This is a genomic window from Hominisplanchenecus sp., from assembly GCF_046967715.1.
Lineage (GTDB): Bacteria > Bacillota > Clostridia > Lachnospirales > Lachnospiraceae > Hominisplanchenecus > Hominisplanchenecus faecis.
Genome location: NZ_JBKVNQ010000007.1, coordinates 1 through 56,259, shown reverse-complemented (window position 1 = coordinate 56,259; position 56,259 = coordinate 1). Strand labels below are relative to the sequence as shown.

39 protein-coding genes and 1 riboswitch are annotated in these 56,259 nt (G+C 46.0%); of the genes, 34 read left to right on the top strand and 5 right to left on the bottom strand.

Features of this window, described 5'->3' with window-relative positions:
- Positions 1-110: 110 nt before the first annotated feature.
- The gene (gene typA, locus ACLTL4_RS02005) at positions 111-1,934 is read right to left on the bottom strand and encodes a translational GTPase TypA (RefSeq protein ID WP_226911932.1); all 1,824 of its coding nucleotides are present in this window, start codon (positions 1,932-1,934) and stop codon (positions 111-113) included.
- Between the two features lie 232 nt (positions 1,935-2,166).
- Between typA and ACLTL4_RS02000 the strand changes: the two genes are divergently transcribed.
- The 14 genes from ACLTL4_RS02000 (at position 2,167) to ACLTL4_RS01935 (ending at position 29,211) form a co-directional block, all read left to right on the top strand.
- On the top strand, positions 2,167-2,790 hold the full coding sequence (locus ACLTL4_RS02000; protein WP_147630965.1) for a single-stranded DNA-binding protein: 624 nt from the start codon (positions 2,167-2,169) through the stop codon (positions 2,788-2,790).
- A gap of 106 nt (positions 2,791-2,896) precedes the next feature.
- Positions 2,897-3,403, top strand: coding sequence for a cob(I)yrinic acid a,c-diamide adenosyltransferase (locus ACLTL4_RS01995; RefSeq protein WP_022119419.1), 507 nt, complete (start codon positions 2,897-2,899; stop codon positions 3,401-3,403).
- A gap of 161 nt (positions 3,404-3,564) precedes the next feature.
- Positions 3,565-3,741: riboswitch (Lysine riboswitch) on the top strand.
- A gap of 224 nt (positions 3,742-3,965) precedes the next feature.
- Positions 3,966-4,859, top strand: a complete 894-nt coding sequence (gene dapA / locus ACLTL4_RS01990) for a 4-hydroxy-tetrahydrodipicolinate synthase (RefSeq protein ID WP_022119418.1) — start codon at positions 3,966-3,968, stop codon at positions 4,857-4,859.
- A gap of 79 nt (positions 4,860-4,938) precedes the next feature.
- Complete coding sequence (gene dapB, locus ACLTL4_RS01985) at positions 4,939-5,703, top strand: 4-hydroxy-tetrahydrodipicolinate reductase (protein ID WP_147630967.1); 765 nt, start codon at positions 4,939-4,941, stop codon at positions 5,701-5,703.
- Between the two features lie 109 nt (positions 5,704-5,812).
- The gene (locus ACLTL4_RS01980; RefSeq protein WP_412320178.1) at positions 5,813-6,652 is read left to right on the top strand and encodes a hypothetical protein; all 840 of its coding nucleotides are present in this window, start codon (positions 5,813-5,815) and stop codon (positions 6,650-6,652) included.
- Positions 6,653-6,894: 242 nt separating this feature from the next.
- Positions 6,895-7,395: a flavodoxin family protein BilS gene (gene bilS, locus ACLTL4_RS01975; protein ID WP_022119415.1), complete on the top strand. Its 501-nt coding sequence runs from the start codon at positions 6,895-6,897 to the stop codon at positions 7,393-7,395.
- 6 nt (positions 7,396-7,401) lie between these two features.
- Positions 7,402-7,896: a Cys-tRNA(Pro) deacylase gene (gene ybaK / locus ACLTL4_RS01970; protein WP_022119414.1), complete on the top strand. Its 495-nt coding sequence runs from the start codon at positions 7,402-7,404 to the stop codon at positions 7,894-7,896.
- A 108-nt stretch (positions 7,897-8,004) separates the two neighbouring features.
- Positions 8,005-10,983: a glycoside hydrolase domain-containing protein gene (locus tag ACLTL4_RS01965; RefSeq protein ID WP_412320177.1), complete on the top strand. Its 2,979-nt coding sequence runs from the start codon at positions 8,005-8,007 to the stop codon at positions 10,981-10,983.
- A gap of 561 nt (positions 10,984-11,544) precedes the next feature.
- Positions 11,545-18,060, top strand: coding sequence for a glycoside hydrolase family 2 TIM barrel-domain containing protein (locus ACLTL4_RS01960; RefSeq protein WP_412320176.1), 6,516 nt, complete (start codon positions 11,545-11,547; stop codon positions 18,058-18,060).
- A gap of 256 nt (positions 18,061-18,316) precedes the next feature.
- Positions 18,317-19,918: a peptide ABC transporter substrate-binding protein gene (locus ACLTL4_RS01955; RefSeq protein WP_412320179.1), complete on the top strand. Its 1,602-nt coding sequence runs from the start codon at positions 18,317-18,319 to the stop codon at positions 19,916-19,918.
- Positions 19,890-21,767, top strand: a complete 1,878-nt coding sequence (locus ACLTL4_RS01950) for a sensor histidine kinase (RefSeq protein ID WP_022118524.1) — start codon at positions 19,890-19,892, stop codon at positions 21,765-21,767. Before ACLTL4_RS01955 ends, ACLTL4_RS01950 begins: the two co-directional genes overlap by 29 nt.
- A complete protein-coding gene (locus ACLTL4_RS01945) occupies positions 21,745-22,569 on the top strand; it encodes a response regulator (RefSeq protein WP_022118525.1) in 825 nt (274 codons plus the stop codon). Before ACLTL4_RS01950 ends, ACLTL4_RS01945 begins: the two co-directional genes overlap by 23 nt.
- A gap of 95 nt (positions 22,570-22,664) precedes the next feature.
- Positions 22,665-28,655 (top strand): glycoside hydrolase family 2 TIM barrel-domain containing protein, encoded by a 5,991-nt coding sequence (locus ACLTL4_RS01940; protein ID WP_412320175.1) that lies wholly within the window; start codon positions 22,665-22,667, stop codon positions 28,653-28,655.
- A gap of 298 nt (positions 28,656-28,953) precedes the next feature.
- Positions 28,954-29,211 carry a hypothetical protein gene (locus ACLTL4_RS01935; RefSeq protein ID WP_248835222.1) on the top strand — a complete coding sequence of 86 codons (258 nt, stop codon included), beginning with the start codon at positions 28,954-28,956 and terminating at the stop codon, positions 29,209-29,211.
- Positions 29,212-29,267: 56 nt separating this feature from the next.
- On the opposite strand, the gene ACLTL4_RS01930 is transcribed toward ACLTL4_RS01935, so the two are convergent.
- Complete coding sequence (locus ACLTL4_RS01930; protein WP_173866676.1) at positions 29,268-29,924, bottom strand: Crp/Fnr family transcriptional regulator; 657 nt, start codon at positions 29,922-29,924, stop codon at positions 29,268-29,270.
- 218 nt (positions 29,925-30,142) lie between these two features.
- Positions 30,143-30,361, bottom strand: coding sequence for a hypothetical protein (locus ACLTL4_RS01925; RefSeq protein ID WP_147630974.1), 219 nt, complete (start codon positions 30,359-30,361; stop codon positions 30,143-30,145).
- Between the two features lie 111 nt (positions 30,362-30,472).
- Between ACLTL4_RS01925 and ACLTL4_RS01920 the strand changes: the two genes are divergently transcribed.
- The 5 genes from ACLTL4_RS01920 to recR all read left to right on the top strand — a co-directional run bounded on the left by ACLTL4_RS01920 (position 30,473) and on the right by recR (position 37,040).
- Positions 30,473-33,022, top strand: a complete 2,550-nt coding sequence (locus ACLTL4_RS01920) for an FAD-dependent oxidoreductase (protein WP_412290864.1) — start codon at positions 30,473-30,475, stop codon at positions 33,020-33,022.
- A 215-nt stretch (positions 33,023-33,237) separates the two neighbouring features.
- Positions 33,238-34,311: a 6-phosphofructokinase gene (locus tag ACLTL4_RS01915; RefSeq protein WP_173866678.1), complete on the top strand. Its 1,074-nt coding sequence runs from the start codon at positions 33,238-33,240 to the stop codon at positions 34,309-34,311.
- 98 nt (positions 34,312-34,409) lie between these two features.
- Positions 34,410-36,059, top strand: a complete 1,650-nt coding sequence (gene dnaX / locus ACLTL4_RS01910; protein WP_412290861.1) for a DNA polymerase III subunit gamma/tau — start codon at positions 34,410-34,412, stop codon at positions 36,057-36,059.
- A 28-nt stretch (positions 36,060-36,087) separates the two neighbouring features.
- A complete protein-coding gene (locus ACLTL4_RS01905; RefSeq protein ID WP_022118918.1) occupies positions 36,088-36,444 on the top strand; it encodes a YbaB/EbfC family nucleoid-associated protein in 357 nt (118 codons plus the stop codon).
- Entirely contained in the window at positions 36,444-37,040 is a 597-nt protein-coding gene (gene recR / locus ACLTL4_RS01900; RefSeq protein ID WP_022118919.1) for a recombination mediator RecR, read from the top strand. Before ACLTL4_RS01905 ends, recR begins: the two co-directional genes overlap by 1 nt.
- Positions 37,041-37,076: 36 nt before the next feature.
- Here recR and yyaC read toward each other — a convergent pair whose 3' ends face one another.
- Positions 37,077-37,661 carry a spore protease YyaC gene (yyaC, locus tag ACLTL4_RS01895; protein WP_412290859.1) on the bottom strand — a complete coding sequence of 195 codons (585 nt, stop codon included), beginning with the start codon at positions 37,659-37,661 and terminating at the stop codon, positions 37,077-37,079.
- 259 nt (positions 37,662-37,920) lie between these two features.
- On the opposite strand from yyaC, the gene ACLTL4_RS01890 reads away from it, so the two are divergent.
- From ACLTL4_RS01890 to ACLTL4_RS01825, 14 genes are all read left to right on the top strand, one after another.
- The gene (locus ACLTL4_RS01890; protein ID WP_412290858.1) at positions 37,921-39,213 is read left to right on the top strand and encodes a LysM peptidoglycan-binding domain-containing protein; all 1,293 of its coding nucleotides are present in this window, start codon (positions 37,921-37,923) and stop codon (positions 39,211-39,213) included.
- A gap of 140 nt (positions 39,214-39,353) precedes the next feature.
- Entirely contained in the window at positions 39,354-40,625 is a 1,272-nt protein-coding gene (locus ACLTL4_RS01885; protein WP_022118922.1) for a DUF5711 family protein, read from the top strand.
- 13 nt (positions 40,626-40,638) lie between these two features.
- A complete protein-coding gene (locus ACLTL4_RS01880; RefSeq protein ID WP_022118923.1) occupies positions 40,639-41,361 on the top strand; it encodes a CvpA family protein in 723 nt (240 codons plus the stop codon).
- A 210-nt stretch (positions 41,362-41,571) separates the two neighbouring features.
- Positions 41,572-43,002, top strand: a complete 1,431-nt coding sequence (locus tag ACLTL4_RS01875; protein ID WP_022118924.1) for a cell wall hydrolase — start codon at positions 41,572-41,574, stop codon at positions 43,000-43,002.
- 198 nt (positions 43,003-43,200) lie between these two features.
- Complete coding sequence (locus ACLTL4_RS01870) at positions 43,201-43,755, top strand: TetR/AcrR family transcriptional regulator (RefSeq protein ID WP_022118925.1); 555 nt, start codon at positions 43,201-43,203, stop codon at positions 43,753-43,755.
- 105 nt (positions 43,756-43,860) lie between these two features.
- A complete protein-coding gene (locus tag ACLTL4_RS01865; RefSeq protein ID WP_022118926.1) occupies positions 43,861-44,283 on the top strand; it encodes a hypothetical protein in 423 nt (140 codons plus the stop codon).
- Positions 44,284-44,356: 73 nt separating this feature from the next.
- Positions 44,357-46,453 (top strand): efflux RND transporter permease subunit, encoded by a 2,097-nt coding sequence (locus ACLTL4_RS01860; protein ID WP_412290855.1) that lies wholly within the window; start codon positions 44,357-44,359, stop codon positions 46,451-46,453.
- A gap of 215 nt (positions 46,454-46,668) precedes the next feature.
- Positions 46,669-47,652 (top strand): ABC transporter substrate-binding protein, encoded by a 984-nt coding sequence (locus tag ACLTL4_RS01855; RefSeq protein WP_173866685.1) that lies wholly within the window; start codon positions 46,669-46,671, stop codon positions 47,650-47,652.
- A gap of 35 nt (positions 47,653-47,687) precedes the next feature.
- Positions 47,688-48,455 (top strand): ABC transporter permease, encoded by a 768-nt coding sequence (locus ACLTL4_RS01850; protein ID WP_412290853.1) that lies wholly within the window; start codon positions 47,688-47,690, stop codon positions 48,453-48,455.
- The gene (locus ACLTL4_RS01845; protein ID WP_022118930.1) at positions 48,452-49,231 is read left to right on the top strand and encodes an ABC transporter ATP-binding protein; all 780 of its coding nucleotides are present in this window, start codon (positions 48,452-48,454) and stop codon (positions 49,229-49,231) included. The genes ACLTL4_RS01850 and ACLTL4_RS01845 overlap by 4 nt, the downstream gene beginning before the upstream one ends.
- Before the next feature lie 13 nt (positions 49,232-49,244).
- Positions 49,245-50,837, top strand: a complete 1,593-nt coding sequence (locus ACLTL4_RS01840; protein ID WP_022118931.1) for an MBOAT family O-acyltransferase — start codon at positions 49,245-49,247, stop codon at positions 50,835-50,837.
- A gap of 15 nt (positions 50,838-50,852) precedes the next feature.
- Positions 50,853-51,947, top strand: coding sequence for a hypothetical protein (locus ACLTL4_RS01835; RefSeq protein WP_412290851.1), 1,095 nt, complete (start codon positions 50,853-50,855; stop codon positions 51,945-51,947).
- A 169-nt stretch (positions 51,948-52,116) separates the two neighbouring features.
- Positions 52,117-53,634: a class I adenylate-forming enzyme family protein gene (locus ACLTL4_RS01830; RefSeq protein ID WP_173896533.1), complete on the top strand. Its 1,518-nt coding sequence runs from the start codon at positions 52,117-52,119 to the stop codon at positions 53,632-53,634.
- A 53-nt stretch (positions 53,635-53,687) separates the two neighbouring features.
- A complete protein-coding gene (locus ACLTL4_RS01825) occupies positions 53,688-53,915 on the top strand; it encodes a phosphopantetheine-binding protein (RefSeq protein WP_022118934.1) in 228 nt (75 codons plus the stop codon).
- 19 nt (positions 53,916-53,934) lie between these two features.
- Here ACLTL4_RS01825 and ACLTL4_RS01820 read toward each other — a convergent pair whose 3' ends face one another.
- Entirely contained in the window at positions 53,935-55,314 is a 1,380-nt protein-coding gene (locus ACLTL4_RS01820; protein WP_173896534.1) for an aldehyde dehydrogenase, read from the bottom strand.
- A gap of 309 nt (positions 55,315-55,623) precedes the next feature.
- Here ACLTL4_RS01820 and ACLTL4_RS01815 point away from each other — a divergent pair, with 309 nt between their 5' ends.
- Positions 55,624-56,241, top strand: coding sequence for a GDSL-type esterase/lipase family protein (locus tag ACLTL4_RS01815; protein WP_330589958.1), 618 nt, complete (start codon positions 55,624-55,626; stop codon positions 56,239-56,241).
- Positions 56,242-56,259 lie beyond the last annotated feature (18 nt).

The following is a 56,259-nucleotide window of genomic DNA, read 5'->3' as shown; positions in this document are numbered from 1 at the left end:
TTCGGGGAATTCGTTCATTTGCACATGCAATACTGTTCATTTGTAAACAGTATTTAAAAACACCTGATATTTCCATTCCTTACACCTGCCGGGAAACCAACGGTAATTTTTTATTTTTTAAAGGAAGCTCTCTTTCTCAGCTTCGGATCCAGAATTTTCTTACGGATACGCAGATGGTTCGGTGTTACTTCCAGAAGTTCATCAGTATCGATGAAGTCTAGGGCTTCTTCCAGGCTTAAGATCTTAGGCGGTGTCAGTTTCAGAGCATCGTCAGATCCGGAAGCACGGGTGTTGGTCAGATGTTTGCTCTTGCAGACATTCAGCTCGATGTCCTCTGCCTTACCGTTCTGTCCGATGACCATACCGGAGTAAACTTTTTCACCAGGTCCGATAAACAGGGTACCACGCTCCTGAGCACTGAACAGACCGTAAGTTACGGACTCGCCATCCTCGAATGCGATCAGAGAACCCTGTTTGCGGTACTGGATATCTCCTTTATAAGGTGCATAACCGTCAAACATGGTATTCATGATACCATTACCCTTTGTATCGGTCATAAATTCGCCACGGTAACCGATCAGCCCACGGGAAGGAATACAGAACTCCAGTCTTGTGTAACCGCTGCTGGCAACGCTCATGCCCTGCAGTTCACCCTTTCTCAGAGACAGCTTCTGGATAACGGTACCGGAGAATTCTTCCGGAACATCCACATAAACCAGCTCCATTGGCTCTAATTTCTTGCCACGTTCATCTGTTTTATACAGAACTTCTGCCTTGCTTACGGCAAATTCATAACCTTCACGACGCATGTTCTCGATCAGTACGGAAAGATGAAGCTCACCACGGCCGGAAACCTTGAAGGATTCGGTTGTCTCGGTTTCCTCGACACGCAGGCTGACGTCTGTGTTCAATTCCTTGAACAGACGGTCGCGCAGGTGGCGGGAAGTGATAAATTTACCGTCTCTTCCGGCGAGCGGACTGTCGTTTACGATGAAATGCATGGCAATCGTCGGCTCGGAGATCTTCTGGAACGGAATTGCTTCCACATGATCCGGCGAGCAGAGTGTGTCACCGATGTGCAGATCAGCGATACCGGAGATCGCTACGATAGAGCCGATCGTTGCTTCGTTTACTTCTACTTTATTCAGACCGTCAAACTCATACAGTTTGCTGATCTTTACTTTTTTCTGTTTGTCCGGATCGTGATGGTTGACAAGAACGCAGTCCTGGTTGACACGGATTGTTCCGTTATCTACTTTACCGACACCGATACGTCCAACGTATTCATTGTAGTCGATGGTACTGATCAGAACCTGAGTTCCGGCAGTTTCATCACCCTGCGGAGCAGGAATATAATTTAAGATCGTCTCGAACAGCGGAACCATGTCTTTTGGCTCGTCATCCAGACTTAAAGTTGCATAACCGCCTTTTGCAGAAGCATAAACAAACGGGCAGTCAAGCTGTTCGTCGGAAGCGTCCAGATCCATAAAAAGTTCCAGGATCTCATCGATGACTTCATCCGGTCTTGCTTCCGGACGGTCGATTTTGTTGATACAGACAATAACAGGCAGATCCAGATCCAGTGCCTTACGCAGAACGAATTTTGTCTGAGGCATGGCACCCTCGAAAGCATCTACCACGAGGATAACGCCGTTTACCATTTTCAGTACACGTTCCACCTCACCGCCGAAGTCTGCATGTCCCGGAGTATCAATGATATTGATTTTTGTGTTCTTGTAAAATACGGCGGTATTTTTGGATAAAATGGTGATACCGCGTTCACGTTCAATATCGTTGCTGTCCATAACACGTTCGGCTACTTCCTGATTTGCTCTGAACACACCGCTCTGCTTGAGCAGCTCATCTACTAATGTAGTCTTGCCGTGGTCAACGTGTGCGATAATGGCAATGTTGCGTACATCTTCTCTAATCATAAATAATACACTCTTCCTTTTGTATATGTTGTTTTTCGTTTTTCGCATCTAAACCACTACAGAGTTTATCACATTTTTCCCAGATTACAAGGGATTTAAAAAAATTTTGAAGAAAAATCGGAAAACAGACATATTGAAACCATCCGCAGAATATATAAAACTATGCGGTGTTGCAGATGAAGACACCGGAAAATACAAAAAGAGCTTCATAGGGAAGGGAGAACTGTTATTTATGGCAGATAAGATTATTGAAAACAATCAGGTAACGATCATAGGAGAGGTTGCATCACCATTTGTATTCAGTCATGAAGTATTCGGGGAAGGTTTTTATATGGCTGACATACTGGTCAAGAGACTGAGCGACTGTTCTGACTGCATTCCGGTTATGATATCGGAACGCCTGATTGACGTAAGCAAAGATTATCGAGGAGAATATGTCCAGATCAACGGTCAGTTCCGTTCATACAACCGGCATGAAGAAAAGAGAAACCGTCTGGTACTTTCTGTATTTGCAAGAGAAGTCAGCTTTGTGGAAGAAGAGACCGATAAAGCAAAGACAAATCAGATTTTTCTGGATGGCTATATATGCAAAGCACCGGTTTACCGGAAAACACCTCTTGGAAGAGAGATTGCAGATATGCTGATTGCAGTGAACCGGCCGTATGGAAAATCGGACTATATCCCATGCATCTGCTGGGGCAGAAATGCCAGATTTGCGGCGGGATTTGAAGTCGGTGGCCATGTACAGATCTGGGGACGTATCCAGAGCCGTGAATATGTGAAAAAATTAGAAGGAGAGGAAGCACAGAAAAGAGTGGCGTATGAAGTGTCCGTCAGTAAATTAGAGTATATCTGAGAAGCAGAGATCTGCAAAGATCTGATATTCTTGCTTTTTTTGAAAAAATGGTGTATAACTGTTCAAAGATATGTGAAACATTCTTGAATTTTTAACGAGGTGCATAATGGATAAAGGTTCTATACATATTTACTGTGGCGAGGGAAAGGGGAAAACCACCGCAGCGATCGGACAGGGGATACAGGAAGCAAGTCAGGGGAGAAGCGTTATCATTATACAGTTCATGAAGGAAAGAAATGCAGAAGCAATTGGTTTTGTGCAGCGTCTGGAGCCGGAGATTAAACTGTTCCGTTTTCAGAAGGCAGAAGAGGCATTTGAAGATCTTCCGGATGCCGAAAAAGCAGAAGAGATCAAAAATCTCAAAAATGCACTCAATTTTGCAAGAAAAGTACTGGTCACGGAAGAGTGTGATGTGCTGATTCTGGATGAAGTTCTGGGACTTGTGGAAGCAGGGGTGATCGAAGCAGAAGAACTGCGTGCCCTGTTTGAGGCAAAGGGAGAATATACCAGTCTAATCCTGACCGGGATCTATCCGGCGAAAGAAATCTGGCAGTATGCAGACGAAGTGACGGAGATGGTCACAGCATATAAAGCGGACAGTAGCGGACAGTAGTGGAATCTTCTACGCTGAGATAAAAAAGTCAACCCGGCAGTTGACAATATATTTTGACAATGATAAGATTATAAACAAATCAGTGTCTGCACGGAGAAGTACGTGCGTACCGATTTGAGTATCAAAGGGGGCAAATATCTGTTGACCCCGATATCATGTATAAGTTTGATAGAGGTTGCGTGTTTCAAGAGTAAGTCATCCGATGTATTCAGGTACAGGCGAAGGTGGCCAAAAGGGGAAAACGCCGAAAGCTGGATTGCACCTGAAGCTTGCAGCTTGGGCATGGAGCTAAGAACTCTATGACTGTCATCGAATGACGATGGGGCGCTATCTGAAAGAATACAGTTTTTATCATTTGTTTATTCTTTGGGACAGACCTGATCGCTCGGGTCTGTCCCTTTTATGATACAGAAGCTGTTCTGTTCAAGTCAGATGCACCTGGGATCTGTCATATGGTTCCGGCAGGCTTTACTGACATTTACCCGACAGGATCGCTGTGCACTCTACAGTACAAGTATCAGTTTTATAGCGTTTCAGCCAGTTCAGATTAGGAGGAAAGACTATGGCTATTTTTACAGGAGCAGGTGTGGCAATTGTAACACCGATGCATGAAAACGGAGACGTAAACTACGAAAAATTAAGTGAGATTCTGGAAGAGCAGATCGCAGGCGGCACAGATGCCATCATCATCTGCGGAACAACCGGAGAATCATCCACACTGACACATGAGGAACATCTGGATGTGATCCGCTATACCGTTGAAAAAGTGGCAAAGAGAATCCCGGTTATCGCCGGAACCGGTTCTAATTGTACAGCAACTGCCATTTACCTTTCCCAGGAAGCAGAAAAGGCAGGAGCAGATGCCATTCTTCTGGTAACACCGTATTATAATAAAGCAACACAGAACGGACTGATCGCACACTATACAGCAATCGCAGAGTCTGTAAAACTGCCGATCGTTCTCTATAATGTACCGAGCAGAACCGGCTGCAACATCCAGCCGCAGACAGCCGTATATCTTGCAAAAAATGTAGAAAATATTGTGGCGATCAAAGAAGCAAGCGGAGATATTTCACAGGTTGCAACTCTGATGCAGATGGCAGACGGATGCATTGATCTGTATTCCGGAAACGATGACCAGATCGTGCCGATGATGTCCCTTGGAGCAAAAGGTGTGATCTCTGTACTTTCCAATGTAGCACCAAAAGAAACACATGACATTGTTGCTCTTTATAATGAAGGAAAAGTAAAAGAAAGCTGTGATCTGCAGCTGAAGGCACTGCCTTTGATCCATGCACTGTTCAGCGAAGTAAATCCGATCCCGGTCAAAAAAGCTCTCAATCTGATGGGAAAAGAGGTCGGACCGCTTCGCGGACCGCTCTCCGAGATGGAAGAGGAACATGCAGCAAAACTGGCAGAAGAGATGAAAAAGTTCGGCATCAAACTGGCAGAATAATGGATAATGCCAGAGTTACTATGTAACGGAGCAATTCGTAGGCATTATTCTTACATGAATGTAAAGCGAGGAAAAAGCAATGGTAAAAATCATTATGCATGGCTGCTGCGGACACATGGGTCAGGTGATCTCACAGATCGTAAAAGAGGATGCAGATGCACAGATCGTAGCAGGCATTGATCCGTTTGATAACGGAAAAATGGAATACCCGGTATACAAAAGCCTGGAGGACTGCAAAGAAGAAGCAGATGTTGTAATCGATTTCGCATCTGCAAAAGCAGAGGACGCACTGCTTGATTACTGCGGAGCACACAAACTTCCGGTTGTAGTCTGCACAACAGGACTTTCAGAAGAACAGCTTCAGAAAGTGGCAGAGACAGCAAAAAAGACTGCCGTCCTGAAATCTGCAAATATGTCACTTGGTATCAACACCCTGCTGAACCTGTTAAAGAGTGCTGCAAAAGTACTGGCAGAAGCAGGATTTGATATGGAAATCGTAGAAAAGCATCACAAACACAAACTGGATGCACCGAGCGGCACGGCTCTGGCACTGGCAGACAGTATGAATGAGGCACTGGGGAATGCCTATCATTATACTTACGACAGAAGCGACCGAAGAGAAGAGCGTGATCCGAAAGAGATCGGTATTTCCGCAGTTCGCGGCGGTAATATCGTAGGTGAGCATGAAGTGATCTTTGCCGGAACAGACGAAGTGATCGAGTTTAAGCATACTGCATATTCCAAGGCGGTTTTCGGAAAAGGTGCCGTACAGGCAGCCAAATTCCTGGCAGGCAGAGAGCCTGGACTGTATGATATGCAGGATGTGATCGCAGCGAACGCATAAAGAAACAGAAAACCAGAATGTCGTTTTATCATCTTTTGGATGGTGAAACGACATTTTTCGCAAAAGCTTAAGGGGATAAAACAATCGTAAAAAGAATGGAGGAAATTTTATGTACAGACGATTTCTGACGGCAGGAGCAGCCGCAATGCTTGCAACCGCACTTTTGTTATCCGGATGCAGCAAAAAAACGCAGACCGATACCGCAAAACAGACCGAGACGCAAACGGTAACAGAGAGCAGCACGGAAAGTGAAAGTTCCTCTGAAACGGCAAAAGAGACACAGGCGAAGGGCAGCACAAAAGAAACAGCCAAAAAGAAAGCAGAAAGTGAGACTGCAAAAGAGAAAGAAAGTACATCAGAAAAAAACAGGGAAACACAGACTGACAAGGAGAGTGCCGGATCGGAAAAAGAGACAAAGCAGAGCACCGGAAGCAGCGAAACAGTGAACTCTTCGGAGGTACATACCGTGATCGGGACGCTGGAAGAGCTGAGCATGGATCAGGTAGTGTTGCTTTCCGATAATGGAAATGAGCTTGCATTTTCCACGGATGATGTAAAAATCGATCTGCCGTACGGTATCCGGATCGGCAATCTGGTTTCTGTAGATTACACCGGAAAGATCACGCAGAAAGGTACCAAAAAGGCAACTGCTGTGCGTATTGCGGGATCGGCTGATGTTTTCGAGAGCGATGCAGAAACAGAAACGAAGGCGGATGCATCAAAGAAGCAGACGGTAAAAGGAACTCTGGAAAAGATTTCCATGACCGGCATGACGATTAAAACTTCTGACGGAAAGGAACTGAAGTTCCGGATTGTAGAGGTTCCGCTGTATTTAGAAAAAGGTCTTACAAAAGGAATGTCTGTGAAGATCACTTATCGCGGAGAACTGCAAAGCGAGGACTCCGGTCAGGAAAGTGTGGAAGTGGTCAGGATGCAGAATGCAGACTGAGGAAAATCGCTGGAAGAAGTGCAGAAAACATGCATTTATGCCGGAATCTGAGAATGCAGATATGAAATCTGAGTTATAAAAACTTTAGAATTGTTTAGAGTTAAACTATTTTTATGTACAGTCAAGTATGCTATGATAATGCAAAGATATCAGGATTATGTGAGTGCAGAGCATGGAATGATCCGCAGAGTATCAAAGTTAATGGCTTTTGACATCAATATCATGCCAGAGGAGGAATCAGGATGGGCGTACAGATTGTATATACAAGCCGCACCGGCAATACGGAGAAACTGGCAGAAGCAGTTTTTGCGGCAGTGCCGGTAAAAGAAAAAAATGTAAAACGAATCGAGGAGAGAACAGAACGGGATGACGGAGAGATGTATCTGGTTGGGTTCTGGACGGATCGCGGGACAGCAAGTTCGGAGATCTTGGATCTGCTTGGAAACCTCCACGGGAAAAAGGTTGCACTGTTTGGAACCTGCGGCATGGGGAATGTGCCAGAATATTATGACCGGATTTTAAACGGAGTTGCAGCATTTATCCCGGAGGACTGTGAATATCTGGGCGGATTTTTATGTCAGGGTAAGATGCCGATCCAGGTTCGCAAACGCTATGAGGCGATGCGGAACACTTCCAATACACAGCAGGTGGAGATGCTGCTTCACAACTTTGACGAGGCACTTCTTCATCCGGACCGTCAGGATCTGAAAGCGGTGGCAGATTTTGTGAAAGGATTGTTCTGAAAAAAGATGGGAAAATCAAAAGAAGTAAAGACAAATGCCATGCGTATCCTTGAGAGGAACAAGATTCCGTATAAAGAGTATACGTATGAGTGTGATGAATTTGTGGATGCCCTAAAAGTGGCAGACACACTCGGACAGCCATATGAGCTGCTTTATAAGACACTGGTCACGATTGGAAATAGCAGAAATTATTTTGTGTTTGTGATACCGATCGCCGAGGAGCTGGATATGAAAAAGGCAGCCAAATCAGTCGGCGAAAAATCCGTTTCCATGATACATGTCAAAGATATCAATCAGGTCACCGGTTATATCCGCGGAGGCTGTACGGCAATCGGCATGAAAAAGCAGTATGTGACGAGAATTGATGAAAGTGCACAGAAACTGGAGAAGATGATCGTCAGCGGAGGCCGCCTCGGCGTACAGATCGAGCTGAAACCGGAAGATCTGAAAAAGGCAAGCAGGGGAGAGTTTGCCGATATTATTTTCAAACAGCCGGAATAAGTACGGACAATCAGCAGGGATTTCATTCCCATCGGATACCGCTTCCGGCGGATTGCAGAGTTAAACAACATCTGAGGTAAGAGGCAGATGAAAAAGAAGGAGAAGAAAATGGAAAAGAAAAAAAAGAAATGGCTTTCGCTGTTTCTTGCCGTGATCCTGGCATTTACCGGTCTGCCGGTATCACTGATGGCAGCAGGAAATGCAAAAAGCCAGACACAGGAAACAACGAAGATCCTGCCGAGCCAGACATCGGGAGAGATCAACTGTTTTTCCTACGAATCATTCAGCGGAAAGAGCTGGACGTACAATGATGACGAGGCATATATAGACCTCGGATCATCGAATGAGAAGGCAGAAGAATGCTTTTACAGGGTAACGTTTAAGGGAAATGCCATCGAAGTTTTTGCAAACAAGAGTCACAACCACGGAAAAGTGAAATACCGTGTGGATGACGGAGCAGAGACACTGGTGGATCTTTATGAGAGCAGCCGTACCACGCCGCAGTCTGTATATAAAGCAGAAAACCTTACGGAAGGTGAACATACGCTCTATGCAGTTACGCAGAAGGAACGCAGTGGCAGTGCGGTAGTCAATCAGGTGGCTTATGTACAGGTCACACACAGCCCGTACATTGCAAAAGATTTTAAACTGGAAGATCAGGGGATTTCCTTAAGTGTCGGACAGAGTTATGCAATCTCTTACAGCTATACACCGTCTTATGCGACACTGAACGATATGTCCTATACAACTTCTGATGAAAATATTGCTTCTGTCAGTGCACAGGGAACGGTTACTGCAAAAAAAAGCGGAACGGCAGTGATCACGGCATCCAGCCAGAAGGCAGGGATTTCCAGAACAATGGAAGTGGAAGTGCGAGAGCAGGGAAATACGCTTGGCGGCACCGTCACTGATCATAATACGCAGTACACCCAGAAACGTTTCGCGGAAGTTTCGGTAAAGAAAAACCGCAGCGAGACGCTGACTGCCTGGAAGAATGACCGTGCAGTCAGTGAACTGGTCTTAAGTGCGATCGGTGGAGATTTCACAAATGTGACAGTTCAGGCATCTGACCTGACGGACGGCAAAAAGAAGATCGCAGCCGAAAATGTGACGGCAACGTTTATTCGTTCTACAAAAGCTTATGTTTATGGATATATATATGGAAATGATGTTCCGGCGGCAACAGAAGAGAACCGTACGGAAGCATCAGATATTCTCTGGCAGAGTACGCCGATCGACATAAAAGCAGATACACTCCAGCCAGTCTGGGTTGAGTTTGCGATTCCAAAGACAGCAAAATCCGGCACTTACAAAACACAGCTGACCGTAACAGCAGATCAGCTCGATAAGCCGCTGGTGTTTGAGTATGAAGTGCGTGTGCAGAATGCAGAACTTCCGGACAACTACAGAGATACCTTTGATATTGAACTGTGGCAGTATCCGTATACGAGTGCAGAATATTATAACGTAGAGCCGTTTTCCGATGAACATCTGGAGATCATGAAGTCTTCCATGGAGCTCTATAAAAAAGCAGGCGGACATGCAATCACTGCTTCGATCATCGAAGATGCCTGGGACGGACAGACGTACAGTGCAAATGATGTACATTATCCATCTATGATCAAATGGATCAAGAACGGAGATAGCTTTACGTATGATTATACCGATTTTGATAAGTGGGTAAGCTTCAACAAATCCCTTGGAATCGGGGATAAGATCGTGCTTTACAGCGTGGCACCGTGGCACAATTCTTTCACTTATTGGGAGAACGGAAAGCTGGTAAAAGAAGGATTTTCTGTGGGAAGCACACGTTATACCACACTCTGGACGGACTTCCTTACCGATCTTACCGCACACCTGACTGAAAAAGGCTGGTTTGATGACAGTTACATCGGCATTGATGAGCGTGGATTTTCAGGCACCGCTTTTGACCTGATCGAGTCTGTGAAAAACAAGGATGGGAAATGTTTAAAAACAGCAGGTGCGATGGACAGCTTTGTGGAAAAGAAAGACCTCGCCATGCGAGTGACAGACCTGAACGTCGGAGATACGGCGGCAGCCGCACATCTGGCAGATTTTGAACAGCTGGTAAAAGACCGGGAAGCAAAAGGACTTCGCACCACTTTATATTCCTGTACCGGCCACAGACCGGGCAACTTCTCCTTAAGTGCACCGGTGGAAAGTTACTGGTCGATCGTAAATGCAGGAAAATCCGGCACGGCGGGATTTCTTCGCTGGGCGTATGATGCCTGGGTAGAAGATCCGCTCAATGATACCACACACAGCAAATTTGAACCGGGAGATTGTTTCCTGATCTATCCGGATGAAAAGAGTGCACAGCATCCGACAAGCAGAAGTTCGGTAAGATTGGAGCGTATGGCAGAGGGCGTGCGTGATGTCAACAAGCTTGTTGTGATCAAAAAAGAAGCACCACAGCTGGCAGATCAGATTCAAAAACTTTATGCAGGTATTTTAACAACTGCACAGGGCGGACATCCGGCCTTTCTGACCGATGCACAGATTGCGACGCTGTCTGCTGAGATGGATACATTCCAGGCAGGCATCGCCAGTCTGACAGATCAGTATATCAAGCTGACGGGAAGAACGGAAGAGACCGAAACGGAGACAGAGAGCGAAACAAAGAAGGAGACCGAAAGCGAAACAAAACCGACGGAATCGGAAACAGCCGCAACAGAAAAACCAGATCCGAAGCCGCAGCCGGATACAAAGGAGACAAAGCCGTCAGAGAGTGAGACAAAACAGCAAATGCCGTCCACAGAGATACCGGCAAAAGCAAAACCGGCGAAGGTAAAAGGTCTTTCCGTCAAGGCAGTTTCGAAAGGGAAACTGGTTCTGAAATGGAAAAAAGTCAGAAACGCAGATGGCTATGTAGTTTATCGTGCCGATAAGAAAAAAGGCAAGTATAAGAAAGTCAAAGTCTTAAACGGAGCCAGGAAGATAAGCTTTACCAATAAAAAACTGAAAAAGAAGAAGACGTACTACTATAAAGTATGTGCTTACCGCAAAGTGGGCAAAAAGAAAGTTTATGGCAGTTATTCTGCAGTGAAGAGCAGAAAAGTAAAATAAACGAATACAAAAAAAGCAGGAACTATGTTTAGTGAATCATGATATGCTCCCTTCTGGGAAGACAAGTGAAATAATAAAAAACTTGTCACTCAGGAGGGAGCATATTTTATCTTGGTCGGAGAAGACTTCTGCTTCTATAAGCAGCGAGCAACAAAGTTGTCTCAGTGAGAGTACAATCTCCGTCCGGAACGGATTGTAGAAAGCACAGCGATTCTGTCAGGTGAATGGACGTAAATAAAATACAAATGTTTACTGTAAAAACACATAAAGTGACCGAGATTGAAAAAATGACGGAGTTTGTACGAGATGCTGAAAAAAGGAAAAACGTTACATTTAGGATCAAATGTAACGTTGTATGTGCAAAAAAGATATGCTATTATATATCCAAACTTCAGAATAGTCGTAAAAATGCATAAAAAACAGAGAAAAAAGTGTACGAAATTAACGAAAAATTAAAAACCACTTGACTTCTGGTACACTTGAAGTGATAAAATAATGATGAAGGTAAACATTTTACTATATGTAAAACTGTCAAACTCATTCAAAAGGAGGAAAAGGGATATGAAACAAAAAAAACTGTTGTCTGTTTTACTCGCAGGAGCGATGGTCGTAAGCGGCGGCAGCATTTCCGGTCTGGAGGGGATTATACCGGAAGTAGTCGCAGCAGCATCTTCTACCGAATGGAACGGACAGCCGGGGGTATTTCAGGTGAATCGCGAAGCGGCGAGATCGACCTTTTACAGCTTTGATACAGCAGAAAAGGCAAAAGCGAAAGACCAGACGAAATCTTCATTTTACCAGCTTTTAAATGGAGATGACTGGAAATTCAGCTGGGCAGTCAAACCGGCAGACCGTATCGGTGCAAAAGATGCCAATTTTAACCAGAAAGATTACGATGACAGCAGCTGGGATAACATTACCGTTCCAAAGAGCTGGCAGACCTATGTAAATAAAGACGGTTCCTGGAAATACGATCCGGTGATCTATTCCAACCAGAACTATCCGTGGATGAATGCAGAAGGAAAAGCTTATAACAAGTACAAAGTAGGAGATGCCCCGACAGAGTGCAACCCGGTCGGAACATACCGCAAGACCTTTACCATCGATTCATCCTGGAAAGACCGCAACGTTTTTATCAACTTCGAAGGTGTTGGTTCTGCCATGTATCTGTGGGTAAACGGCAAATACATCGGATATGCAGAAGACAGTTTTACAAGAGATGAATTTAATATTACCGATGCACTTGATTTTTCAGAAGGAAACGAGAACGTGATCACCGTAGAGGTTTACCGCTGGTCCGACGGAAGCTACATCGAGAACCAGGATATGGTAAGACTTTCCGGTATCTTCCGTGATGTCTACCTGACATCCAAAGATGACGTGGAAATCCGTGATTATACGGTAGTTACCGATCTGGATGACACTTACACAGATGCAGACCTGAATGTCGATGTGGATGTACGCAATCTTTCCGCAGAGGATGTGAGCGGATGGAGTGTAGAAGGAAACCTCTACGACAGCGAAGGCAAGCTGGTGACAACCACACCGCTCACCGGAACAGTTACTTCCTTTGACAGCGAGACAAAAGAAGCAAAAGTAAGCCTGACACAGCACATCACCGATCCGGAAAAATGGAGTGCAGAGAAACCGAACCTCTACAACCTGGTTCTGGAACTGAAAAAAGACGGTGTGACAAAAGAAGCGACACAGACCGATGTCGGCTTCCGTGAAGTGGAGATCACCGATGCCAATACCGATGATGCAAGACTTCGTGTAAACGGTCAGGTCATTACGATCGCCGGTGTGAACCGTCATGAGAACGATCCGCAGGATGGATGGTATCTGACGGAAGAAGACATGAGAAAAGACATTGAGCTGATGAAAGAGCTGAATATCAATGCCGTTCGTACTTCTCATTATCCGAATGATCCGACTTTCTACAAACTCTGTGACGAGTATGGTATCTATGTGATGGATGAGGCAAACGTAGAGTCTCACAACGGACGAAGCCAGTACAAAGTTCCGGGAAGTCTGCCGGGTTATGTTGAGGCGGCAGAAGACCGTGCCATCAATATGCTGGAGCGTGACAAAAACTATCCATGTGTTATCATGTGGTCACCTGGAAATGAGACGGGAGCCGGTGATTCCCTTCAGGCAGAAATTGATTATTTCCAGAATAACGACGACACCAGAGTCGTTCACTATCAGGGCTGGAATGATAATGCAGGCGTAGATGTATGGTCCAACATGTATCCGAACATTGGAAAACAGGTTAAAAATTCAAAGAAACCATATCTGATGTGTGAATACCTGCATGCAATGGGCAACAGCTGCGGCGGTATGAAAGAATACTGGGAAGAAATCCGTGCCAACGGCATCCTGCAGGGTGGATTTATCTGGGATTTCGTAGATCAGAGCTATAATACACCGATTCTGGATTCTGACGGAAACTGGGATGGAAAGAGCACTTACTGGGGCTATGACGGAGACTGGAACCACGGAACTTATACCGATGCGGACGGAAACACCAAGAGCTATTCTTCCTGGAAATCTGGAAACACGGACTTCTGTGTCAACGGTATCGTATCTCCGGACCGTACGCTCCAGCCAGAAGCTTATGAAGTAAAGCGTATTTATCAGGCACTGCAGATGCAGCTCAAGAATCAGGCTTCCAAGACTGTTACGATCAGCAACGAATGGATCGATACCAATGCAAACGAATATACCATGAAATGGGAAGTTATGAAGAACGGAACTTCCGTAGAAAACGGAACGATGGATGTGGATATCCCGGCAGGTGAAAGCAAAGATGTTGTGATCCCGTTCACCACACCGACCGATGCGGCAGCAGGCGATGAATATTTCCTGAATATTTCATTCGTAACAAAGAGTGACGATCAGTTCACCTGGGCAGACAAAGATTTTGCAGTGGCAGAAGCACAGTTTGAACTGGATTTCGCAGGAACCGATGCAGCAGTAGAGGCAGTGGATACCTCCAAACTGGAAGATATCAAGACGTTTGAAGAGACAGATGATGACGTAAAAGTAGCAGGTGACAACTGGACCGTTTCCTTTGACAAGAAAACCGGTGAGATGACTTCTTATCAGTCAAACGGAAAAGAAATGATTGCAGAAGGCATTGAGCCGAACTACTGGAGAGCTTCTACGGATAATGATAAAAAAGAATCCGTGGATGCAAAATGGAAAACAGCAAATGAGAACGTTCAGATCGATGAAGTGAGCGTTAATAAAGAAAACAAAGTGGTTTATGTTTCCGTAGCACGTACACTGAAAAACTGTGCGGATTCCAAAGACCGCATCACTTATGCAATCTATGCAAACGGTGAGATCGTTGTAAAAGCAACCATGGCTCCGAACTCCAACATGAGCAATCTTCAGAGAGTCGGCACACGCCTGCAGCTGGCAGCCGGACTGGACAACCTGACCTGGTATGGCCGCGGCGAATCGGACAGCTACAGCGACAGAAAAACCGGTTACGATGTAGGAGTATGGAACAGCACCGTAGATGAACAGTTCACCAATTATGTTTACGCTCAGGAAACCGGAAACAAGACCGATGTCAGATGGATGGCAGTGACCGATGCAGACGGTGACGGACTGCTGGTTGACGCACAGGATCACCTGCTGGAGATGAGTGCACTGAACTGCACACAGGAAGCACTGGAAGCAGCAAAACATCCGTATCAGATCGAACGCACAGACAATACCGTTCTGACGGTCGATTATGCACAGATGGGACTTGGAACTGCAAGCTGCGGACAGGCAACCCTTTCCAAATATCTGCTTGGAACAGGTAAAACTTACAGCTATACTTACCGCCTCAAACCGATCAGCAAATCTACAAGCGAAGAGCTGATGACAGAGAGCAAAAAGAATTATGCAGATGAAACAGCACTGCTGAACGGCATCAAAGTCGGCGGACAGGCACTGGAAGGATTTGACAATGACATCACATCTTACAGTGTAAACGTTTCTTCCCTGTCCGGAACAGTTCCGGAAATTACAGCGGAAACAGTATCGGATGATGTAAGCGTTGAGGTCACAAAACCGGAAAGTCTTCCGGGCACAGCAACCGTAAAAGCAACCGCAAAGAGCGGATTTAGCAGAACTTACACGATCGAGATCAAGAATGATACTTCCATTCAGCTCTCAGATCTTGGATACGATACTGCAAGAAGTACATCCGGATACAACGGAATCCATGTAAACGAGGACAATGCAGGTACAGAACTTGACCTCTATGTGGAAGGCAAACGTACAAAATTTGAAAAAGGATTTGGTGTCAATGCCGATTCCGCACTGTATTTCGATGTTTCCAAACTGAATGCAACACGCCTTCAGGGTTATGTCGGAATCGATGCTCATAAAGCAAAAACACAGGATGGAGCGTATCCGATCATCAAACTGGACGGCAAAGAAGTATGGAAAGGCGAGCTGATGAAACATGGTCAGAACGCACAGTACTTCGATATCGAGATCCCGGCAGGAACAAAGGAAATCTGCCTGTATGCAGACAAAAATGTCAAAGACGGACACGATATGGTGAGCTGGTGCGATACCAAGGTTCAGTTAAGCACAGAAGAACTGACGACAGCATCCCTGACCTTAAAAGAAGATGCAGCAGTCAGAATGGATCGTTCTGCAAATATTCTTTATAATGTTCCGGCAGGCATGACAAAAGCACAGCTCTTTGAAATGTTTGAGCTTGGCGAGGGTGAAACCTTATCAATGGAAGATCCGTATAACGCATCCTTTGACGAGGATGGAGCACCGGTAGCAACCGGATATCTTGTAAAACTTCGCAAAGACGGTACGGTAGCAGATACCGTAACCATGGCAGTAAACGGTGATGTGGACGGCAGTGCAAACGGAACACTGGATATCTCTGATATCAATACACTCCGCGAAGTACTGGCAGGCAAAGCCACATTCGATGCGGTCAATACTTATGCAGCCGATGTAAACGGTGACGGCAAAGTCGATCTTGTCGATCTGACAGCCCTGAAAGTCCTTGCAGGAGTCGGAGCAGACATTGACGGTGCAAAAGAAGCAGCAACCGTAAAATTAACGGCAAAAGATAACACAGCACAGGAAAACGGAACTGTAGAAGTGACAGGAAGCATTTCCCAGACATCCGAGAGCAGCAGTTCTGCAATGATGGCAGGAAGCTTCACACTGAAATACGACACAGTAGCTTATAAATTTAACAGCATCGCACTGGCAGACGGTGTGGAAGGAAATATTTCCGTAAAAGAAACAGCAGACGGTGTGCAGGTAGTTTACGATCTGACAAAAGCAGTTGCAGCACAGGCAGATCTGTTCAAAGCAAGCTTCAACCTGAACGAAAATGCAGAAAAGAAAGAGACAAGTTTCTCCATTGAAAATCTGACGATTTCCGGAAAAGATGCACAGATCGATGCTTCCGCAGAAGAAGTAAAAGTAACACCGGCAGGCGGAAAAGATGTAACACCGTCTACTGACCAGAAATATGTATACTTAACCGCAAAAGTAGACGAAGCAAACGGAGTATACGGAACCGATACCGAAAAATCCGATAAATACGGTCTGTTATACATGGACGTGGCAAATTCCTCATCCGGATGGGGCGGATTCCATGTCAACGAGTACGATGGCGGCACAAGTACAAACAAAGGCGAACTGAGCATGAACGTTGACGGTGCACGCAAAGTCTTTGCACAGGGCTTAAGTGCAAATACCGATGCAACTCTGACCTTTGATTTAAGCGGTATCAAAGCAGAACGCTTTGAAGGTTATGTGGGTATCGACTATACAAAATCAACCAAGACAAATCGTGATGGTGCAAACTTTATCTTCTATAAAGACAGTATCAGCGAAGAGAATAAACTGGCAGAGAGCGGTGTGATCCTTCAGCCGGACAATGCAAAACTGATGAACGTTGATCTGACAGGCGTAGAGAAACTGATCATCTACATCGATAAAGTCGGCGGAAAGAATGATGACTGCGTAGACATTGCAGATGCAAAAGTTTATGTAAAAGAAGACGATAACACACCGGATCAGCCATCCAAAGACGAACTGGAAGAAATCAAAAACCAGGCAGTCGCAGCAAAGAACGATGCTGAGACCGCAGCAAAAGCCGCAGAAGCAGCAAAAGCAGATGCAGAAGCAGCAAAGGCAAAAGCAGAAGAAGTAAAAGCAGCCGCAGAAGAAGCAAAGAAAGCCGCAGAAGAAGCAAAGGCAGCAGCCGATGTTGACAAAGCAGCAGCAGAAGCAGCTCAGGCGAAAGCAGAAGTTGCACAGAAAGCAGCAGAAACTGCAGAAGAAGAGGCAAAGAAAGCACAGACCGCTTCCGAAGCAGCCCAGGCAAAAGCAGAGGCAGCACAGAAAGCCGCAAAAGAAGCAGAGGATGCAGCAAAGAATTATGCAAACGATGCAGAAGCAGCAAAAACAGCCGCGGAGGCAGCCAAAACAACAGCTGAAAATGCAAAAAAGGATGCTGAGACCGCAGCAAAAGCAGCAGAAGCAGCCAAAGACTCCGTAAGTGCACAGAAAGGCCTTGCAGAGGCAGCCGCAGGTGCTGCAAAGGCAAGTGCGGATGCAGCGAAAGCAGCTCAGGCAAATGCAGAAGCCGCAGCGAAAGCAGCCGAAGAAGCACAGAAGAAAGCAGAAGAGATCCTTGCGAAAGCCCAGAAAGAGGCAGAAGAAAAGAGAGCCGAAGCACAGAAACAGTTAGAAGAAGTGCAGGCAATGCAGAAACGTCTGGAGAGCCAGCTGACTAAGACAGAATTTGCAGCTAAGAAAGTGAAAGTAAAAGCTGTCAAAGGTGTTAAGAAGTCTGTGAAAGTCAACTGGAAGAGCGTAGAAGGAGCAGACGGATACGTGATCGAGTACGCTAAGAAAGCAAACTTCAAAGGCAAAAAGACCGTTACCGTTTCCGCTTCCAAAAAAGCAAAAACGATCAAGAGACTTTCCGCAAAGAAAACGTACTATGTAAGAGTCAAAGTATACAAAGTAGTGGATAACGAGAAAGTTTACACCGCTTACAGTGCAAAGAAGAAAGTACGCACAAAATAAAATATAAGAAATAAAAAGCCGGCATTGCACAGTGTTTAAATGTTGGCATCCAAAAGACAGAGCACGTGACGGAATTGCTGCCGTCATGGTGCATCTGTCTTTTTGTCTTTTGTCCGGCATTCTTCAGATCAGATGTGAGATGATGTTCACTTTTGCAGGCTGTGGGATGCAATATTCCATCTGCTCTGACAGATTGAAAAAAGAGAAAAAATATTATATCATGGTATTAACAATATCGGGAGAAGGGAAAGTGGCTATGAAAAAGTTTTTGGGACGATTTTTTCTGCTTTTTATGATGATTTTGCTGATCGGGGGATGTGCACGGCAGAAAGAAACGGAAAATGTAATGAAAAAATCCGACAATCAGGAGAAGGTCATGCGATATGTCAATTACAGCAGGTTTTCGGGGGACGGGATCAATCATCTGAAATTAAAAAGCAGTGCGGAGCAGACGATTGCCTGTTATCTGCTGGAGGGGCTGATGCGGATCTATCAGTATGAACTTCAGTATGGCATGGCGGATCGCTATGAAATTTCGGAGAATCAGAAGGTTTATACGTTTTATCTGCGGGATGATGCCTGTTACAGTGACGGTATGCCTGTCACGGCAGGCGATTTTCTTCGGGCTTTTCAAAGGCTGATGGAGCCGGAGAATTTTAATTCTTATGCAGCGATCATAAAAAATGCAGAAGATATTTATCAGGGAAAAAAGAAAATCGAAGAATTGGGCGTGACGGTGCTGGATGAGAAAACGCTTCAGATCGAACTGGAGCATCCGCAGGTTCAGTTTTTGCAGCTTCTGGCACTTCGAAGTTTTGCACCGATAAGAGAAGATGCAGCAGAAATATTGCGGCCGGAAGACTGCAACGGACCGTTTACCCTGGAAACGTGGAGTGAAGATCTGGTAGGTATGAAAAAGAATCCCTATTACTGGGAGCGGGACAATATCAAACTGGATAAAGTGGAAGCCGTGTGTCTGGAGTCATCCGATGAAGCATACGAAAGATTTGTAAAAGGAGAGGTCGATGTGATGCCGATCCCGTTAAAAGGAGCGGAAAAATACAGTGCCGGAATTCAGAAAAAAGTGATGACCGGGATTTGTGAAAGTCTTTATCTGGATCTGCAGACCGAAGGACCTTTGCAGTGCAGGGAATTTCGCCAGGCGTTAAATTATGCACTGAACCGGGTAGAATACAAAGAAAATATGGACAGTGATTTTCTTGTGCCGAATGCACGTTATGTTCCGGAAAACGGCCTCGGAATTTTGAAAACTTACACAGAGAATTATCAGGATCTGCCATGTACAAAATACGGAAATCAGAAGCTTGCAGAAGAAAAGCTCGGCGAAGCACTCAAAAAAATGAATATTTCCGGAGCGGAAGATGTAAACATCAGGTTGCTGGTCAATGATGATCCATGGAGCATACAGGAAGGAACGGAAATCAAACGCCAGTGGGAGAAAAAACTTGGAATCTCGGTGGAACTGGAAACGGCAACCGGAGATGCATTCTGGGCAGAGAAAGACAACGGCACGGTTACGCTCACGGGCGTTATCGCAGAATATGCAGATATGATGGCGTATCTGCAGAGCTGGAATTACGATTATACCTATGGAGAAGAGGGAAATCAAAGTGATACGGTGCAGAAATGTTTAAGAGATGCCGAGAGGCAGACGGATGAACAGATCAGACTTAGTACCTTATATAAAGCGGAGAAAGCACTGATGGAAGATGTGCCGATGATCCCACTGCAGCTTCGAAAAGAAAGCCTGTTACTGAACCGGAATCTGACCGGTTTTGAGACAAGCATGAATCTTGCAGGTGGAGGATATGAGTTTTTATATGCGGATTTTAAATAGAACAGAAAAAAATCGAAGGTTTCTTTTTCTTGCTGCGGTGTTTGCTGTATGTACTGCAGCAATGCTGACCGTTCTCATGATGCCGCAGAAACAGGTGGTCTGTAAGGGAGAAGCAGATTTCAAACAGTTTGGACTGCAAAGCGGAAAAGCAGTCGATCTGTGCGGAGAATGGGAGTTTTTTGAACAGAAATTCATTGCTACGGAGCTGGATGAAGAGCAGGTTTTCGGGAAGTTTGTCAGGGTGCCTTCTTATATGCCCCGAAAAAATGCAGGGATGTTCAACTGGGGAAGTTACCGTGTAAAACTGAAAAACTGTCCGCCGCAGTTTGACGTTTCTGTGAGCCTGAAAGGTATGCCGGCGGCTTATCGGATTTATCTGAATGGAAAATGTATTGAAAAAAGCGGAGTAGTTTCTTCCAATCCGGACGCACTGAAAGTCAGCAGGGATACATCGATCAGGACGACCATTACGCTTCAGTCTTCGGAATGTGATCTGATCATAGAAACAGCGGGATATCTGCTTCCGGGGTTGTCTTTTACACCGCGGATCCAGGAGGAAAGCGTGTGGAGTGAACAGTATGACCGTTATCATACCTGGATGATCCTGTTGCTTGGCATGCATATGTTGTTTTTATGTTCTTATTTATTGCAGCTGAAGATCACGCCGGACAGCGGTTACAGCAGAAGTGTTTTTCTGGTGCTGTTCTTATTGGCCATCCGTATGATCTATTCCGATGCAGCGTTTTCGGCAGTCATAGGCGGGACTTTGAAATATTATGATCTGATTCTGTTTTCTGTATGCGTGATGGAAAGTCTGGTCTGGGAATTTCTTCTGAAAAACGGTTATAAAAAAGACCGGCAGAAAAAAGATTTCGGAATTCGGGAAGGGATTCTGATCACCGGTGTCATTGTGATGAGCCTTGCAGCTTTTGAAGGGATTTTATCATGGAAACTGACCATGGACGTGGGTGTCTGGCTGGTACTGCTGATCCGCTTTGCAGGGTATCGCAAAAAAGAAGAAATATCCGGAGAAGATATGATCTGGGAAATAGGCATATTGCTTTTGTATACTGGGATCGTATTGTCAGATTTTGCACATATCGGCATGCTTCCTTATAGTGGAGGTATTTTCATGCTTGTCGGAGTGATCGCTTTTGATCTGAGTGTCAATGTCATTGACCGCTGGCGTATGAATAAAATTCAGCAGAGGGCACTGGAGGCGGCGAAGATTGAGCAGAAGCTCCAGGAAGCCCGGCTGGAGCTTGCACTGCATCAGATCAAACCGCATTTTTTGCAGAATGCCCTGATGTCGATCAAAGTGCTCTGCCGGACGCGTCCGAAAGAGGCAGAACAGGCGGTCTACGATTTTGCCGTATTTTTGCGGGGAAATATGAATGCACTGGAATCTGCAGAGATGATTCTGTTTCGGGAAGAATGTAAGACGATCGAGCGGTATCTGCACATTGAAAAGATGCGTTTTGGGGAGCGTCTTCAGGTTCAGTGGGATCTTCAGGAAGAAAAGTTCCAGATACCGCCGCTGACGATCCAGCCGCTGGTAGAAAATGCGGTATGTCACGGAATCTGCCAGAAGATGGAGGGCGGCACCGTACAGATCCGAAGTTTTCGAAAAAACGGAGAAATCTGTGTTCAGATCCTGGATGACGGGGCAGGATTTGACACCGAAAAACTGAAAGATGCGGACGGGATTGCCATAAGAAATCTGAAGCTGCGTCTGAAAGAATTTCTAAATGCGGATCTTGAGATTGAGAGCAGAAAAGGAGAAGGGTGCAGGCAGACAATACATATTCCATGGGAGGAGACAGAAGATGAAAATTATTCTGATAGATGATGAACCATTGATCCTGGAAGAATTAAGCTATTTATGTGAAAAACACAAAGATATTGAAATTTGCGGAAAATTTGTAAACCCAAAGCAGGCATTGCAGTACGTTGCCGGGCATCCGGTGGATTTTGCATTTTGTGATATCAGGATGCCGGGGATCACGGGACTGGAACTGCTGGATCAGATGCACAAAGAAAAACCGGATCTTCAGGCAGCGTTTGTCACAGCATATGACCAGTACGCATTTGATGCCTATCAGCTGGATGCCTGCGATTATCTGCTGAAGCCGTTTGGACAGGAAGAGGTGGACCGTGCACTGGATAAAGCAAGAAGGCTGGTAAGAACGGAACAAAAAGATGAAATGCAGCTGGAAATCCACACGTTTGGCAGATTTGATCTGTTTTTAAACGGTCATGCGATTGATTTTAGCAGCAGAAAAGCAAAAGAACTGCTTGCACTTCTTGTGGCGAGACGGGGCGGCATTGTGGAAATGGAATTTGCCGTGGATCTGTTATGGGAAGAAGAACCGTTCAGTGAACAGGTGAAAGGACGTTTCCGAAAAGCAGTGATGAACCTGAAAAATACACTGCGGGATCATGGACTTCTCTGGATGCTTCACAGCGAGCGTGGACGAATGTATCTGGAGACAAAGGGCGTTTCCTGTGATTATTATGAACTGATGGAAGGGCAGATCCATGCAGCGGAAAAATTTTCAGATGAATTTATGGCACAGTATTCCTGGAGCGAGGCCTTTCTTCCGGTTCTGGAACGTCAGGCCGGGATTGTAATGTCAAATTACAGTAATTAAAACAGTAAACACTTCAAAAAGGAACACTTCTGGAACACTTGCTTTCCTATACTTTTTTCAAAAGGGAAAAAATCCCGGAAAAGGAGGAAAGTAAAATGAAAAATGTAACCAGAAGTGTTCGTTTTGTTTTGTCCATGGTTCTTGTCATGGCAATGGTTCTGACTTCCATCGGAAGCTTCGGAACAGTCGCAAAAGCACAGACCGGCAGAGCAGCGGACGGATTGAAAGGAATCTACCGTATTTATCACACGGAAGATGCCACGCAGCGAATGGCTCCGGGAGCGGACCAGGCATCCGAGGGTAATACGCTCTGGCTGTGGGAACAGGGATCAACTGCTCCGGCAGACTGTGAGATGTTCTATTTTGAGCAGGCAGAGGACGGAAGCTATTACTGGTACAACAAGCAGGATGCAGAGCTTGTCATGCAGGCAGATACTTCAGTTGTCAGCCTTCAGAGAAAGAATGCCGCATCAGCAAACCAGAAATGGACGATCGAGAAAGTGGCAGGAACAGAAGATCAGTATTATCTGAAAAATGGTTCCCGTTATGCAAGTACTTCTGCAAACCGCCATGCACAGGTAAGTATGTCCGATACGGCACAGGCATGGAGACTTGCAAAGGTAGAGCCGGAAGTGAAACTCTCTCTTGGCAGCAGTACCATAAGAACCGGTGAGAGCACAACCGCAGCTGTGACCGGATTTGACGCAGACGGCGAAGAGCTGGATGGAAGCAAAGCCGTGATCACCAGTGAGAATCCGGATATCGCAGAAGTTTCCGGAAATACCGTTATCGCAAAAAAAGTCGGAACAGCAACGATCAAAGCAACATTTGAGGGCACAGAAGTCAACACAGAGCTGACCGTTCTGGAGACATCAAAAGAATGGCCGGGCGTTTATCGCATTGATAACGTAGAATTTGCCGGTTATCTGATCGAGCCTGGAGCAGACAATGTAAACGAAGGAAACAACCTGTACCTGTGGAATACAGCACTGAATCAGACACGTATGTGGGTATTTACGGAAGCCGGGGACGGTTATGTATACTGGCATCCACGCAACAATGTATCACTTGTGATCCAGGGAGGAGATCTGGATTCTTATCCTTCCATGGCAAAAAACACAGGCGAGGATACACAGAAGTGGAAGATCATCAAAGATGAGACAAGCGGAAATTACCGGATCCAGAACAAAGCATCCGGAAAATATGTTGCAACCGTAAACGATGCAAACTGGCAGCTGATCCAGATGAAAGAAGAAAGTGCAAAGACATCCCTGTGGGTCATGAATGAGCTGAAAGCGACCATCAGCTTGGAAGTTTCTGCAGGCTATCTGCAGACCGGAAAAACAACGAATTTTGCAGTGGTTGCAAAAGACGCATCCGGAGCAGCGATCAGCAGCGGTATCCGCACCGTAAGCAGCCATCCGGAAGTGGCTTCTCTGGAAGGCAATCAGATCAAAGCTCTGAAACCGGGCTATACGGATATTACGAGTTATCTTACAACAGGCGGAAAAGAATATACTTCCAACACGATCCGTGTTTACGTTACCGATGAAGCACCGGTATTTACCGGAAAAGAATGGTACAAAGATATTTCTACTGCAGAAGTAAACAGAGAGCCTTCTCATGCAGATTTTGTTCCGTATCAGGATGCAGACACTGCATTTAACAGCGAGAAGAGTGCACTGGATGACCAGAATGAGACGGCAAGTACTTACTATAAACTGCTGACGCAGAAAGAATGGGATTTTGCACTGATAGAAAATCCGGAAAAAGCAGATGCAGCGGACGCAAAAGGTTATCTGGAAGAAACACTTCCGGAGGAAGCAAAAGCAGATTTCCAGAAAGAATTTGTACCGCATGCATGGCAGACTTATCGAAACGCAGATAAGACCTTTAAATATTTTGATGAAGCAATCTATACAAACAGTATCTATCCGTGGGGCAGTGCACAGGGAAATACCATCGAGTATGATGATCCTCAGGCACCGACGCACTATAATCCGGTAGGATATTACCGTACTGAGTTTGAACTTCCGGAAAACTGGGACGGACGTAAAGTATTTCTGTCACTGCAGTCCGTAAGATCTGCTTATTATCTGTTCATCAACGGAAAACAGGTTGGTTATACAGCAGACAGCTTTACGGCGCATGATTTCAATATCACACCGTATCTGAACAAGAATGGAAAGAATACGATCGCATTGAAAGTATATCGCTGGGGCATCGGAAGTTATCTGGAAAATCAGGATTTCATTCAGCTGAGCGGTATCATGCGTGACATTTATCTGTATTCCAAAGACAGCCGTGCAGAGCTTCGTGATTTCTTTGTACAGACAAGCTTTGCAGACCGCACAGACAAAAACAGCGATGTTACGATGAACGTGGATGTTGATGTCCGCAATCTGACAGACAAAGAAGATACCAGCGGCTACACCGTAGATGTCAAACTGAAAGACATGGACGGAAAGCTGATCGGTCAGGATACGATTTCTTATGATAAGCTGAAAGCACTTCAGGGTGTGACCGGTGCATCCGATCCGAATGCAGCAGATGCAGACGGCGAGAAAAAAGTAAACTTAGGTGATCGCAAAACAGCAACGATCGAAGTTAAGAATCCGAAGAAATGGTTCCCGGATACACCGAACCTGTACATGGTAACGCTGGAATTAAAAGACAGCACCGGAAAAGTGATCGAAGCAGAAGCAGAACATGTCGGTTTCCGCGAGATCTATAAAGTAAACATCAACGATGCAGAACAGGAACAGATGCAGATCACAGGACAGAAGATTATCTTCCGCGGTGTCAACCGTCACGATGCCAGCCTGGAAAATGGCAGTGCCGTGACAAATCAGGAGATCATCGATGATCTGAAACTGATGAAACAGTACAATGTCAATGCAGTCCGTACTTCACATTATCCAAATGCAAAGATTTTATATGATCTGGCAGATGAACTTGGTATTTATGTTTATGCAGAAGCAAACGTAGAATCACACTACGGAGCATATGGCGATCATAAAGTGCCGATCCCTGGAGGGGACAGCCGCTGGGTAACTCCGGTTCTAGATCGAAACATGAATATGCTGGAGCTTCTGAAAAACCATGCATCCATCATCGGATGGTCTTATGGAAACGAAGCAACTTACACAAGATGCCCATTAGACAATACTTACTGCTTCTGGGCAGCAGCAATGGCAGTTCTGAACCGTGATCCGAGCAGACTGCGTATGTACGAACGTGAATCCGATGGTTATTATCATCGTTATCAGAAGGATGCAGGAGCTGATCCATGGGGCATGGAAACCAGAAGCAAGAATATTGTGGATGTTCACAGTACACAGTATCCGGAAGCAAAGAACGTAGAAAGCTACGCGAAAAACACAAACTACAAACTGCCTTATTTTGAGCAGGAATATGCACATGCAATGGGACAGTCTTTCGGAAGTTTCAATGAATTCTGGAAACTGAACCGCACATACTCCAATGTTCAGGGCGGATTTATCTGGGATTGGGCAGACCAGTCACTTGCAACCACAAGAGAAGACGGAAAGACATTCTGGGCTTACGGTGGAGACTGGATGGATGCGAGCTCCAATGCAGATGCATTCTGTGCAAACGGTGTTCTGTTTGCAGACCACACACCGTCCGCAAAAGCCGTACAGATGCGTTACGATCATCAGCAGGTGAACTTCTATCTTGAAAACGAAGATGCGAAAGTAACCGATGGAACGATCAAAGTAAAAGTCGTAAATGAACTGGAAAACAGCACCCTTGAGAATTACAATATCATCTGGAGCCTGAAAAAAGACGATGAAGAGATCGCAACAAAGACCATCTCCTTAAATACACCGGGTATGGATGGAGAAACCTTTGGAGAAGAAGTGATCACGATCGATCTGCCGAAAGTAAAACCGCAGACCGGCGATACTTACATGCTGGAGTTCTCCGTGCAGAATAAAGTAAAACCGGATTGGGATGCAACGCTCACCAAATACGACAATGTAGTGGCACATGAGCAGTTTGACCTGACTCCGGAATACAAGGAGACAAAAGTACTGGATTACGATGACATGTCTGAGTTTACCAAAGCAGAAGATGACGGTAATACAATGAGCATCGAAGGTGTTACAAAAGACGGAAAATCCTACGCACTGAAAATGGATAAGACAACCGGTATTCTTTCAGATTACACGGTGGACGGCAAAGTCGTTCTGGAAAAAGGTCCGGTACCGAGCTTCTGGAGAGCACAGAACTATAACGACACACCGGTTGCATACAACCGCAATCTGCGAAATACCGATGACAACATGGAACTGGTGGACAGTCCGGTTATCACACAGGATGAGAATGGAAAGCACATCCGTGTAGCATTAAACGTAAAACTTACGGTTGATGCAGAACAGACCTTACTCTATGATATTTACGGAGATGGAGAAATCGTAGTCCGCTCTGCCTTTACACCGAGAAGCAACTTTGCACCGGGTACCGCCGGAGCACAGGCACTGCCGAAAGTCGGTGTCCGCATGACTGTTGCAGCAGGATACGAAAATCTGGAATACTTCGGAAGAGGTCCGGAAGAAAACTACATTGATCGAAAGACGGCAACCGATGTCGGTGTATACAGGAGTACCGTAACAGATCAGTTTGTAAGCAAATATGTGAAACCACAGGAAAACGGAAACCACACCGATGTCAGATGGACATCACTGACCGATAATGACGGAAATGGTATTTTAGTTGCCGCAGACGGAACGGTAGAATCTTCTGCACTTCATGTAAAAGCAGAAAATATCAATCCGGTTAGCTGGACCGATTATCCGTATAACAACCAGACCATTCGTCATTCCACAGAAGTTCCGATGGATGAGCAGACTTATCTGTGCCTGGATGCGATCCAGCGAGGAGTCAGCAATACAGGATTCTTTAACCATATACCGCTGGAAGGATTCTATCCGACAACCAAGCAGAATGCAGATGGAAGCTACAACACTTATGCAGAGAGATTCCGCATTGTTCCGGTTACTTCCGATACGGACAAGATGGAAGAAAGCAAGGCAGGTTTTGAAGCAAGTTCTGTAGCAGGAGAACTGGAAGAGATCAAAAACCAGGCAGTCGCAGCAAAGAACGATGCCGAGACCGCAGCAAAAGCAGCCGAAGCAGCAAAAGCAGATGCAGAAGCAGCCAAGGCAAAAGCAGAAGAAGTAAAAGCAGCCGCAGAAGAAGCAAAGAAAGCCGCAGAAGAAGCAAAGGCAGCAGCCGATGTTGACAAAGCAGCAGCAGAAGCAGCTCAGGCGAAAGCAGAAGTTGCACAGAAAGCAGCAGAAACTGCAGAAGAAGAGGCAAAGAAAGCACAGACCGCTTCCGAAGCAGCCCAGGCAAAAGCAGAGGCAGCACAGAAAGCCGCAAAAGAAGCAGAGGATGCAGCAAAGAATTATGCAAACGATGCAGAAGCAGCAAAAACAGCCGCGGAGGCAGCCAAAACAACAGCTGAAAATGCAAAAAAGGATGCTGAGACCGCAGCAAAAGCAGCAGAAGCAGCCAAAGACTCCGTAAGTGCACAGAAAGGCCTTGCAGAGGCAGCCGCAGGTGCTGCAAAGGCAAGTGCGGATGCAGCGAAAGCAGCTCAGGCAAATGCAGAAGCCGCAGCGAAAGCAGCCGAAGAAGCACAGAAGAAAGCAGAAGAGATCCTTGCGAAAGCCCAGAAAGAGGCAGAAGAAAAGAGAGCCGAAGCACAGAAACAGTTAGAAGAAGTGCAGGCAATGCAGAAACGTCTGGAGAGCCAGCTGACTAAGACAGAATTTGCAGCTAAGAAAGTGAAAGTAAAAGCTGTCAAAGGTGTTAAGAAGTCTGTGAAAGTCAACTGGAAGAGCGTAGAAGGAGCAGACGGATACGTGATCGAGTACGCTAAGAAAGCAAACTTCAAAGGCAAAAAGACCGTTACCGTTTCCGCTTCCAAAAAAGCAAAAACGATCAAGAGACTTTCCGCAAAGAAAACGTACTATGTAAGAGTCAAAGCATACAAAGTAGTGGATAACGAGAAAGTTTACACCGCTTACAGTGCAAAAAAGAAAGTACGCACAAAATAAGAAATAAAATTATGAGGTGTTCCATAGAATACTGGTCATAAAAGAGAGAGGCACCGTGACGGTAAAGTTTCCGTCACGGTGTCTCTCTTTATAGAGATGAATAAAATGCAGGAAATCGCAGTGATTGATTATCATCAAGCTGCATAGAGACTCTTACGAAGAAGGACAAAAATGACAGTACCATATGAGATGGAAAGATGGTACAATTGTCACAGCGACCACTTACTCGGCAAGTAGCGAAGCGGATTGTGAATGTCCGCTTTACGTGGCATCCAATATAGAAAGAGAGGAAGAGCATATGAACGAACTGTATGAAGCCATTGAGCAGAAAATCAAAGCCTCCGGATATCCGAGAGCGATTTCCGGAGAAGAGGTATACAATGACATCTGCGACCAGATTGACGGAAAGGAGAACGGAACCTATCTGCTTCTGTCAAAATTTGAGGAGGATGTGGTGTTTGAATACCACATCACGATCCAGGATGAGGATTTTAACCTCGGAATTCTGACCATGCGGACACCGGAAGGTGTGTTTGAAGCAGATTTTGATGCGTGAATCAATTAAGGTGCATTTTTCAGAGGAAGAAGGTAAAACAGGGTATATAATCCGGTTCAGTTTTGACGATATTCGACTAAGGTAAACGTTTTGCGTTCTGATTTTACAATTCCCTCCGCCTTTAATTTTTTCAGTTCCCGCATCATGGCACTGCGGTCAACGGAAAGATAATCGGCAAGCGTACTTAAAGAAAAGGGCAGCGTAAAGCTGTCTGAATGCTGCTCCTGTGCAAGTTTTTCGAAATAGCACAGGAGTTTTTCTTTTGTTGTTCTCTGAGAGAGGATTTCCAGATGTTCGCCAAGGGCGATCGCTTTTCTGGAAATCAACTGAAGAGCATTGCTGACCAGAAGACTGTGAAAATGGCAGGCATTTGGGCAGCGTCTGATCAGATGGGCATAGTCAATAAACTGGATCTTGCAGCTTTTTGTGCAGATCACCTGCAAAGAATCCCCGTTTGGTGACAGGGCGGAAAGTGCCGAGCCGAAGACATCTCCGGTTTTCAGGTATTCCAGAATGGTCTGGCGGCCGTCCAGGTGTGTGCGGATGATGGCGGCTTCTCCTTCCAGAAGATAGCCGATGCGGTCGGGATGGTCAGCATAGAAACAGACCGTCTCGTCGGTGGAAAAGGACTTCTCAGATGCCTGAAAACAGACCATCATGCGATTGTATTCTTCCGGTGTGATACCGTCAAAAAGAGAAAGTTTTGTATTCATAAATACCTCCGTTTTTTCTTTTTCCGTGCAGAAAAAAGCGTTTGCACAGAAAGAAGATATAGACTCCGTACCGTGGTTGCCTGCGAATTTTCGAACACTTGCTGCGTTTTGATGGAAAAAGTTGCATATGCAACAGAAAATCCTACTGATACAAAGTATAGTATAAACATAACAAAAAAGCAAATGATAATTTAAACATGATGCCAGGGTCAAAAGGTCTAAATCCACATGAGCTTGCTCATAGGTGGATGAAAGACCTTGGGACCCGCCCCGATATGAGCATAAAAGTGGGATGATAATCCCACGATATGCGAATACTGGGGTGCTATGTGCCAGTGGCACATGTTTAGCACCGACCGAAGCGGAGCGTAGAAAGGATTGTGGGAGTGCAACGCACGGAACAATCCGTAGGCATCATAGTTGGAGACTTTTGACACTCACATCTAAACATAATAAAAAGCTTAAAGCTGCACAGGGCATTTTAAAACAAGAATAAAAAATGCAGCTGTGAAGATATAGAGCATTCACAAAACCACAGGAGGTATGCTATGAAAACATTAAAGCTTAGAGATGATTTTTACTGGGCGGGAATCGTGGATGACACGCTCAGGGTTTTTGATATTATCATGTACACGGAATTTGGCACAACCTACAATTCTTATGTGCTCAAAAGCGGCGGGAAGGTCGTATTATTTGAAACGGTAAAAGAAGCTTTTTTTGAGGAGTGGATGGACAAACTCGGCGAAGTGATCGATGTGACAAAGATCGATTATCTGGTGGTCAATCATACGGAGCCGGATCATGCGGGCAGTGTGCAGCGTCTGTTGAAATTAAGTCCGCAGCTGAAGATCATTTCCACAGCCTGTGCGGCCGGGTTTTTAAAGGAAATTGTGAACGGAGAATTCTGCAATCTGATCGTGCATGACAACGAGACGATGAAGATCGGGGACAAAACGCTGCGTTTTCTGCTGGTTCCGAATCTGCACTGGCCGGATACGATGTACACGTTTATTGAAGAAGAACAGGTGCTTGTGACCTGCGATTCCTTCGGCTCCCACTATGGATTTCAGGATGTGCTGGTCAGCAAGGTGACAGACCGGGAAGGCTATATGCGGGCAACAAAATATTATTTTGACTGCATTATTGGACCGTTCAAGCCATTTATGCTGAAGGCTCTGGAACGTGTAAGAGAGCTTGATGTTTCGATGATCTGCCCGGGACATGGACCGGTGCTGGATTCCGGAATCGACTTTATTGAGGATACTTATGAGAGATGGTGTACCGTGGTCAATCCAAATCAGAAAAAAACAGTCATTATTCCTTATGTAAGTGCCTATGGTTATACAAAGCAGATCGCGGAAAAGATTGAAGAAGGCATCAAGGCAAGCGGTGATATTGATGTGCGAAGCTACGATATGGTGACAGCAGATCAGGCACAGGTACTGGAAGAGATTGGATTTGCTGATGGTATTTTATTTGGAACACCGACGATCGTTGGGGAAGCATTAAAGCCGATCTGGGATCTGACAACATCCATTTTTGCGGGAACACATGGCGGGAAACTGGCAAGTGCATTCGGCAGCTACGGCTGGAGCGGAGAAGGCGTGCCGCATATCATGGAGCGTCTGAAACAGCTTCGCATGAATACAGTGGACGGACTTCGCATCCGTTTCCGTCCGGGAGATACGGAGCTTGTAGAGGCTTTCGAATACGGCTATCATTTCGGTTCTCTTTTGCAGGATAAAAAGGCGGAGAAAACGACAAAAGGCAGTCGAAAGCTTGTGAAATGTCTGGTGTGCGGAGAAATTTTTGATTCTTCCCTGGAAGTATGTCCGGTCTGCGGTGTCGGACGTGAAAATTTTGTGCCGGTGGAAGAAAAAGAAACTACTTACCGAAAAGACGGCGATGAATTTTATGTGATCCTTGGAAACGGTACAGCAGGACTGAATGCGGCGAAAGCAGTCCGGGAGCGGGATAAGACATCTTCGATTCTTATGATCTCGGAGGAAAAATATCCGACCTATAACCGTCCGATGCTGACAAAAGCCTTAAATGCCGGACTTGAGATCAGTCAGATTCAGGTGGAACCGGAGAGCTGGTATGAGGAAAATCAGGTTTATCAGATCCTCGGCAAAAAGATTATTTCAGTGGACAAAACGGAAAAAGAAGTGACACTTGAGGATGGCATGCGTCTGAAATACACGAAACTGATCTATGCACTGGGAGCAAAAAGCTTCGTCCCTCCGATTCCGGGAAGCGAAAAAGAGCAGGTGGCAGTGATCCGTACTCTGGAAGATGCAGAAAAAATCGGGCAGATGATCCCAAAGAACGGACAGACAGTCGTGATCGGCGGCGGTGTGCTTGGACTTGAGGCAGCCTGGGAGCTGAAAAAGGCAGGATGTCAGGTGACAGTTCTCGAGGCAGCTCCGGTTCTGATGGGAAGACAACTGGATGAAGGTGCGGCAGCGATGCTTGGAAGCATTGCAGAGCGTGTCGGTATCAAGGTCCGCACCGGAGTAAAGATCGATCGGATCGAAGGGCAGGAGCGTGTAACGGCCGTTCGTCTTGCAGATGGGGAAGAAATCGCAGCCAATCTGGTGCTGATCTCCTGCGGTGTGCGTGCAAATACAGAACTTGCAGAACAGATGGGACTGAAGGTAAACAGGGCAGTTGCTGTAAATGAAAAAATGCAGACCAGTGAAAAAGATATCTATGCGTGCGGAGACTGCGTGGAATTTGAAGGGGAAAATGCAGCACTCTGGGCCGAGGCAAGTGAGCAGGGAAAAGTCGCAGGAGCCAATGCAGCCGGGGAGTGCGTGGAATATCAGAAAGTACAGATGCCGCTCTCCTTTAACGGTATGAATACTTCCCTGTATGCGATCGGAGATAACGGCAGAAACAAAAATCTTCTCTATAAAACACTGGAGATCTGTGACAGGAGCAAGAAGCAGTATGAGAAACTGTATTTCCTGAACGGAAAGCTCTGCGGTGTGATCTTGATCGGAAATGTATCAAAAATGGCAAAACTGACAAAACTGATGGAGAGGAAAGCAACATTTGCGGAAGTGATCCTGGATAAGGAAACAGAAAGTTATTGATTTTACCGTTGTAGTGGGAAGAAAAATATTATATAATCAAGGCAGGTGGTGTCGAAGGCAGGAACCACCTGCCTTATATTAAATGTTTACAGAATTGCGAGCGTTACTTTGTAACGAAGCAATTCGCAGGCATCCGTTGAAGTGAAAAGACCGAAAGTTTTTTTGCTTCGACATCTGCATAAGAAGGTATTAAAAAAAGAGGAGCGTGGTAGCAAATGTTAAGAATTGGTATGCTGACAAGCGGCGGTGACTGTCAGGCACTCAATGCAACAATGCGAGGAGTAGTCAAAGGTCTCAGTGCAAATGTGCAGGAACTCGAAGTTTATGGATTTTATGATGGATACAAAGGTCTGATCTATGGCAATTACCGTATGCTTTCTGCAAAAGATTTTTCCGGAATCCTGACAAAGGGCGGAACGATTCTTGGAACATCCAGACAGCCGTTCAAGCTGATGCGTACACCGGATGAGCACGGACTGGACAAGGTAGAGGCCATGAAGCAGAATTATTACAAACTGCGTCTGGACTGCCTGGTGATCCTCGGGGGAAACGGAACACAGAAAACAGCAAATCTGCTGCGTGAAGAGGGACTGAACATCATCCATCTGCCAAAGACCATCGACAATGATATTTATGGAACGGATATGACATTCGGTTTCCAGAGTGCGGTTGACATTGCGACCGATGCAATCGACCGTATCCACACAACCGCAGCATCCCACAACCGTGTATTCTTAGTTGAAGTTATGGGACACAAAGTCGGCTGGCTGACGCTTCATGCAGGAATCGCCGGCGGTGCGGATATCATTCTGCTTCCGGAGATCCCTTACGATATCGATAAGATCATCGAAGCGATCCACAAGAGAGCGGCATCCGGACATGGTTTTACCATTCTGGCAGTTGCAGAGGGTGCAATCTCCAAAGAAGATGCAGCTCTTCCGAAAAAAGAATTAAAAGAAAAGATCAAAAAGAGAAAACATCCATCCGTATCCTACGAACTGGCAGAGCAGATTTTCCAGAAGACCGGTATCGAAGTGCGTATTACCGTTCCGGGACATACACAGCGAGGAGGAAGCCCTTGTCCGTATGACCGTGTACTGTCAACCAGACTGGGTGCAGAAGCAGCAACTCTGATCATGAAAAAGGAATATGGTTACATGGTAGGTATCATCAACGGCAAAGTTAAGAAAGTACCGCTTGGTGATGTAGCCGGCAAGCTGAAGATGGTATCTCCGGATGATCAGCTGATCAAAGAAGCAAAATGCATCGGCATCAGCTTTGGTGTATAAAACCGAGACGGTATCGGATGGGAGTCACTTCACATCTGATGTAAGGGCAGAGAGTCTGCCACAGACATTTTTGAAGTATTTAGAAACAGAGGGAAAGCATGAGCTATACTGCTTTATACCGTAAATTCCGTCCTGACTCCTTCCAAGATGTGAAGGGCCAGGACGCAATTGTGCGGACATTAAAAAATCAGATCAGGGCACAGCGTATCGGACATGCCTATCTGTTCTGCGGTACCAGAGGAACAGGTAAAACGACGGTGGCAAAGATCCTTGCAAAAGCGGTAAACTGTGAGCATCCCATTGATGGAAATCCCTGCAACGAGTGTGAGACCTGCAAGGCGATCGCCGCTGGAAATTCCATGAATGTGATTGAGATCGACGCAGCTTCCAACAACGGTGTGGACAACATCCGTGAGATCCGAGAAGAGGTTGCCTACTCACCGACCAGCGGCAAGTACAAGGTCTACATCATCGACGAGGTCCATATGCTGTCTATAGGTGCGTTTAATGCACTGCTTAAGACACTGGAAGAACCGCCTTCCTATGTCATTTTTATTCTGGCGACGACGGAGGCACACAAGATCCCGATCACGATCCTCTCCAGATGTCAGCGTTATGATTTCAAACGGATCGCCCGCACGACGATCGTGGACCGTCTGCGAGAGCTGATGGATGAGGAGCAGGTCGAAGTCGAAGATAAGGCTCTGCGTTATATCGCCAAAAAAGGCGACGGTTCCATGCGAGATGCGTTAAGTCTTCTGGATCAGTGTATTGCCTTTTATTTAGGAGAAAAGCTGACGTATGAGCATGTCCTGGATGTACTCGGTGCGGTGGATACCGATGAGTTCAGCAAACTGCTGCGGGAAGTGTTGGACGGGGATGTTACGCAGGTGATCCTGCATCTGGAAAATATGATCATGCAGGGACGTGATCTGACGCAGCTTGTAAACGATTTTACCTGGTATCTGCGAAACCTGCTTCTGCTTAAAAGTTCCGATAATATGGAAGATGTGCTGGATGTCTCCGCAGAGAATCTGGAGCAGCTGAAAGAAGAGGCAGCGATGGTGCGAGATGATACGCTGATGCGTTATATCCGCATTTTTTCAGAATTGCAGAATCAAATCAAATATGCAGGATCCAAGCGAGTGATGCTGGAGGTGGCACTGATCAAACTGTGCCGTCCGCAGATGGAGCAGGATCAGCTCTCCGTACTGGAACGCGTGCGGAGACTGGAAAAGCAGCTGGCATCGGGCGTGGTGGTAAGACAGCAGGGCACCGGTGGTTACACACCGGAGGGCAATTTTGACTATCAAAATCCGGTAAATGTGGCGGCTCCGGGAGGCATAGATCCAGATGGAACAGCAGGCAGCACAGACCCGGCAAAGCTTCAGCAGGCAGCACCGGAAGATCTGCAGAAGATCGTCGGTATGTGGCGGACGATCCTGGCACAGACTTCAGGGCGTTTCCGTGTGGTTCTGGCAAGTGCCGTTCCGAAATTTAATACAGAAAAAGAAGATGGTACGCTTTATATCGTATTTTCTGATTTTCTGGGAGAGACTTATGTCAATGATCCGAAGAAAGCAGAAGTACTCGAGCAGATCATTGCAGCGAAAACAGGCAGGCAGGTCAAAGTCAAGATGATCCTGCAGGCAGATGAGCATGTGGCAAATACCAGACTTTCCAAAGTGCAGGTCGAGGAGGCACTTGAAAATCTGGTCCATGCAGATATAGAAATAGAAGATGACTAATAGAAAGATTATTCAGGAGGATTAGAAAATGGCAAAACGTGGAGGATTTCCGGGCGGAGGTATTCCGGGCAATATGAACAATCTGATGAAACAGGCACAGAAAATGCAGCGTCAGATGGAGGAAAACCAGAAAGCACTGGAAGAGAAAGAGTTTACGGCAGCAGCAGGCGGCGGCGTGGTAGAAGTGACGATCTCCGGTAAGAAAGAAGTGACCAAAGTTTCGCTCAAAGAAGAAGTCGTAGATCCGGATGATATCGAGATGCTTGAAGATCTGATCATGGCAGCTACCAACGAAGCTCTGAGAAAAGTAGAGGAAGAGACCAACGCAGTCATGTCAAAACTGACAGGCGGACTTACTGGTATGGGTGGAGGATTTCCGTTCTGATGGATTATTATAGCAGTCATATCACAAAACTGATCGAAGAACTGTCAAAACTGCCGGGTGTGGGGGCGAAATCAGCCCAACGCCTGGCGTTTCATATTATTAACCGTCCGATCGAGGAAGTGCAGCGGCTCTCGGATACGATCATCGATGCAAGGAAGAACGTCAGATACTGTAAAGAATGTTTTACGCTGACAGACGATGAGCTCTGCCCGATCTGCAAGAACGATGCAAGAGACCACAAGACAATCATGGTCGTGGAAAATACAAGAGATCTGGCGGCGTACGAGAAGACCGGCAAGTATGACGGTGTCTACCATGTTCTGCACGGGGCAATCTCACCGATGCTCGGCATCGGACCGGGGGACATAAAATTAAAAGAGCTGATGACAAGACTTCAGGGCGATGTCAATGAAGTGATCATTGCTACCAATTCTAGCCTGGAAGGTGAGACAACGGCGATGTACATCAGCAAGCTGATCAAGCCGACCGGTATCAAAGTCAGCCGGATTGCCAGCGGGGTACCGGTGGGCGGAGATCTGGAATATATTGATGAAGTTACTCTGCTGCGTGCCCTGGAAGGCCGCGTGGAGCTGTAATGAGGACAAAATGCATGCAAGATCAGTCATGCAGTTTCAAAGTATCTGCGAAGAAAGGCTATAGCCGGGAGCAATTTCGTCAATGGCATGAGCGATCCCGCGGGAAATCTGCGAGGCGAGCGGCATCACGGCAGACAGCCGTGTTGACTGCAGTACCAGATGTGAAAACGGAGAAAAGGATGCTACGATTCCGGTTACAAAAAAGTCACCGACTGCAATCAGATTTTTGTCGACGCCGGCACCGGGACAAAGACTTCCTTTGCCGGCCGTAATGCAGCCAAGATGTTCTTTTGTTCCAAAGGAAGCATCGACAGCGATCAGCGGATGATCCGGAAAATGTAGATGGATCGCATCGATGGTTTCCTCAAGATTGAGGGCATGAACAGGCATCTTCAGTGTACCAAACACGGGGATGCTTTTTTTGTACCGTTCTTCCAGGGCACTGCCGACCATCGGACCTAAGCTGTCACCGGTCACACGGTCACTTCCGATGCATAGAAGGACAGGTGCGATATCTGAAAAACCGTTTTTTATCAGAATTTTAGAAAGATAATTTCCGAGAAGCTCTGCGGTATCGGAAGAGCCTGCATTAAAATAGCAGATCGTATCGGAAGAAAACATGATTGTCATCCCTCTCTTAAAAATTTGTAAAGCGGACATTCACAATCCGCTTCGCTGCGTTCAAATCGACAGATGTGAAATTTGCCGTGTTAAAGGCTTTTACAGTGTATCCGAAAAAAGGAAGGTTTATTCGCATCAATCCGATGAAAAACATGTCGGAAAGTTCTTGAAAAGTATCCCACGGATTGCTAAAATTTGCAGATTCTTTGTGCTACGATAGGGGCATCAGCTGGAAGTAGTATAAAGGAGGATTGGGAGTATGATCGAAATGGTTTACAGGGGAACCTCAAAGGACGGAAAGGGAAAGGAACGGACAGGCCTGCCGAAAAATATCCGGCAGATCGGAGATGCAGGATCAGATAAAAGGGTTTATATAGAAGATTATGTGATCACATTTCTGGAAAAGACAGGCTGTGCGGTGCTGCTCGGTGAAGTCTGGCAGAACGAAAACATGAAGTGTCTGTTTGCGGACGGAGCCGTAGAGATCGCAGAGGGTGAACCAAACGATGATATGTGGGAGAAAATCTACCGGGAAATGAAACAGTATTTTCCGGGAAGAGAAGTGATCGGCTGGGCGAAAAAGATGGAGGAGCCAGAAGAAGAACCGGATGAGAAGCTCTTTGATCTGCACCGGGAACAGTTTCCGGGTGAGGACAGGCTGCTGTTTCTGTATGACAGCGAAGAAAATGCCAGCGTTTTCTTGACGGAGAACACCGGGATCCGAAAGCAGAGCGGCTATTACATCTACTACGAAAAAAACGAGCAGATGCAGAGCTATATGGTAAAAGAAAATGAAGGGCAGTCCGTGGAGGCGGAATCAAAGAATCAGGATGGAGCCATCCAGAACTTCCGCAGACGGATCGCAAAAAAACAACAGGACGCACAGAACGTGGAGCAGGAGCAGAAAAGCAAAACTCCGACGATGGTGCGTTTTTTATATGGTGCAAGTATGTTTCTGGTGCTGACGATCCTGGTGATCGGGGCGACGATGGTCAACAACTATAATCGCATGAAAGATATGGAAGTGACGCTTCAGGAGATGGCACTTGGAAGTGATGGGCAGAGCAGTGGCCTGTCAAAAGGAACCGAAAAACAGAAAGAAACGGATGCTCTGGCAGCTTCGGCACAGGCAGAAGGAGAAATTGCAAAGGAGAGTGCCGCAAAGGATGAGACCGAAAAGACCTGGATCTTAAAAGAGAGCAGTACAGAGAGCAATACGACGACAACAGGCGATTCTACAGACAATATGGGAACAACAGGCAGCACAGGAACAGCGGGAAGCAGCACAGCAACCGATGGAACAGGAGGTGCCGGAACTTCCGGTAGGCAGGATAGCACCACATCCGGCAGTTCCTCTGCAAATAGCCGTGCGGCATCCTCTTTGGATGTGACGAAGTATCAGGCAGAATACACGGTGCGGGACGGCGATACGCTGGCGATCGTCTGCCGGATGTACTACGGAAATCTGGACAAGCTTCAGGAAATCTGTGATCTGAACGGCATTACCGATCCAAACACGATTCTTCCGGGACAGAAGATCGTGCTGCCGTAAAAAGAATAAGGAACGTAAAAGGCATGGTTGACTATCCCATGCCTTTTAAACTATAATAACAACATTGCAGGGTACTTAAGAAGAACTTTTGCAGAGCATCAGGAAAATTTCAGAATTGGCACAGTAAGGACGAAATGAGGATGAAAATAAAATTAAAAGAATTATTCAGAAAAAAAGAGGATGATCTGGATTTGGATCTGGACGAAGAGCTCAACGATCCGGATATCCGCATCGAGACATATGAGATGACGGAAGATCCACAGGCAAAAGAAGAACTGTGGGATAAGATTAAAAAACATCAGAAGTTTGTACATAACCGCAATGCGATTACCATGGGACTTCTGTTTATCCTGTTGTTCGGGCTGGGGACATTTTTATTCTTCCACACCGGAAGCACCTATCTTACCTCAGACCGCATTGAGAGAAATGACGTGAGCAGTACGCAGTATCTGGAGTTTGGAGATTATTTCCTGAAATACAGCTCCGACGGGGTAGCCTGTGTGGACAGCAAATCGAATACAAAATGGAGTACGACCTACAGTATGCAGGCACCGTTCGTGGATGTCTGCGGTACGACTGCTGTGATCGCAGATCAGCAGGGGATGCAGGTCTATGTATTTGATGAAGAGGGACTGAAAGGACAGTTCCAGACAAAACTGCCGATCCAGAAGGCAAGAGTGGCAACGCAGGGTGTTGTGGCGGTGATCCTAGCAGATGATGATGTGACCTGGGTCAATTTTTACGATGCATCCGGGACACTGATCGCCGAGAATCGCACGACGATCGACGATTTTGGTTATCCGCTGGATATGGCACTTTCTCCGGACGGGATCAAGATGGCAGTGTCCTATATGCGGGTCAATGGAAACAAGATCAGTACACATATTGCGTTTTATAACTTCGGAAGTGCAGGTCAGATGGAGCTGAACAATCAGGTCGGTGAGCTAAATGTGGACGACGTGCTGGCTCCGCAGATTTTTTTCTGTGACAACAGCACGGCAGTTGCCGTCCGCACCGACGGGTTTACGGTATTTTCCGGCAGCCAGTCTCCGAAAGAAAAGAAAACGGTGAAGTTTGATCAGGAGATCATCAGTACTTTCCATGACGGCAACCGCATCGGCTTTGTCTTTGACGGAGGCGACTCTGGACATAAATATCTGATGAAGGTCTACAATACCGGCGGTAAGAATACCATGCAGAAATATTTTGATCTGCAGTACAACAGTATTACCCTGCAGAAAGACAAAATCGTGCTGTTCAATGAAAAAGAATTTGCCATTTATAAGTTAAACGGTCAGAAAACATTCCAGGGCAAATACCGCAAGCCAATCCAGAATGTGCTGAGTATCCGTGGATTCCGCAAATATATGGTGATCACCGAGGACAGTGCAGATCTGATCCGGCTTGGATAGCAGAAAGGAAATTATGAATTTACTTACGATCATTATCTTACTGGTACTGCTGGTATTTGCGATCAATGGCTATATGAGAGGTTTTGCGAGGACGCTGACCTCTCTGCTTTTTTTCGTGTTTTCCGGTGTACTGGTCTATTATTCGACACCCTATGTCAATGATTTTCTGAAAACGCAGACACCCGTCTACTCATTTGTGGAGAGCAAATGCGAGACGCTGGTGGAAGATGCGATCATGGACAAATTGGATAAAGAAACACAGAAATTTGCACAGCAGAGCGATGTGCCGCGAAAAGATCAGAACAAGATCATCAAATCACTGCCGATCCCGAAAGAATTGCAGACGCAGCTTCTTGATAATAACAACAGTTACACGTATGCAAATATGGCGGTTCAGACCTTTTCGGAATATATTTCCACCTATCTGGCGGATATGATCCTGAACATGCTGACCTATTTTATTTCTTTTAACCTGGTAAGTATCGCCCTGCACGCCGTTGCACGGGCACTGCGGATCATGACAAGGCTGCCGATCCTGCGTGGCGTCAACCGGATGTGCGGAGGAGCACTCGGATTTGTAAAAGGGATCTGCATCGTCTGGCTGTTCTTTCTGGTAGTGGCGATCTGCTCCAACACAGAGATCGGAAGCCAGCTGCTTTCGATGATAAAAGAAAGTCCGATTCTCACCTTTCTTTATGAGAGCAATGTTTTTTTGCGGTATATCCTCAAACTTTAAAATTCAAGAATGCCTCAGCAATCCGCCGGAGGCTATCTTAGTGGGAGTGCAATCCTTTGCTTCTCATCACTTGACGAAGATAAAAAAAGGTTGACAAAATACTGTAACTGTTATATGATGCAAACGTAACAAAAGTTAATACATTTGTAACAAATATAACAAAAATGCCAAAAAAGCGTGCAGTTATAGGAGTTCAGGAGGTTTTTTTACATGAAAGCAAGAATGAAAACGGTACTTTGCGGCAGTGCGACGGTATTTGCATTTACAGTATTATCTTCCACAGTTGTTTTTGCAGCACCGTCTACAGACAGTAATAATATAGAAGACAGCGTGTGGTCTTATCGTGCAGTGGCAGATGTAGATACACAGGTCAACATCCGTGCAAATGCATCCACCAAAAGTGAGATCGTCGGCTATCTTCCAAAGGGAGCATCTGCAGACCTGATCGAAAAGGGCGAGAAATGGTCACACATCATTTCAAACGGCGTGGAAGGATATATCAAGAATGATTATCTGGCATACGGAGAAGATGCAGAATATCTGGCAAATGTCTATGGTACACAGGGCGTCAAGGTCAACTGGGATGGTGTAAACCTGTTCTCTTCACCGGATGCAGCAGCAGACATTCTGGACAGTGCAGACAACGGAAGCGAGTACAGCCTGATTTCCGAGGATGGTGACTGGTATCAGGTACAGATGGATGACGTTACGGTTGCATACGTTCCGGCAGAGGATGCCGAAGAGACGATCATCACAGACCGTGCCGTTGCAATCTCAACTGCGGATGTCAACGTCAGTGATGCAGATGCCAATACAGACACAACGGACAGCGTGGCACAGGGCTATTACGATCCGAACGGCTGGGGCTGGAATGCAGCAGGCTATGGCACGGCAGATACAGACAGCACTTATAACGATGACAGCTATACTGAGGATACATATGCAGACAGCAGCTATGGCGATGACAGCTATAGTACAGATGATACTTATACCGACAACAGCTACAGTGCAGATGGTGCTTATGATGATACTTCTGCGGACAGCATTTATGCAGACAACAGCTACAATGCAGATAGTACTTATACCGGTGATGCTTATAATACAGGCGATTCTTATACAGACGATTCTTATACAGACGGTACTTATGCCGGTGAAACTTATGAGTCCGATAGTACATACGGCACAGACGGTTCTTATACCGACAACAGCTACAGCGAAGATACGACAGCAGATGCTTCCTATGATACCGCAGACGACACTTACGATTCTGCAGCGTCAACCGGAAGCGAAGAGACTGTTACCACAGCAGATTCCAGTGATCTGAACCTTCTGGCAGCGATCATCTACTGCGAGGCAGGCAACCAGAGCCGCGAAGGTAAAGTGGCAGTCGGTGCCGTTGTTCTCAACCGTGTGGCAAGTGCTTCCTTCCCGAACAGCATTTCCGAGGTTGTTTACCAGGCAGGACAGTTCACACCGGCGTACAGCGGAGCACTGGCAAGTGCACTGGCAAGCGGTGTACCGAGTGACTGCGTAGAAGCAGCTCAGGCAGCACTGAACGGAGAGAATCCGGTAGGAGGAGCACTGTACTTTAATACAGGATCCGGAACCGGAGTGAAGATCGGAGCACATCAGTTTTATTAGGAAGATGCGGAGATTTTCTGAATGTGCAAATGAACGAATTCCCCGAAGGGCACGTAAAAGTGTCTTCTTGGGGAATTTGTTCATTTTGCACATCGTTAGCCTCAGGAACAGTTTAGAATTAATTTACTTGACAGAAGAAAAAATGTACGGTAGCATAAGCAACAAAGCGGTTTTTTGAGTGAAATAGGAGTAGGTAAAATGGCTATTGATATGAAAAAAACAATTGCAGAAGCTGCCAGCAACCTTCTGTTTGAGAAAAAAGTAAAGAAACTGACGGTAAAGGATATTGTAGAAGAGTGCCACATCACAAGGCAGGCATTTTACTATCATTTTGAGGATATTCCGGATCTGATTCACTGGGTTTTATATCAGGAGACAGAAGTTGTCCTGGAAGAATGTATTGCCCAGCAGGATCTTGAGAAGGGGCTTCGCCATTTTTTTGAGATTGCGATTCAGCTTCAGCCTTATGCAATCCGCGGTATGCAGTCCAACTATGGTGACGAGATCGGACGTATGCTGGAGCAGGTTTTTTATGATCTGTTTGAGAAAGTGACGGAGATGCAGCACTGGTACGAGGGTTATTCAGACAAAGACCGGGAGTTTATCCTGCATTACCACTGTCAGGCGGTTATGGGACTGCTCCGCGAGTGGACGAAGCAGGACACCGAAAACATCAGTTATATAGTACATCAGATTTATCTTCTGTTAATGGGCAAAGCAGTCCTTGTTTCAGATGAGAATAACGATTTATAAAATATCCGCAGTGTAAAGTTCTTTTACACTGCGGATATTTTGTCTATATCAGCGAAGCAGATTTTTGCTAAAATGGTGTGAGAAAGAAAGGAAAGGGGTGTGCGTATGACACATGATATACTTTCTGTAAAGCTATATGAGCTGGATAAGGCGATCGGACAGATGCACAGCCGCATTGAGCAGGGCGAGATGGACTGTCCGGAACAGGTAGAAAAAGATATCCAGGAACTCCGCAGAGAATGCAGAGAAAACCGTGAAATGCTCCACAATAAAATGAAGTACAGCAAGGCGAAACTGGTAGGACGGATAGCAGAAGCTTACGACAAAGTCGACCAGGTGATCCAGATTGCACAGGAGCAGCTTGGGATTAGTTTTACGGAGGAAACGACAAAAGAACTCTCAGCTGAGAATAAGATACTGCTGGCAGAGTACTTTCTGGACTTTGCGATGCAGGCATCAAATTATGCACTGCTGATGTCACTGGAGGCAATCCATGCACAGAATGATCAGCCGACACAGAATCCGTAAACGGGATGTCAGGGGAATAAAATCTTTGCTCCCCGGTATCATAAATATTAAGGAAAGATAGGAGATGACAACAATGGTCAAGACTGGAAAATGGATAGCAAAACACCGTATCCTGATCGTACTGATCGGAATTTTGCTTCTCATTCCATCTGTTATTGGAACCATAAAAACAAGAATCAACTATGATATCTTAAGTTACCTTCCGGAATCTCTGGAAACGGTAAAAGGTCAGGATGTTATGGTGGATGAATTCGGCACAGGTGCATTCTCGATGGTCGTCGTCGAGGATATGCCGCTTAAAGATGTGCAGAAACTGAAAAACAAGTTCGAAGAGATCGAACATGTCAAAAAGGTACTCTGGTATGATGACATCGCTGATATCAGCGTTCCGACAAGCATGATGCCAAAAGATTTAAAGGATATCTTCTTTGCGGACGATTCTACAATGATGCTGGTACTTTTTGATAACACCACATCTTCGGACGAGGCGATGGAAGCTGTCACAAACATGCGTGCCATTGCAGATAAGCAGTGCTTTATCAGCGGTATGTCCGGTGTCGTAACCGATATCAAGAATCTGTGTCTGCAGGAACTGCCGATCTACGTGGCGATCGCAGCACTGTTTTCTTTCATCGTGCTGGAGATTACCGGAACATCCTTTGTGGTGCCGATCCTGTTCCTGCTCTGTATCGGAATCTCGATCCTGTATAACATGGGAACGAATCTTTTCCTGGGTGAGATTTCGTATCTGACACAGGCACTGGTAGCAATCCTTCAGCTTGGTGTTACGATGGACTACTCGATCTTCCTGCTGGACAGTTTCGAGGAGAATAAAAAACGATTCCCTGGCGACAAGAACAGAGCGATGGGTCATGCAATATCCAATACCTTCAAATCCATCGTATCCAGTTCCATCACAACGGTAGCCGGTTTCGCAGCCCTGTGTCTGATGACATTCGCACTTGGTAAAAACCTTGGTATCGTAATGGCAAAAGGTGTTATCATCGGTGTTATCTGCTGTGTAACCCTGCTTCCGGCGATCATCCTGATCTTTGATCCGCTGATCGAAAAGACAAAACATAAACCGCTGATCAAGAATACGAACAAACTGTCCGGTTTTATCATCAGGCATTATAAAATCTGGCTGGCCGTTTTCTGCATCGGACTGCTTCCGGCAGTATACGGAAACAACCACACCAAGATTTACTACAATATTGATAAATCGCTTCCGTCAACACTGGATTCAAATGTGGCAAACAAAAAACTGGAAGATACCTTCGACATGAGCACCATGCACATCATCATGATGGACAAAAACATTTCCAATGCAAACAAGACTACGCTGATGAAAGACATCGAAAAGGTGGACGGTGTGAAATGGGCATTTGGACTGAACAGCGTATTCGGTGCAAACGTGCCGGCTTCCATGATCCCGAAAGATGTCAAAGATATGCTGCAAAGTGATGAACAGGAACTGGTATTTGTCTGCTCAAAGTACAGCTCCGCAACAGACGAATCCAACAGTCAGATCGCAGCGATCAACGATCTTGTAAAGAAATACGATTCAAACGGTATGGTGATCGGTGAAGCTCCGCTGATGAAAGATCTGCAGGATGTAACGGACATCGACCTGGTAAATGTAAACGTTGCTTCCGTAGCAGCTATTTTTATCATCATTATGCTGGTATTCAAATCCATTTCCGTTCCGATCATTCTGGTTGCGGTTATTGAATTTGCCATCAACGTCAACATGGCAATCCCGTTTTTCCAGGGAATCGAACTTCCATTCGTTGCAAGTATCGTAGTCGGAACCATTCAGCTTGGTGCAACCGTAGACTATGCGATCCTTATGACGAGCCGTTACCAGAAGGAAAGAAGAAAAGGATTTGGCAAGAAAGAAGCCGTCATGAATGCACACAAAGCATGTGCACTGTCTATCATGACAAGTGGTTTCAGTTTCTTCGCAGCAACGTTCGGTGTGGCATGGTATTCCAAAGTTGATATGATCGGTGCAATCTGTACACTGTTATCAAGAGGTGCCCTGATCAGTATGGCATGCGTAATCTTCATCCTGCCGGCGATGTTCATTATCTTTGATAAGGTGATCTGCAAGACATCCATTGATTTCCTGGGTGAGAAAGCGAAGGCAAAGGCGGCAGCCAGAGCATAAAACAGAACATACAATCCTCCGGAGAGCAATTTCCGGGGGATTTTTTTGCCTTCCGATGCCGGTTTGTCCAGATTCCTGACCAGGAAGTTTATGAAAAAATGACGAAAACAGTGCTGTATGTAATGAAAATGTCATAATTATATCACAATTATAGAATAAGCTGATGAAAAATGCACCAGGCAGCAGACCGGGTGCTCAAAAGAAAGGAAAAGACGATGAAAAAAAGGGTGAGGAAAATAACAGCAATGATTCTGGCGGTATCCATGGTTTTGGGGGTAAGCGGATGCGGAAAAAGTCAGAAAAGTACGCAGGATAGTGGGGACACAGCAAAAGTAAAGATTGCTTATCAGTACGGACTGGCTTATGCACCGCTGACCATCATGCAGGAACAGGGACTGATCGAGAAAAACTACGATGGAGATATCGAGGTTGAGTGGGTCAGCTTAAATTCCGGATCGGCGATCAATGAAGGGATGGCATCCGGGGATATTGATGTGGCATGTATGGGAATTGCACCGTTTATTTCCGGCGTCACAGCAGGCATTCCTTACAAAATGTACGGAACGATTGCAGCACAGCCACATGAACTGCTTACAAACGATGATTCGATCCATTCGTTAAAAGATATCACAGATGATAAAAAGATTTCCGTTGTAAATATCGGAAGTATTCAGCATATTCTGCTGGCAATGCTCGCAAAGGAAGAACTTGGAGATGCCCATGCACTGGACAACAATCTGGTGGCAATGTCCCATCCGGACGGCATGACTGCCCTGATGTCCGGCAGTGTGGCATGTCAGCTTACAACAGCACCTTATATTTTCAAGGCAAAAGAACAGGATAATATCAAAGAAGCTGAGAGCCTGGATTCCGTATGGCCGGAAGGAAATGCCTTTATCGTTGGTCTGGTATCTGATGACCTGTATGAAAATCAGCCAGAAGTTTATCAGGCAGTTGTAGACGCAACGCAGGAAGCGATGGATTACATCAACAACAACCAGGAAGAAGCAGCAAATATTCTCTGCCAAAAAGAAGATGTCACGGCAGAAATGATGCTGAGCTGGATGCAGGATCCGGGATGTGTCTATGATATGAAGCTTCCGGGCGTCATGGATATGGCAAACTTTATGGCGGAGAATGATTTTGCAGACAAGGCACCGGAATCCTTTGAAGCAATCACAACAGAGTCGGCAAGATAAGATCTGTCGGAAAAGAAAGAATAAGGATGAGAACGATGAAAAATTTAAGAAATCAGATTGTTTTTATTGTTGCTGTTCTGGTGGTATGGCAGGTCGTCTATCAGATGGGTTCCTTTCCGGAACTGATGTTTCCGTCACTTGGAAAGATATTTCAGTCGCTGATCAAAGGATTTTCGCGGGACGGGCTGGGAGCGATGACGCTTTATTCCTTAAGCCTGATCGCAAAAGGGCTGCTGATCGGAATCGTACTGGCATTTATCCTCTCCGGACTGTCCATCGTCAGCAAGACGTTTTATTCCATTTACCATATGGTCGTTTCCCTGTGTGACCTGATACCTGGTGTGGCACTGCTGCCGCTGGCAATCCTGTGGATGGGGATCGGGGAAGGGACGATCATCCTGATCGTGGTACATTCGATCATCTGGCCAATGTCCAGAAGCATTATGGACGGATTTCGGGCGGTGCCGCAGATCTACATAGAATCCGGGGAAAATATGGGACTTGGAAAACTCGGACTTGTGACCGGCATCTATATTCCGGCATCGTTCTCCTATATTCTTTCCGGTATCCGCACCGGATGGGCGAGAGCGTGGAGAGGTCTGATCAGTGCGGAGATGATCTTCGGAACGACCAGTTCCGGAGCCGGTATCGGATGGTTTATTTTCATGAAGCGTACCAATGTGGATATCGCCGGTGTTTTTGCGGCACTTCTGGTGATCATTGTAATCGGAATTGTAGTAGAATACGGAGTTTTCCACAGCATAGAAAAAATGACACTTAAGAAATGGGGGATGAGCAGATGACACAGGAGCAGAAGGGGAAAACTCCCGTTTTGGATGTGCAGAACCTGACAAAAATCTATGACAATGGTGGAAAAGGGGACGGAAATGAAGTCCTCAAAAACGTAAACTTTACGATGAATGAGGGCGAATTTGTCTGCATCCTGGGACCGTCCGGATGTGGAAAGACTACGTTTCTTCGCTGCATCGGCGGTTTTGAAACCTTTGACGGAACGGTCAAAGTAAACGGAAAAGAGGTAAGCGAGCCGGGGACGGACCGCATCATGGTTTTTCAGGACTTTAATCAGCTGCTTCCGTGGAAAACAGTAGAAAAAAATGTGCAGTACCCTCTGAAAATACAGGGTTTAAAAGATAAAACAAAATTGCGGGAGATTTCCGATGCGGCACTTGAGAAAGTCGATTTGCTTTCTTCAAGAACGCTCTATCCGCATCAGCTTTCCGGCGGTATGAAACAGAGAGTGGCGATCGCCAAAGCACTGGCACTCAAGCCGCAGATCATTCTGATGGATGAGCCGTTCGCCAGTCTGGATGCCATGACGCGAAATCATCTGCAGGAAGAGCTGATGAAGCTGCACCAGAAAGAAAAAGTAACCGTTATCTTTATCACGCACAATATCCAGGAGGCAGTCTGCCTGGGAACAAGGATCCTGGTCATGGCAAAGCAGGGCGGTATCAAGATGGATGTGCCAAATACGATTCCGAAACCGGTCACACCGGCATCGGAAGGCTATGGACAGATGTGGGATATGTTTAACAAAGCACTGCATCAGGAAGGTTAATAAGGAAAAAATCATGTCGTACACATCATCAACATATCTGCTCTTTCTTGTGGCAGTATTCTGTATTTATTATATCATAAGACCCCGGCACCGTATGTATGTGCTGCTTGTCGCAAATGTGATCTTCTATCTGGCAGCAGGCTTTGACCAGTTTCTGGTGCTGCTTCTGGCAACCGCAGTATCTTACGTTGTGGCATGCAAGATGGGGAAATTGCATGAAAAACTTGAAAAACAGAAACAGGAAGAAGGCCTTGACCGCAAACAGATCAAGCGGATGAAGGCAAACAACAAAAAACAGCGAAAACGGATCCTGATCTGGGGGCTGGTGCTCAATATCGGGATTCTGGTCGTGTTCAAATACACGAACTTCTTACTGAAGACCGGTTATTCTATTCTCGATCTTTTCGGGATCGGACACGGAGATGACCTGTTTAAACTGATCATGCCGCTTGGCATTTCCTTTTTCACATTTCAGATTCTGTCCTATCTGATCGATGTTTACAAGGGGAAAGTAAAGGCACAGAAGAATTTTCTGAAATATCTGCTTTATATTTCTTTCTTCCCAAGTGTCGTTCAGGGACCGATCCCGCGTTATGCAGATCTTGGCACACAGCTGTACGAAGAGCATCGTTTTGAGTATGATAACCTCAGGGACGGAGCACTTCTGATCCTCTGGGGATTTGCAAAGAAGCTGATCCTTGCAGAACGTCTCGGTACGTTTGTAGATCAGATCTATGGAAATTATACGCAGTACACCGGTATGCTCTTTTTCTTTGTGGCGACGGCAGCTTTTTCCATCCAGATCTACGCTGATTTCTCGGGATGTATGGATATCGCGACCGGAACGGCAAGACTGTTTGGCATCCGTCTGGCACCGAACTTTTTGCGTCCGTATTTTTCAAAGACGATGCCGGAGTTCTGGAGACGCTGGCATGTGACACTTGGAAACTGGTTTAAAGACTATGTATTCTATCCGATCTCAATCTCCAAATTTTCACTGGATTTAAATAAAAAGGCGAGAAAACGTTTCGGCAATGAATTTGGAAGAATCGTCTCCTCGGCGATTCCAATCTTGGCGGTCTGGCTTCTGACCGGAATCTGGCACGGACCGGACTGGAAATATGTGACCTGGGGACTGTTTCACGGTATCCTGATCATGCTGAGCATGATCTTCACACCATACAACGAAAAACTGGTGCAGAAATTACATATCAAAACAGAATGTTTCAGTTTCCGTCTTTTCCAGATGGGAAGAACCTTCCTGCTTTGCTGTCTCGGACGAGTTTTCTTCCGGGCAGATGATTTCGCAAGTGCGATCGGCATCTTAAAGAGAGCCTGCACCGGCATCGGATGGTACCGCCTGGCAAACGGCAGAATCTACAATTATGGCTTAAACAAGGCGAACATGACCGTTGTGATCGTTGCAATGCTGGTACTTCTGACCGTCAGTATCCTGCAGGAAAAGATGGATGTCCTGGAAGCACTGAAAAAACAGAATCTGGTCTTTCGCTGGGTACTGATCTATGCACTTCTGCTTGCGGTTGTTATCTTTGGCATGTACGGCCCTGGGTATGATCCTTCCGCATTTATCTATGAAAAGTTTTAAGGGGAGGCGTGGCAGATGAAGATAAAAAAGCAGATCAAATACATTTTCGGAACCGCTGTATTTCTTGCAATCGCAGCTGTTCTGCTGACGCTGACCACCTATGTGATGCGTCCGACGGACAAAGATTTTTTCAGGGCGAGAGTAGCTGGATTTTATGCAGAAGACAGGGACAGTCTGGATGTGGTAGGCTTTGGGAGCAGTGCACTTTACCGTTATCTGAACAGTCCGCTGCTCTGGAAACAGCAGGGCATCACATCATACGGGATCGCCACGGCAGCACAGCCGGTCTATGTGATACCGTCACTGATCGATGAAGTGGAAAAAACACAGTCACCGCAGCTGTATATTATAGAAACCAGACGTTTTACAGATACAGACAATGAAGTGATCAAAGAAAATCGTCTTCGCCAGATCGCAGATAATATGAAAGTTTCCTGGAACCGTTTTAAGATGGTCACAGAACTGACCGAAGGATTTGAAGATCGGCTCAGCTATGGTTTTGACCTGATAAAATACCATGGAAACTGGGAAAATCTGACAGAAGAATCCTGGGAATATCTGTTTAATGCAAAAGAACATCCGCTGAAAGGATGGTCGGTCAACAGCCGTCATAAGATCCTAAGTTATCTGGATGTGAAAGACATTACCGGAGAAATACCGATCACAGAAAAATCCGAAAAAGAACTGCGGGAAATTATAGAAAAATGTAAAAAAGAAAATCTTCAGGTACTTTTTGTGGCAACACCATGGCAGGTGACAGAGGAAGAACATCAGAAAGACAACTACATCAAACGCATTGTGGAAGAAGCAGGCTTCCGGTTCCTGGACGGCAATTACTATGCAGAAGAAATGGGGCTGGAATATAACGTGGATTTTTACAATCCAAAGCATACCAATGCGATCGGTGCAGCGAAATTTACCACATACCTGGGCAATTATATCAGGGAACATTATGATATTAAGACCGACCACAGCGAAGAGGTGGCGGCAAGCTGGGATAAGGCGGCCGAAAAAGAAGAAAAAGAATATGAGAAGGCAGCCGAAAAGATACTGAAAAAGGCAGTAAAAGCAATCAAAGCAGCAAAGGCTGATCAGACAGAGCAGCAGTAGTACAGCCGAAGGTGCAAGAAAAGAAGTGTAGAATGTGCAGTGATTCTGAGAAGAATATGTCAGCTTTCGCTGATCAGAATCACGCACCAAGTCTCACGTGCGTTCGACTTGAATTATGAAGTTTAAAGCGAAAACAGAAAGATCAGATCAAAAGAAAGAAGGGGAGCATATGGTAAGATCCATCGTGGAAGCACTGGCAGAATATGCAAAAGTACAGCCGGACAAACTGTTTCTGGCAGATGGAAAAGTGGAACTGACTTATCTGGATGCCTGGAAATGTGTGTACGGTTATGCCGTGCATTTAAGAGAACTTGGCATCCGAAGAGGAGACCATGTCGTTGTGCGAAACTCACAGAATGCCCAGCTGGTGATCAGTCAGCTGGCGATCCAGCTTGTCGGAGCAGTCTTTGTGCCGATTGAAAAGAATGCGGCAGATGACCGCATCGCAGAGATCATCGGGGCAGTGGAGGCAAAATTATATCTGGCAGCGAAGCAGGGTGAGTTTTCCTGCAAATGGGAAACGATAAAAGATGTATTATCGTATAAAATGGACGATGCCGCAGAAATGCGAATATCCGAAAGCGATGATGAAAATGGAGACAGTTTTCGCTTTCCTGAGCCTGAAGAAACCGCAGAAGTTCTCTTTACAACCGGAACAACCGGAAAATCCAAGGGCATTGAGCTTACTTATGAGAGTGTGATCGCCGTTTCTGAAAATGTGATCGGTTCCGTCGAAATGAAAAAAGACAGTGTCGAACTGATCCCGGTACCCCTGAGCCATTCGCACGGACTTCGCCGTTATTATTCCAATATTTTAAATGGCGGCAGCGTGGTGATCATCGACGGAGTGATCTTTACAAAGAAATTTTTCGGAGCGATCGAAAAATATCATGTGACAGCGATAGACCTTGTACCGGCAGCACTGGCGGCACTGTTCAAGTTAAGCGGAGACAAACTTGGTGAATATGCAGACCAGCTCGATTATGTGCAGCTTGGTTCCGCACCGATCCCGAACCACGACAAGGAGCATCTGCGAGAGCTTCTTCCGAACACACGCCTCTATAATTTTTACGGAACAACAGAGTCCGGATGCTCCTGTATCCTGGATTTCAATGCAATGCCGGATAAGAAAAACTGCATCGGAAAACCGTCCTGCCATGCAGAATTTGTCTTTTTTGATGAGCAGGGCAATGCAATCGATGCGACCGAAGAGACACCGGGCTTTCTCGCCTGCCGCGGAACCATGAATATGAAGGGGTATTATCATGAACCGCAGCTCAATCAGGAAATCATGCGTGATGACTATATCTGCACCAAAGATCTTGCTTATGTGGGCGAGGACGGACTGATCTATATGCTGGGCAGAAAAGATGATGTCATCATAACCGGCGGCAACAAAGTCGCTCCGGATGAGATTGAAGAGATCGCCGGGGGATTTGAAGGAATAGCCGACTGTGCCTGCATTCCGGTGCCACATCCGCTCCTTGGGGCAGAGCCAAAGCTCTTTGTGGAGATGGAAAACGGTGCCGCATTTGATGAGCAAGGCATTTATGAGTATCTACAGGGCAAACTGGAGGCATATAAAGTGCCAAAACTCATTGAGAAGATCGACAAGATCCCGAGAACCTATAACGGAAAATTGCAGCGTAAAAAACTGATCGAAGCCGAGAAAGAAAAGACAGAGTAAAAACCGGACTGTTATATTAAAAAAATAATACAAAATCAAAGGAGACAAAAACCATGAACGAATTATTAGACATCTTAAAAGAAGCAATGCCGAAAGTAGACTGGGAAAACGGAGAAGACCTCGTAGATGACGGCGTGATCGATTCCATGGACGTTGTAACGATCATCTCAGAGATCACCGATGCGTATGATATCGAGATCCCGTCCGAAGAAATGGAACCGGAAAACTTCAATTCCGCAAAGGCAATCTATGAAATGATCCAGAGACTGGAAGAGGAATAAAATTTATTGTTCTTATCTTCTATCCAAGTACTTTTTTCAAAAGCCACTTTTTGACCGGACGATAAGGCTGATATCGCACCGGAAGATCGATCCATGTTTTTTTATCGACGATGCTCTTGGTATGGGAGAAGGTTTCAAACCCGTCTTTTCCGTGGTAGCTTCCCATGCCGCTTTCGCCGCAGCCGCCAAATCCCATGTACGGGGTGGCGAGGTGGATGATGGTATCGTTGACACAGCCGCCGCCAAACTGACATTTTGCGGTCACTTTCTCTATATTTTCTTTCTTTTTACTGAAAAGATAGAGGGCGAGCGGACATTCCATGGAATTGATCCTGGCGATTGCTTCATCCAGTGTGCGGTAAGTGATGACTGGCAGGAGCGGTCCGAAGATCTCTTCCTGCATGATAGCATCTTCAAAGGTCACGTGGTCAAGAAGGGTCGGAGCGATCTGGAGAGTATCCGGATTGACATTTCCGCCAAAGATTACTTTTTCAGGATTGAGCAGTCTTCGGATGCGTTCAAAATGTTTTTGGTTTATGATCTTTCCGTAGGAAGGATTTTTCAGAGGCTCACTGCCGAACTGTTTCGTGATCTGACGTTTCAGTTCGCAGATCAGAGCCTCTTTTCTTTTTTCATCACAGTAAACATAATCCGGGGCAACGCAGGTCTGCCCGCAGTTTAAAAATTTCCCGAATACGATGCGTCTGGCGGCGAGTGCAAGATCGGCACTTTCATCGACCAGACACGGACTTTTGCCACCAAGTTCCAGTGTTACAGGAGTCAGGTGCGAAGAAGCCTGCCGCATCACTTCCCTTCCGACCGTTTTGCTTCCGGTGAAAAAGATATAGTCAAAATGTTGCTGAAGCAGGGCGGTATTTTCAGAGCGTCCTCCGGTGATCACCGTCAGGTATTTTGCCGGAAAATAGCGATGGATCAGTTTTGCAAGCAGATCGCTGCAGGCAGGAGAGTAGGCACTTGGCTTTAAGATCACCGTATTTCCGGCTGCAATGGCATCAATAAGCGGATCAAGAGTCAGCAGGATCGGATAATTCCAGGGACTTACGATCAGCGTGACACCGTAAGGAGAAGGTTTCCGGTAGCTTCTGGAGCAGAACTGTGCCAGCGGTGTTCTGACATCCTGCTCTTTTGCAAATGAGCGGATATGGCGGAGCATATAGTGGATCTCATCCAGAACAAGACCCGTCTCGCACATATAACTTTCAAAAGAACTCTTTTTCAGATCGAGCAGAAGAGCTGACTCGATCTCTTTTTCGTGGCGGCGGATCATATGCTGCAGCCGTTTCAGTGCGGCGATGCGAAAAGAGACATCCAGTGTCGTTCCGGTGTGAAAAAACGCACGCTGGCGGTCGATGATTTTTTTCATTTCTGTGTTTTCCATAATGAATCCCTTCTATATGATAATAACAGTCAAATATTAGCAGTCAGAGGATGCCTGCGAATTGCTTTGTTACAGAGTAACTTTCGCTGCCCCTGGCATCAAGTACTCTGACCATAGCATGTTTTTTAATTCTGTGCAAGCCTGTACTTGACAAATGGAAAAGAATAATATATAGTAAACATATCAAATTACTAGGAATATAAAACGAAACAAAAAGCGAAAATAAGAAACAGGTCAAAAAGAAATAAACAAACGAAAAAAAGCAAAGCAGAAAAGCAAAACAGAAAGAAGGATATGGATATGAGATAGATTTTATGCTTTGGTGATTCAAACACGTACGGATTGATCCCGGGAACAGCGAACCGTTACAGCTGGGGAACGCGATGGACGAGCATTTTAGATGAGAAATTGCAGTTTTACGGCTATCGGGTTGCCGAGGAAGGACTGTGCGGCAGAACGACTATGTTTGCAGATGCTTACCGTCCCGGAAGAAGTGGGATCGATATGCTGCCGGCCATCCTGGAGACGCACCGCCCGCTGGAACTGGTGGTTCTTATGCTCGGGACAAACGACTGCAAAGCGGCTTATGAGACGACACCGGAGAAGATCGGCGTGGGCATTGAGCGTCTTCTGGATCAGATCCGGAGAGAAAGAGAGGATCTTCCGGTGCTTTTGATCTCACCGATCCATCTTGGAGCAGAGGTGGAGAAATACGACCGGGAATTTGACCGCCGTTCCGTAGAAGTGTCAAAAGGTCTGAAAAAAGTCTATGAACAGATTGCAAAAAGAAGAGGGATTGCATTTCTGGCGGCATCGGATGTGGCACTGCCGGGGGAAAAGGATCAGGAGCATATGACAAGAGAAGGACATGCAGCACTAGCAGAGGCAGTTTTTGAAATAAGGCTACCGCAATCCCACTGGCTTTAGACGGTGGGTTAAGGTAGC

Excerpts from the sequence above, each read along its gene's own strand:
- typA (WP_226911932.1), bottom strand. The coding sequence starts at position 1,934 with ATGATTAGAGAAGATGTACGCAACATTGCCATTATCGCACACGTTGAC.
- ACLTL4_RS02000 (WP_147630965.1), top strand. The coding sequence starts at position 2,167 with ATGGCAGATAAGATTATTGAAAACAATCAGGTAACGATCATAGGAGAG.
- ACLTL4_RS01995 (WP_022119419.1), top strand. The coding sequence starts at position 2,897 with ATGGATAAAGGTTCTATACATATTTACTGTGGCGAGGGAAAGGGGAAA.
- dapA (WP_022119418.1), top strand. The coding sequence starts at position 3,966 with ATGGCTATTTTTACAGGAGCAGGTGTGGCAATTGTAACACCGATGCAT.
- dapB (WP_147630967.1), top strand. The coding sequence starts at position 4,939 with ATGGTAAAAATCATTATGCATGGCTGCTGCGGACACATGGGTCAGGTG.
- ACLTL4_RS01980 (WP_412320178.1), top strand. The coding sequence starts at position 5,813 with ATGTACAGACGATTTCTGACGGCAGGAGCAGCCGCAATGCTTGCAACC.
- bilS (WP_022119415.1), top strand. The coding sequence starts at position 6,895 with ATGGGCGTACAGATTGTATATACAAGCCGCACCGGCAATACGGAGAAA.
- ybaK (WP_022119414.1), top strand. The coding sequence starts at position 7,402 with ATGGGAAAATCAAAAGAAGTAAAGACAAATGCCATGCGTATCCTTGAG.
- ACLTL4_RS01965 (WP_412320177.1), top strand. The coding sequence starts at position 8,005 with ATGGAAAAGAAAAAAAAGAAATGGCTTTCGCTGTTTCTTGCCGTGATC.
- ACLTL4_RS01960 (WP_412320176.1), top strand. The coding sequence starts at position 11,545 with ATGAAACAAAAAAAACTGTTGTCTGTTTTACTCGCAGGAGCGATGGTC.
- ACLTL4_RS01955 (WP_412320179.1), top strand. The coding sequence starts at position 18,317 with ATGAAAAAGTTTTTGGGACGATTTTTTCTGCTTTTTATGATGATTTTG.
- ACLTL4_RS01950 (WP_022118524.1), top strand. The coding sequence starts at position 19,890 with ATGAGTTTTTATATGCGGATTTTAAATAGAACAGAAAAAAATCGAAGG.
- ACLTL4_RS01945 (WP_022118525.1), top strand. The coding sequence starts at position 21,745 with ATGAAAATTATTCTGATAGATGATGAACCATTGATCCTGGAAGAATTA.
- ACLTL4_RS01940 (WP_412320175.1), top strand. The coding sequence starts at position 22,665 with ATGAAAAATGTAACCAGAAGTGTTCGTTTTGTTTTGTCCATGGTTCTT.
- ACLTL4_RS01935 (WP_248835222.1), top strand. The coding sequence starts at position 28,954 with ATGAACGAACTGTATGAAGCCATTGAGCAGAAAATCAAAGCCTCCGGA.
- ACLTL4_RS01930 (WP_173866676.1), bottom strand. The coding sequence starts at position 29,924 with ATGAATACAAAACTTTCTCTTTTTGACGGTATCACACCGGAAGAATAC.
- ACLTL4_RS01920 (WP_412290864.1), top strand. The coding sequence starts at position 30,473 with ATGAAAACATTAAAGCTTAGAGATGATTTTTACTGGGCGGGAATCGTG.
- ACLTL4_RS01915 (WP_173866678.1), top strand. The coding sequence starts at position 33,238 with ATGTTAAGAATTGGTATGCTGACAAGCGGCGGTGACTGTCAGGCACTC.
- dnaX (WP_412290861.1), top strand. The coding sequence starts at position 34,410 with ATGAGCTATACTGCTTTATACCGTAAATTCCGTCCTGACTCCTTCCAA.
- ACLTL4_RS01905 (WP_022118918.1), top strand. The coding sequence starts at position 36,088 with ATGGCAAAACGTGGAGGATTTCCGGGCGGAGGTATTCCGGGCAATATG.
- recR (WP_022118919.1), top strand. The coding sequence starts at position 36,444 with ATGGATTATTATAGCAGTCATATCACAAAACTGATCGAAGAACTGTCA.
- yyaC (WP_412290859.1), bottom strand. The coding sequence starts at position 37,661 with ATGTTTTCTTCCGATACGATCTGCTATTTTAATGCAGGCTCTTCCGAT.
- ACLTL4_RS01890 (WP_412290858.1), top strand. The coding sequence starts at position 37,921 with ATGATCGAAATGGTTTACAGGGGAACCTCAAAGGACGGAAAGGGAAAG.
- ACLTL4_RS01885 (WP_022118922.1), top strand. The coding sequence starts at position 39,354 with ATGAAAATAAAATTAAAAGAATTATTCAGAAAAAAAGAGGATGATCTG.
- ACLTL4_RS01880 (WP_022118923.1), top strand. The coding sequence starts at position 40,639 with ATGAATTTACTTACGATCATTATCTTACTGGTACTGCTGGTATTTGCG.
- ACLTL4_RS01875 (WP_022118924.1), top strand. The coding sequence starts at position 41,572 with ATGAAAGCAAGAATGAAAACGGTACTTTGCGGCAGTGCGACGGTATTT.
- ACLTL4_RS01870 (WP_022118925.1), top strand. The coding sequence starts at position 43,201 with ATGGCTATTGATATGAAAAAAACAATTGCAGAAGCTGCCAGCAACCTT.
- ACLTL4_RS01865 (WP_022118926.1), top strand. The coding sequence starts at position 43,861 with ATGACACATGATATACTTTCTGTAAAGCTATATGAGCTGGATAAGGCG.
- ACLTL4_RS01860 (WP_412290855.1), top strand. The coding sequence starts at position 44,357 with ATGGTCAAGACTGGAAAATGGATAGCAAAACACCGTATCCTGATCGTA.
- ACLTL4_RS01855 (WP_173866685.1), top strand. The coding sequence starts at position 46,669 with ATGAAAAAAAGGGTGAGGAAAATAACAGCAATGATTCTGGCGGTATCC.
- ACLTL4_RS01850 (WP_412290853.1), top strand. The coding sequence starts at position 47,688 with ATGAAAAATTTAAGAAATCAGATTGTTTTTATTGTTGCTGTTCTGGTG.
- ACLTL4_RS01845 (WP_022118930.1), top strand. The coding sequence starts at position 48,452 with ATGACACAGGAGCAGAAGGGGAAAACTCCCGTTTTGGATGTGCAGAAC.
- ACLTL4_RS01840 (WP_022118931.1), top strand. The coding sequence starts at position 49,245 with ATGTCGTACACATCATCAACATATCTGCTCTTTCTTGTGGCAGTATTC.
- ACLTL4_RS01835 (WP_412290851.1), top strand. The coding sequence starts at position 50,853 with ATGAAGATAAAAAAGCAGATCAAATACATTTTCGGAACCGCTGTATTT.
- ACLTL4_RS01830 (WP_173896533.1), top strand. The coding sequence starts at position 52,117 with ATGGTAAGATCCATCGTGGAAGCACTGGCAGAATATGCAAAAGTACAG.
- ACLTL4_RS01825 (WP_022118934.1), top strand. The coding sequence starts at position 53,688 with ATGAACGAATTATTAGACATCTTAAAAGAAGCAATGCCGAAAGTAGAC.
- ACLTL4_RS01820 (WP_173896534.1), bottom strand. The coding sequence starts at position 55,314 with ATGGAAAACACAGAAATGAAAAAAATCATCGACCGCCAGCGTGCGTTT.